52 protein-coding genes (2 of these 52 cut by a window edge) are annotated in these 57,671 nt (G+C 28.1%); 9 read left to right on the forward strand and 43 right to left on the reverse strand.

The features are described 5' to 3' along the window. Positions 1 to 553, reverse strand: partial view of an ABC transporter ATP-binding protein gene (locus tag BW723_RS14825; RefSeq protein ID WP_068359004.1) — the 5' portion only. Its footprint begins 137 nt before the window's first position; the window shows 553 of its 690 coding nt (coding positions 1-553); the start codon lies at positions 551 to 553; the stop codon falls past the left edge of the window. 27 nt (positions 554 to 580) lie between these two features. Here BW723_RS14825 and BW723_RS14830 point away from each other — a divergent pair, with 27 nt between their 5' ends. Next, positions 581 to 1,321, forward strand: coding sequence for an arylesterase (locus BW723_RS14830; RefSeq protein ID WP_068359007.1), 741 nt, complete (start codon positions 581 to 583; stop codon positions 1,319 to 1,321). A 1-nt stretch (position 1,322) separates the two neighbouring features. Here the strand turns inward: BW723_RS14830 and BW723_RS14835 are convergent, their stop codons facing one another. From BW723_RS14835 to BW723_RS14930, 20 genes are all read right to left on the reverse strand, one after another. Then, entirely contained in the window at positions 1,323 to 1,913 is a 591-nt protein-coding gene (locus BW723_RS14835) for a ferric reductase (RefSeq protein WP_068359010.1), read from the reverse strand. A gap of 140 nt (positions 1,914 to 2,053) precedes the next feature. Continuing rightward, entirely contained in the window at positions 2,054 to 2,248 is a 195-nt protein-coding gene (locus tag BW723_RS14840) for a hypothetical protein (RefSeq protein WP_068359012.1), read from the reverse strand. A 4-nt stretch (positions 2,249 to 2,252) separates the two neighbouring features. Next, positions 2,253 to 2,882 carry an O-methyltransferase gene (locus BW723_RS14845; RefSeq protein ID WP_068359014.1) on the reverse strand — a complete coding sequence of 210 codons (630 nt, stop codon included), beginning with the start codon at positions 2,880 to 2,882 and terminating at the stop codon, positions 2,253 to 2,255. A gap of 75 nt (positions 2,883 to 2,957) precedes the next feature. Continuing rightward, on the reverse strand, positions 2,958 to 3,830 hold the full coding sequence (locus BW723_RS14850; protein ID WP_226789289.1) for a nuclear transport factor 2 family protein: 873 nt from the start codon (positions 3,828 to 3,830) through the stop codon (positions 2,958 to 2,960). Positions 3,831 to 3,944: 114 nt separating this feature from the next. Further along, positions 3,945 to 4,820 carry an AraC family transcriptional regulator gene (locus BW723_RS14855; protein ID WP_068359021.1) on the reverse strand — a complete coding sequence of 292 codons (876 nt, stop codon included), beginning with the start codon at positions 4,818 to 4,820 and terminating at the stop codon, positions 3,945 to 3,947. 786 nt (positions 4,821 to 5,606) lie between these two features. Then, positions 5,607 to 6,308, reverse strand: a complete 702-nt coding sequence (locus BW723_RS14860) for a LytR/AlgR family response regulator transcription factor (protein ID WP_068359024.1) — start codon at positions 6,306 to 6,308, stop codon at positions 5,607 to 5,609. Positions 6,309 to 6,420: 112 nt separating this feature from the next. Further along, on the reverse strand, positions 6,421 to 8,148 hold the full coding sequence (locus BW723_RS14865) for a GAF domain-containing sensor histidine kinase (RefSeq protein ID WP_068359026.1): 1,728 nt from the start codon (positions 8,146 to 8,148) through the stop codon (positions 6,421 to 6,423). After that, complete coding sequence (locus BW723_RS14870; RefSeq protein ID WP_068359029.1) at positions 8,148 to 8,687, reverse strand: heme NO-binding domain-containing protein; 540 nt, start codon at positions 8,685 to 8,687, stop codon at positions 8,148 to 8,150. Before BW723_RS14870 ends, BW723_RS14865 begins: the two co-directional genes overlap by 1 nt. A gap of 3 nt (positions 8,688 to 8,690) precedes the next feature. Then, entirely contained in the window at positions 8,691 to 9,101 is a 411-nt protein-coding gene (locus BW723_RS14875; protein WP_068359032.1) for a response regulator, read from the reverse strand. A gap of 146 nt (positions 9,102 to 9,247) precedes the next feature. Beyond that, positions 9,248 to 9,949: a sulfite exporter TauE/SafE family protein gene (locus BW723_RS14880; RefSeq protein ID WP_068359035.1), complete on the reverse strand. Its 702-nt coding sequence runs from the start codon at positions 9,947 to 9,949 to the stop codon at positions 9,248 to 9,250. Beyond that, positions 9,949 to 10,395, reverse strand: a complete 447-nt coding sequence (locus BW723_RS14885; RefSeq protein WP_068359038.1) for a FixH family protein — start codon at positions 10,393 to 10,395, stop codon at positions 9,949 to 9,951. Before BW723_RS14885 ends, BW723_RS14880 begins: the two co-directional genes overlap by 1 nt. A 105-nt stretch (positions 10,396 to 10,500) precedes the next feature. Then, positions 10,501 to 11,922 carry a cytochrome c oxidase accessory protein CcoG gene (gene ccoG / locus BW723_RS14890; RefSeq protein ID WP_068359041.1) on the reverse strand — a complete coding sequence of 474 codons (1,422 nt, stop codon included), beginning with the start codon at positions 11,920 to 11,922 and terminating at the stop codon, positions 10,501 to 10,503. A gap of 136 nt (positions 11,923 to 12,058) precedes the next feature. After that, positions 12,059 to 12,916, reverse strand: a complete 858-nt coding sequence (locus BW723_RS14895) for a cbb3-type cytochrome c oxidase N-terminal domain-containing protein (protein WP_068359043.1) — start codon at positions 12,914 to 12,916, stop codon at positions 12,059 to 12,061. A gap of 12 nt (positions 12,917 to 12,928) precedes the next feature. Beyond that, positions 12,929 to 13,096, reverse strand: a complete 168-nt coding sequence (locus BW723_RS14900; RefSeq protein ID WP_068359046.1) for a cytochrome C oxidase subunit IV — start codon at positions 13,094 to 13,096, stop codon at positions 12,929 to 12,931. 4 nt (positions 13,097 to 13,100) lie between these two features. Then, entirely contained in the window at positions 13,101 to 15,296 is a 2,196-nt protein-coding gene (ccoN, locus tag BW723_RS14905; protein ID WP_068359048.1) for a cytochrome-c oxidase, cbb3-type subunit I, read from the reverse strand. Positions 15,297 to 15,326: 30 nt separating this feature from the next. Beyond that, entirely contained in the window at positions 15,327 to 15,485 is a 159-nt protein-coding gene (ccoS, locus tag BW723_RS14910; RefSeq protein WP_068359052.1) for a cbb3-type cytochrome oxidase assembly protein CcoS, read from the reverse strand. A 357-nt stretch (positions 15,486 to 15,842) separates the two neighbouring features. Then, the gene (hemN, locus tag BW723_RS14915) at positions 15,843 to 17,210 is read right to left on the reverse strand and encodes an oxygen-independent coproporphyrinogen III oxidase (protein ID WP_068359055.1); all 1,368 of its coding nucleotides are present in this window, start codon (positions 17,208 to 17,210) and stop codon (positions 15,843 to 15,845) included. Positions 17,211 to 17,215: 5 nt separating this feature from the next. After that, a complete protein-coding gene (gene deoD, locus BW723_RS14920) occupies positions 17,216 to 17,914 on the reverse strand; it encodes a purine-nucleoside phosphorylase (protein WP_068359059.1) in 699 nt (232 codons plus the stop codon). Position 17,915: 1 nt separating this feature from the next. Continuing rightward, a complete protein-coding gene (gene deoC / locus BW723_RS14925; protein ID WP_068359063.1) occupies positions 17,916 to 18,581 on the reverse strand; it encodes a deoxyribose-phosphate aldolase in 666 nt (221 codons plus the stop codon). Next, the gene (locus BW723_RS14930; RefSeq protein WP_068359067.1) at positions 18,568 to 20,961 is read right to left on the reverse strand and encodes a heavy metal translocating P-type ATPase; all 2,394 of its coding nucleotides are present in this window, start codon (positions 20,959 to 20,961) and stop codon (positions 18,568 to 18,570) included. The genes deoC and BW723_RS14930 overlap by 14 nt, the downstream gene beginning before the upstream one ends. A gap of 103 nt (positions 20,962 to 21,064) precedes the next feature. On the opposite strand from BW723_RS14930, the gene BW723_RS14935 reads away from it, so the two are divergent. Beyond that, positions 21,065 to 21,751 (forward strand): Crp/Fnr family transcriptional regulator, encoded by a 687-nt coding sequence (locus BW723_RS14935; RefSeq protein WP_068359070.1) that lies wholly within the window; start codon positions 21,065 to 21,067, stop codon positions 21,749 to 21,751. A gap of 15 nt (positions 21,752 to 21,766) precedes the next feature. On the opposite strand, the gene tamL is transcribed toward BW723_RS14935, so the two are convergent. After that, positions 21,767 to 24,049 (reverse strand): translocation and assembly module lipoprotein TamL, encoded by a 2,283-nt coding sequence (gene tamL / locus BW723_RS14940; RefSeq protein ID WP_455657273.1) that lies wholly within the window; start codon positions 24,047 to 24,049, stop codon positions 21,767 to 21,769. Between the two features lie 3 nt (positions 24,050 to 24,052). Then, the gene (locus BW723_RS14945) at positions 24,053 to 29,014 is read right to left on the reverse strand and encodes a translocation/assembly module TamB domain-containing protein (RefSeq protein WP_226789290.1); all 4,962 of its coding nucleotides are present in this window, start codon (positions 29,012 to 29,014) and stop codon (positions 24,053 to 24,055) included. A 230-nt stretch (positions 29,015 to 29,244) separates the two neighbouring features. Here BW723_RS14945 and BW723_RS14950 point away from each other — a divergent pair, with 230 nt between their 5' ends. Further along, the gene (locus BW723_RS14950) at positions 29,245 to 29,895 is read left to right on the forward strand and encodes a peptidoglycan-binding domain-containing protein (protein ID WP_068359077.1); all 651 of its coding nucleotides are present in this window, start codon (positions 29,245 to 29,247) and stop codon (positions 29,893 to 29,895) included. A gap of 3 nt (positions 29,896 to 29,898) precedes the next feature. Here the strand turns inward: BW723_RS14950 and BW723_RS14955 are convergent, their stop codons facing one another. The 13 genes from BW723_RS14955 to BW723_RS15015 form a co-directional block, all read right to left on the reverse strand. Further along, positions 29,899 to 30,963, reverse strand: a complete 1,065-nt coding sequence (locus BW723_RS14955; protein ID WP_068359082.1) for an AMP-binding protein — start codon at positions 30,961 to 30,963, stop codon at positions 29,899 to 29,901. Next, positions 30,944 to 31,891 (reverse strand): CPBP family intramembrane glutamic endopeptidase, encoded by a 948-nt coding sequence (locus BW723_RS14960; RefSeq protein WP_068359085.1) that lies wholly within the window; start codon positions 31,889 to 31,891, stop codon positions 30,944 to 30,946. Before BW723_RS14960 ends, BW723_RS14955 begins: the two co-directional genes overlap by 20 nt. A gap of 46 nt (positions 31,892 to 31,937) precedes the next feature. Next, positions 31,938 to 32,990, reverse strand: coding sequence for an o-succinylbenzoate synthase (locus BW723_RS14965; RefSeq protein ID WP_068359088.1), 1,053 nt, complete (start codon positions 32,988 to 32,990; stop codon positions 31,938 to 31,940). A 7-nt stretch (positions 32,991 to 32,997) separates the two neighbouring features. Next, complete coding sequence (locus BW723_RS14970; protein WP_068359091.1) at positions 32,998 to 33,513, reverse strand: SRPBCC family protein; 516 nt, start codon at positions 33,511 to 33,513, stop codon at positions 32,998 to 33,000. Further along, positions 33,514 to 34,191, reverse strand: a complete 678-nt coding sequence (locus BW723_RS14975; RefSeq protein ID WP_068359094.1) for a metal-dependent hydrolase — start codon at positions 34,189 to 34,191, stop codon at positions 33,514 to 33,516. Positions 34,192 to 34,216: 25 nt separating this feature from the next. Then, positions 34,217 to 35,149, reverse strand: a complete 933-nt coding sequence (menA, locus tag BW723_RS14980) for a 1,4-dihydroxy-2-naphthoate octaprenyltransferase (protein ID WP_068359096.1) — start codon at positions 35,147 to 35,149, stop codon at positions 34,217 to 34,219. Continuing rightward, positions 35,140 to 36,642, reverse strand: coding sequence for a PH domain-containing protein (locus BW723_RS14985; protein WP_068359098.1), 1,503 nt, complete (start codon positions 36,640 to 36,642; stop codon positions 35,140 to 35,142). Before BW723_RS14985 ends, menA begins: the two co-directional genes overlap by 10 nt. Then, on the reverse strand, positions 36,635 to 37,147 hold the full coding sequence (locus BW723_RS14990; RefSeq protein ID WP_068359100.1) for a PH domain-containing protein: 513 nt from the start codon (positions 37,145 to 37,147) through the stop codon (positions 36,635 to 36,637). The genes BW723_RS14985 and BW723_RS14990 overlap by 8 nt, the downstream gene beginning before the upstream one ends. A 4-nt stretch (positions 37,148 to 37,151) precedes the next feature. Beyond that, positions 37,152 to 37,754: a hypothetical protein gene (locus BW723_RS14995; protein WP_068359102.1), complete on the reverse strand. Its 603-nt coding sequence runs from the start codon at positions 37,752 to 37,754 to the stop codon at positions 37,152 to 37,154. A 9-nt stretch (positions 37,755 to 37,763) separates the two neighbouring features. Continuing rightward, positions 37,764 to 38,543, reverse strand: a complete 780-nt coding sequence (locus BW723_RS15000) for a (Fe-S)-binding protein (RefSeq protein ID WP_068359105.1) — start codon at positions 38,541 to 38,543, stop codon at positions 37,764 to 37,766. A gap of 79 nt (positions 38,544 to 38,622) precedes the next feature. Next, on the reverse strand, positions 38,623 to 39,939 hold the full coding sequence (locus BW723_RS15005; RefSeq protein WP_068359107.1) for a 4Fe-4S dicluster domain-containing protein: 1,317 nt from the start codon (positions 39,937 to 39,939) through the stop codon (positions 38,623 to 38,625). A 26-nt stretch (positions 39,940 to 39,965) separates the two neighbouring features. Then, positions 39,966 to 40,934 (reverse strand): MlaD family protein, encoded by a 969-nt coding sequence (locus tag BW723_RS15010; RefSeq protein ID WP_068359110.1) that lies wholly within the window; start codon positions 40,932 to 40,934, stop codon positions 39,966 to 39,968. 54 nt (positions 40,935 to 40,988) lie between these two features. Continuing rightward, positions 40,989 to 42,083, reverse strand: a complete 1,095-nt coding sequence (locus tag BW723_RS15015; RefSeq protein ID WP_068359113.1) for an N-acetylmuramoyl-L-alanine amidase family protein — start codon at positions 42,081 to 42,083, stop codon at positions 40,989 to 40,991. A 91-nt stretch (positions 42,084 to 42,174) separates the two neighbouring features. Between BW723_RS15015 and BW723_RS15020 the strand changes: the two genes are divergently transcribed. After that, a complete protein-coding gene (locus tag BW723_RS15020; RefSeq protein ID WP_175335396.1) occupies positions 42,175 to 44,886 on the forward strand; it encodes a putative LPS assembly protein LptD in 2,712 nt (903 codons plus the stop codon). 82 nt (positions 44,887 to 44,968) lie between these two features. Then, positions 44,969 to 45,349 carry a Rid family detoxifying hydrolase gene (locus BW723_RS15025; RefSeq protein ID WP_068359116.1) on the forward strand — a complete coding sequence of 127 codons (381 nt, stop codon included), beginning with the start codon at positions 44,969 to 44,971 and terminating at the stop codon, positions 45,347 to 45,349. Between the two features lie 110 nt (positions 45,350 to 45,459). On the opposite strand, the gene gap is transcribed toward BW723_RS15025, so the two are convergent. From gap to BW723_RS15040, 3 genes are all read right to left on the reverse strand, one after another. Further along, positions 45,460 to 46,455, reverse strand: coding sequence for a type I glyceraldehyde-3-phosphate dehydrogenase (gene gap / locus BW723_RS15030; RefSeq protein ID WP_068359121.1), 996 nt, complete (start codon positions 46,453 to 46,455; stop codon positions 45,460 to 45,462). Positions 46,456 to 46,476: 21 nt separating this feature from the next. Further along, positions 46,477 to 47,460 (reverse strand): 6-phosphofructokinase, encoded by a 984-nt coding sequence (gene pfkA / locus BW723_RS15035; RefSeq protein WP_068359124.1) that lies wholly within the window; start codon positions 47,458 to 47,460, stop codon positions 46,477 to 46,479. A 168-nt stretch (positions 47,461 to 47,628) separates the two neighbouring features. Next, positions 47,629 to 51,846: a translocation/assembly module TamB domain-containing protein gene (locus BW723_RS15040; RefSeq protein WP_226789291.1), complete on the reverse strand. Its 4,218-nt coding sequence runs from the start codon at positions 51,844 to 51,846 to the stop codon at positions 47,629 to 47,631. A 406-nt stretch (positions 51,847 to 52,252) separates the two neighbouring features. On the opposite strand from BW723_RS15040, the gene tsaD reads away from it, so the two are divergent. Both tsaD and BW723_RS15050 read left to right on the forward strand, forming a co-directional pair. Next, entirely contained in the window at positions 52,253 to 53,275 is a 1,023-nt protein-coding gene (gene tsaD / locus BW723_RS15045) for a tRNA (adenosine(37)-N6)-threonylcarbamoyltransferase complex transferase subunit TsaD (protein WP_068359132.1), read from the forward strand. 148 nt (positions 53,276 to 53,423) lie between these two features. After that, complete coding sequence (locus tag BW723_RS15050) at positions 53,424 to 55,193, forward strand: LTA synthase family protein (RefSeq protein ID WP_226789292.1); 1,770 nt, start codon at positions 53,424 to 53,426, stop codon at positions 55,191 to 55,193. A 1-nt stretch (position 55,194) separates the two neighbouring features. Here the strand turns inward: BW723_RS15050 and BW723_RS15055 are convergent, their stop codons facing one another. The 4 genes from BW723_RS15055 to BW723_RS18120 all read right to left on the reverse strand — a co-directional run bounded on the left by BW723_RS15055 (position 55,195) and on the right by BW723_RS18120 (position 57,103). Continuing rightward, entirely contained in the window at positions 55,195 to 55,647 is a 453-nt protein-coding gene (locus tag BW723_RS15055; protein WP_068359133.1) for a DUF1569 domain-containing protein, read from the reverse strand. Between the two features lies 1 nt (position 55,648). Further along, positions 55,649 to 56,650, reverse strand: a complete 1,002-nt coding sequence (gene holA / locus BW723_RS15060) for a DNA polymerase III subunit delta (RefSeq protein ID WP_068359136.1) — start codon at positions 56,648 to 56,650, stop codon at positions 55,649 to 55,651. Between the two features lie 85 nt (positions 56,651 to 56,735). After that, complete coding sequence (locus BW723_RS18115) at positions 56,736 to 56,825, reverse strand: GxxExxY protein (protein ID WP_317197691.1); 90 nt, start codon at positions 56,823 to 56,825, stop codon at positions 56,736 to 56,738. A gap of 59 nt (positions 56,826 to 56,884) precedes the next feature. Next, positions 56,885 to 57,103, reverse strand: a complete 219-nt coding sequence (locus BW723_RS18120; RefSeq protein ID WP_317197689.1) for a GxxExxY protein — start codon at positions 57,101 to 57,103, stop codon at positions 56,885 to 56,887. 29 nt (positions 57,104 to 57,132) lie between these two features. Here BW723_RS18120 and BW723_RS15070 point away from each other — a divergent pair, with 29 nt between their 5' ends. Both BW723_RS15070 and BW723_RS15075 read left to right on the forward strand, forming a co-directional pair. Beyond that, on the forward strand, positions 57,133 to 57,576 hold the full coding sequence (locus BW723_RS15070) for a type I restriction enzyme HsdR N-terminal domain-containing protein (RefSeq protein WP_175335400.1): 444 nt from the start codon (positions 57,133 to 57,135) through the stop codon (positions 57,574 to 57,576). Positions 57,577 to 57,622: 46 nt separating this feature from the next. Next, positions 57,623 to 57,671 carry the 5' portion of a glycosyltransferase family 2 protein gene (locus tag BW723_RS15075; protein ID WP_068359142.1) on the forward strand. The gene runs 950 nt beyond the window's last position, so the window shows 49 of its 999 coding nt (coding positions 1-49); its start codon is at positions 57,623 to 57,625; the stop codon falls past the right edge of the window.

Below are 57,671 nucleotides of genomic sequence, written 5' to 3' on the forward strand. Positions count from 1 at the left end.
ACAATTGAATTACTTTTTCGCCAGTTTCTTCGTCTAAATTACCAGTTGGTTCATCTGCAAATAAAATGGCAGGTTTGTTAGAAAAAGCTCTTGCCAAAGCAACTCTTTGTTGCTCACCACCAGATAATTGCGTTGGGTAATGATGCAATCTATCACCCAAACCTACTTTTGTTAAAAGTTCAATTCCTGTTTTTGAAGCATTTTTATCGCCTTGTAATTCTAAAGGAACAATTACATTTTCTAAAGCTGTTAAAGTGGGTAATAATTGAAAGTTCTGAAAAATAAAACCTACATTTTTATTACGCAAAGCTGCTCGTTCATCTTCATTTAAATCGTGTAAAGCAGTACCACATAATTCTACTGTACCTGCTGTAGGATAATCTAAACCAGCACATAAACCTAACAGTGTGGTTTTTCCACTACCAGAAGGCCCTACAATAGAAAAAACACTTCCTTTTTCTACTGAAAAAGAAATATTGTTCAATACTGTTAATTGTTTAGAACCACTTGTATATGTCTTCTCTAAATCATTAATCTTTAATATCTTTGACATTATTTATTTTTAACTTTATATTAAAATATGCTGAAACTGAAAAATAATCATTTGTTAAAGAATAGCAACAATCAAAGCCGTACAATTTTCTTAAAATTCTGTTATTTTTCTTTAGCATTACTGCTATTTTCTTGTAAATCTGATGCTCCTAAATCAGATAATACATCAAAAACAATTGAAACTGAAACAAAAACTACTGTTGTAGCAACTACCTCTAAAAGAGTCGTTTTTTTTGGTGATAGTTTAACTGCGGGTTATGGTTTAGATGATGTAGAAAATGCTTTTCCTGGTTTTATTCAACAGAAAATAGATAGTTTAGGGTTGAAATACATAGTTGTTAATTCTGGAATTAGTGGAGAAACAACTTCTGGTGGAAAAAACAGAATTGATTGGGTTTTGAATCAGAAACCTGATGTTTTTATTTTAGAATTAGGTGCCAATGATGGTTTGCGAGGTGTAAATTTATCAGAAACAAAAAACAATTTACAGTTTATAGTAGATGCTGTAAAAACAAAATATCCAGACACCAAAATTGTTTTAGCTGGTATGCAAATTCCGCCAAATATGGGACAAGATTATACTTCTGAATTTAAAAACATTTTCCCTGATTTGGCCAAAAAGAATAACTTAACCTTAGTTCCATTTTTACTAGAAAATGTTGGTGGTATTCCTTCTTTAAATCAATCTGATGGAATTCACCCTACAAAAGAAGGTCATAAAATTTTGGCCAGCAATGTTTGGGAAGTTTTATTACCTGTTTTAAAATAATTTATTTTGCACGTCTTTTTAAGAACTTATTTTTAATTGTTGGTATTCTGATGATAAAACCTAAACCAACAATAATTGCATAAATTAAATAGGTTTTTTCTAGAATTGCAATGTGTAATAAACTTAAAAAGATGGCTAAATAGGCATAAGATTGTAGTTTTTTCCAGTTCTTTTTAAGTTTTTTCATTGATTTTCTGTTGGATGTAAAAAACAAAGGAATCAATATTAAAACTGCAATAAAACCTGCTATATAGTTTACTTGAGTAAAGGTTTCTAAAAATCCATCTGCCCAAATAAAAATGATAAAATGTAGAAAACTCCAAACTCCGGTTGCAATTCCCATTGCTTGCCTTACATATAAATTGGTTACACCAAATAATATAAAAAACGGAGTACAAGTTAGTACTGCTGTCATCCATCTTATGGCAAATTCACCAGAAATATGGTACAACATACTCACTGCTTTTTCTCCTTTTGTGCTTGCTATACCTTCTGTAATTGCAGTGCTTAGCATATTAGAAAGTGGTAATACTGGTAATGTTGCTAAAATGGCTACAATGATCCATCCATAATTATTTTTGATAAACTTCATATTCATCAGACTTGTAATTAAGTTATTTTTTGTTTTTTATTTTGTACCAAACTTTTTAGTTTTATATGATATTATTACTATTTATTATCAATTTATGCTATTAAATTTGTACCTATTATAGTGTTATAAATTTCTTATTGTTAATGTTTTTTCAACGCTTCTAACTCTTTTTCTAATTGCGCTGCTTTGTCTTTAAATTTTTGCATTGCTTTTTTTAATTGCCCTACTTTTTTAAAAACTTCATCATCTTGAACAGCTGTATACGTTACAACACCTTCTTTTTCTTTTATTTTTGATTTACTGCCACAAGTTGGGCAAATTGCTATTTGACTCATTTTCTTATTTTTTTAAAGTTATTAATACCGCTTTTCCATCGTGTTTTGATTCGAAATCGTATTTACCTGTTTTTGCGATTGTTTTTAGAAAATCTTTAGGTTCAGACATATCAGCATTATCAACATAAATAATAGTATTACTATTAAAATTATACGCTAACATTTGAAATAATGGTAAGTACAAGTCTTTCCATCCATCTAAAAAAAGCAAATCTATATTTCCATTAAAATTTCTTAAGGTTTCTAAAGCATCTCCAATTCTAACATCAATCAAATCGTAAACCCCGGCATTTTTAAAATTTTCTATCGCTCTTTTTGCTTTAGATTCTATTAATTCTGTAGTTATAATATTTCCATTTGTTTCAAGTACACCTTGTGCTAAAAATAATGTTGATATGCCAAAAGAAGTACCAAATTCAACAACGTTTTTAATATCATTATTAATGATGATTTCTTTTAACTCTTCACCTTGTAATTTAGATATTGATAAATATGCGTTTTTAAAATCTGCTGGTTTAAAAGGTCTAATAATTCCTTTTGTGATACCAGTAATCATTTTAAAATAATCGTTTTTAGCATCTTTAAAAAGCTGCTCTAATATATTTTCTATGTTTTGTTGTTCTATAATCTTCATAGTTATTTAACCTTTAAAAGAGGAACACCAGTTTTTAAGATATTCCTCTTTATTATGAATTACTAATAAATTTTCTTAAAACTTACCATTAGTATTTTTCCATTCTGATTTTACAGGAATAGTAGAAATAACATCCCAATGCTCAACAATTAATCCGTTTTCAATTCTAAATAAATCGTAATAAGCAGTGTGATCTCCTTTACCAAATTTACCTTCACATATGGTTAATACAAAGTTTCCTTGACCTAAAACTTTATGTAATTTGGTGTATTCCATTACTAAACCATTTTCTGCAAAATATTTCATTGCTACACCAAAACCTTCTAAACCATCTGCAACAGCAGGATTGTGTTGAATGTATTTTTTAGGGTTGATGTAATTAGTTACTTGATCCATTTTATGATTTAACAACACATTTTCGATAAAGCCTCTTGCTATTTTTTTGTTTGCCTCAGTTTTATCTAAATCTGTTATTACTGTAGTACCATCAAATTGAGTTCTACCACTTGGATTTGGTTTTTGAACCTCTAATAAATTATCCCAATGTTCTACAATTAAACCATTTTCGAAACGAAAAACATCGAAACCTGCTTTAGGGCCAAAAAAGTCATATTCTGTATGTGTAAAAACATAATCTCCATCTTGAAAAGCACGAATTACATTTGCTTTAAATCCGCCTTCTGGTGCGTGATGCATTACAGCTCCAAAACCTGCTAAACCATCTTCAACTGCTAAATTATGCTGAATGTATTTTTTTGGATTGATGTAAGAAATTGGTTTTTGATCGCCAGTATTAAAGCTATTTAATAAAGCCACCACTTTATCTTTGTTTGATAGTTTTGTAGATTCAGATTTAAGATCTGCAATTGCTTTTGTTGATTTACTACTTGAACAACTTACAGCAATAGAACTAGTAATTATTAATGTTATAAATTTTAATTTCATCATTTGTAATTTTATAAGTTAAATTAATTTGTACTGCAAAATTATAGCAATACCAAAGTGATTTGATTATCAAAATGATGACAAAAACAGTAAAAGTATAACCAAAATAATTATTACCTAATTCTTTTGTCTAAATTTAAATGGTGTGATTTTAGCGTTTTTCTTAAAAAACTTAATCATATTTGCAGGTTCTTCAAAACCCGTTTTATAACTAATTTCTTTTATTGATAAGGATGTAGAAAGTAAATATCTTTTTATTTCTGTAGTTACAAAATCGTCTATAAAAGCTTTTACAGTTTTGCTAGTTAACTGTTTAACAACATCGTTCAAAAATTTATATGAAACAAACAATTTATCAGCATAAAACCTAGAACTTCTTGTTTTTACATATTCTTTTTCAAGTAAATTTTTAAATTGATTAAAAACATCTAACCAACGATTTTTAATGTTTTTTTCTGATAATTGCTCTTTTATTCTTTCTGATTTTAATAAAAAAATATGCAGATAAGAACGTAACATTTCATTTTTAGCAAAATCATTTTCTTGCTGATATTCTGAATATAGATTTTGCACAATATTTATAAAATTATTTTCTAAACTTTCATCTATTTCTAAAACTGGTGTTTCTAAATGGTAATTATATAACCTATTTAAATTAACACTCTTAGACAAAAAGTAGTTTTGTTCTAAAAAATCGCTATTTAAAATAATAGCAAAACCAGCTGTTTCTTTAAAGTTTTCAGTAAAATGATGCACCTGATTTTTTGCAATGAATAAGATGTCTCCCTTTTTAAGATTATAAAACTTAAAATCTACAAAGTGATCATAATTTCCTTCAGTAATTACAAGAATAATGTAAAACTGAATTTTATGTGGTAAAAAAGGATTGTGATTGTTGGTTTTGGTTAGTTTTTGATGCATTTCATCAAAAGTCATTACTTCAATGTCTAATTTTATACTTGAATTATATGCAACTTTTGGTAATGTATTCATCAACTGTGAAATTATAAAATTTTGATTTAAAAAACCTCTAAAATAAAAAAACAACCTTAGTTTCTAAAAGTTGTTACTTATTTATAATTTGTAATTTTATTAAGCTTCACTATTTTTTAGAAATTTTTGGTATTTCTTTTTGCTTCTATTTTTCCAAGTTATTTCACCTAACTGACCAATAATTTTAATAAAATTTTATATCAATAACATAGAACCATCAGCGTGTATTTATCTTTTTTAAGGTTGTTCACATAACATTTCTTTTGCTAGATGTATACCATAATCTAATGTTATTCTCTTAAAAAACCTCTACATCAATAATATACCGAGTTAAAAAATTTATCATTAAAAGAAACTTTAATTACATCTTTATGGAAAATTTTAGCACCACAAAGTGTGTCTTTAAAATCCATTTTAAGATTTTTTTAATAATAAAATTTACAGAAATACTAATAATTTTTCTTGGAAATTCTTTTGGTAATATTTACACCCATTCTGCTAATTAGATATTTTTACAAAGCTAAAAGTTACTAATAAAACCTTTGTAACCAAGATAAGACTAAAGCAAAAAACTTTAGTCTATCTTCAATAAAATTAGGGATTTTATTTTAGGGGTTGGCTATTGGGGAAAAATTATGAGTAATCATTTTTATTTAGCAATACCAATAGTATTTTTCGTGGTTATTTTAACTACCACAAAAATAGACAATTAACAAAGATTAAATCAGGGTTTTCGCTATTTGGATTTTAACTATAGATAAAAAGAAGTAAAGTTTAGATGAGTTTCTAAAGTAAATCTAAACGTTTCATTAATTCTGGTCTTTTAGACCTACTTATGGGTATTACTTCTTTTTTAATTAAAACACTATTATCTTCGATATCAATAATTTTCTTGATATTAATAACATAAGAACGATGCACTTTTAAGAAGAGAGATTCTGGTAATTTTTCTTCTATCTTTTTTAAGGTAGAATGTACAATATAATTTTTATCTTCTGTTTTAATTTGTATATAATCTCCTTTAGCTTCTACTAAATAAATAGAAGGTAAATCAATTTTAATAAGACGTCTATTAATGTTTACATAAAAATCATTAGAAACATCGTTTGTTTTTTTACTTGTAGAAATTGTTTGTATTCTTTTGTTTTCTGCTTTTGTTATTGCCTTTTTAAAACGGGATGGCTCAATTGGTTTTAGCAAATAATCAACAATAAAATCGTACTCAAAAGCTTGTAAAGCAAAATTAGGATCTGAAGTTGTTAGTATAATTTTAGGCGGATTTTTCAAAGATTTTATAAAATCTAAACCACTAAAATCTGGCATATGAATATCTAAAAATATTAAATCTACCGAATTTTCGTTTAAAAATTTTATGGCTTGTATTGCATTCGAAAAATCATCAACAATATCTAAATTATTAAATTCTGTACAGAGCGATTTTATAATTTCTCTGGCCATTTTTTCATCATCAACAATTATACATTTCATAGAATATAATTTTTGTAATAAAATTATAGTTTTTTAATGACTAATACTATTATTTTGTAAAATATTATTTTTATTGATAAAGATTTATCGGTTTAAATAAAGAATTAAAAACCTAATCTTCAGATTTTTTAATGGTAAAATAAAAAGTTGTTCCTTTATCAATTTCAGATTCTACCCAAACTTCTCCTTTGTAAATATCTACAATTTTTTTAACAATAGATAAACCAATTCCTGTTGAATCATCAGAAATTTTTAAAGATTGAAAAATCTTAAATATTTTATCATGATGCCTTTTTTCAATACCAATTCCGTTATCTATTACAGAAAATTTATAGAAATGTTCTTGCTCTTCAAAATCTATATTTATGTATGCATTTGGCTTATTACTAAATTTAATAGCATTACCAATTAAATTTTGAAATAATTGCTCGAATTTAGTGCTGTCTCCATTTACAATTGGTAATTTATTTACAATATTTATAGAAATATTATCTGGCACATACATAATATGTATGAGTTTTTTCACCAAATTATCTAAATCAATCTCTTGTTTATCTTTAGCATTAGAATTGATACTAGAAAACCTTAAAATGTCTGTAATTAAGTTTTCCATTTTTTCTAAAGTCAGATCAATATTGTCAAAATTTTGAAGACTAATTTCATCAAATTTGTCTTCATTATCCATTTTAATCCAAGTTGATAAAGCAGAAATACTTCTTAATGGCGATTTTAAATCATGAGATACAATATGAGCATATTCTTTTAACTCATCATTACTTCTTCTTAATTCTGCGACCAAGTCTTTGTTATGCTGCTCTACTTTAATACGTTCTCTTAAATTAATGGCACTTTTTAATTGTAATGAAACTATATTGGCAATATTTTCTATTGTTTTTTTGTGTTCTGCAGTAAAGTAGTTTTTATGTTCGTGTTCAGCATCAATAATACCAATAACTTCTCCATTGCTTATAATAGGAACTGTAATTTCTGATGATCTAATTTTATCATCAGAAATATATCTTTTGTCTTTAGAAGTATCATCAATAATTTCTGATATACCAGTTAAAGCTACACTACCAGAAATACCTTTACCTAAAGGTATAATACCATTATTATAAGCATTATTACTATCATTTACTTTTTCGCCAAATGCTGCAATTTGCTCTAAAGTATTATTATCTCTATTTACCAAATAAAGCACACAATCGTTGTTGCCTAAATAATTTGCAATATTGCTAGTTATTTCCCAAGCAATTTCATTTATATTTTCTTTACCTAAAACCGATTTGGCTGTATTGTTTACCAAATCTATAACCAATTGTTCTTCTCTTTGTTTGGTTACATCTCTAACAATACCTTGTGCAGCAATGGGCATATTATTTTTATCGTAAATAATACTGGCATTAATGTTTACCCACTTTATTTCATTATTTTTTGATGTAACTCTTGCGCTAAAATTAGAAAACTTACCTTTTTTCTTCAATTCTAAAAAAGAATTCATTGCATAGGTATAATCTTCCTCAAAAATAAGGTCTAATATATTAGCTTCTGTTTCTGTAGGGTCTAAACCAAAAAGTTGTTCTGCAACATCGTTCATTTTGAGTACATTACCTTGAATACCTATAACTAAATAGGCATCGTTAATATTCTCAAAAACTCCTTTTAGTTCAGATTTTTTTTCATCAAGTAAACTTTCTAATTTTTTATTTACTTCTTTAAGTTGTAAAGAAGTATTGTATAAAGTTAAAGATTTTTCTTCAAGAATTTTTTCGGCTTGCTTTCTTGCAGTTTTTTGCCTTAAAAGTGCTCTTTCTAATATGTCAATTTTTTCTTGACTCATTAATTTTTTGTAATTAGAAAACGTACTTCTGTGCCATCAGATTTAATTTTTTCTAGAACAATTTTTGCAGAACTATTGAAATGCTGAAATGTTTTGTTCATTAAACCTAATCCAAAATGATGCATTGCCCTACTCGATTTATAAATCATAGTTAGTGAATTTTCTGTTTTATTTTCAACTATAAAAATAGGCAATTCTGCATCTGGATATATTTTTCTAACCTCTATATGAATATGATTTTCTATAGATGATAACATTTCTATAGGGTCTTTATATGTGGCTAAAAGACCAGGATAACTTGTTTCAATTACACTGAAAAAGTGTTCGGCATATACCAATAATAAGTCATCTATAGAAATACCAGTATTTGCGCTTAAATGTTGCAATAGCTGTAACATTTCTGAAAAACTATAGGTACCAATTGAGGTGTAAATTCCGTTTGATTTTAAATCTGATGATGAAATAATTCTATCTACCATTTCTAAACCAAACTTATCTTCTACTAATTCTAAAAATTCTGTAAAAACTATACCTTTCATAACCTATAATTTTAAAAATTCATTAAAATTCCAATAATTCATAATTGTTTTTATCTTTAACTCATAGTCCTCAAACTTTAATGGTTTTAAAATATAACCAGCTATACCGAGTGCATAACATTCTGAAATATCATCATTATTACTAGATGTTGTTAATATAATTACAGGAATATGTCTTAAATTTTCTTTTTGTTTTATAATTGTTAAAAACTCTATACCATTCATATCTGGCATATTCAAATCTAACAATATCATATCTGGCACATCTACATCTACACATTCTAAAGCCTCGAACCCATTGCCAGCAATGGTTAAAACGTAGTTTTGAAGTTCTTTCGAAATAGACCTTTTGAGTTTAATTACTTCTATTTGATTATCCTCAACCAATAAAATTTTTAATTTACTCTTATGCATATTAGATAAATTTAATTTAACGAAAATACTTTATTTTTCTATAATAGCAATTTTCATCAGTTAAATATCTAACTAGTATCGATTAAAATAAATTATGTATCGATTAATATTAATTAAGTGTCGATAAGTACAAATAAAAAAACTACCTAATGGCATTCTATAAAAGTGCTGTCTGTAATTTCTAAAACTGGTGATGGAGAAATATAGGGAATGCCCAAACCTAAGCCTCTAATAATAAAAAAAACACCAATAAATATAACTAAAATTGGGATAACTTTTTGAATTTTATTTCTAAAACTAATTTTTGTGAAATTACCTAAATAAACAAAAGCTGTCATAAGAGGAATTGTACCTAGGCCAAATAAGAACATATATAAGCTACCTAAAAAAGCATTAGAAGTTGCTATAGCTCCTAACAAAGCCATATAAACCAAGCCACAAGGCAAAAATCCGTTTAAAAAACCAATGGTAAAAAAAGTATCATTTCCTTTCTTTTTTAATTCTTTACCTAGAGCACTTTTTATTTTTAAAATAATAGTACTTATCTTTTTTGATAAGGATAATTTATGAGAAATTTTAGGAAAAATAATGGTTAAAATCATTAAAACTCCTATAATTATTGAAAGTTGCTGTTGAAAGCCAAATAAGTAAAAACCTTTGCCTAAAAAACCAAATAACAAACCAATTAAACTGTAAGTAAACAATCTACCTAAGTGATAACTTACAATTTGAAAAAAACCTTTTACTGGTTTTTGTCTATCTACAGGTAACATAAATGCAATTGGGCCACACATACCTATGCAGTGAAAACTACCCAATAAACCAAATATGATTGCAGATAATAGCATTAATAGACAATTTCTTGTTTTAGTAAATAATCTGTATTTTTATAGCTCCAATGAATGGTAATGTTCCAACGACCATCTAATAAACGTTGTTCAGGCACGAGCAAATATGTTTTAGAAATTGAAATAGGTATTTCAAAATCTAATTGTTTATTAGATGGTCTATATAGGAACACTTTTCCTTTTATTTCTTTTGGTTGATAATCTTCTGGAAATTTTATTAATAACCCTTTATTATCTCTCTGTATTTTTACTTTTTCTTCTAAATTAACTGCATTTTGTGTAGCGTCAATTTCTTGCTGATAATTTAACTCTGCTTGATAATATTTATCTGTTACTAAATCGTGACTATATGCATGATCTGTACTCATTGTAATTACAAAATACATGATAAAAGCTATGAAAGCGATAATCGTTATTACAATACCTGTTCCCCAATTAAATTTCATAATCTTTTATTTTTAAATTCTTTTTTAAGATATATTGTTAAAATTAAAATGATAGATTTTACTCATTTTTATTACTCCTAAGTTTCAACTTTATGAGTTATCAATTTACCTATAACTTCTTGGCCCTAGAAAATTTGTATCTGTTGTTTCTATTAATTTATCGCCACTAAAAACACCAATTTCAATATCTATATTATCGTCTTTTAAGACGGATGCATTTAGTTCTATAAATAAAGTACCTTCGGCTAAACCTTGTTTTGGCACTACAAAATTATGATTAGAAACCAATTTTATTTCGCCTTTATGAGATAAAATTTTATAACTAACATCCTCTATATCTTTTGTGGTTTTATTAATTACCTTGTATGTATACACATTACTGATAATATTATTTTCTTTGTGTTCGTATAGTTGACCTGGCAACCTTAAAATAGTAGCTTCTACATTATTTCTTAAAAATAACATTCCCACTAAAATACCCACTAAAATGAATAAAACTGCTGAATAACCTTTTATTCTTGCACTAAACTGAAAAGGCTTATTCTCTGCAATATTTTCTTCGCTTGCGTACCTAATTAAACCTTTAGGTAAATTGATGCTTTCCATAATATGGTCGCACTCATCGATACAAGCTGTACAGTTTACACATTCTAATTGTGTACCGTTTCTAATATCGATATTTGTTGGACAAACAACCACACATTGTTTACAATCGATACAATCTCCTTTACCTAAAGCTTCTCTATCTTCGTTTTTCTTAAATTTAGATCGACCTTGTTCTCTTTCTCCTCGTTTATAATCGTAAGCAACATTAATGGTTTTATTGTCTAATAAAACACCTTGCAACCTACCATAAGGACAAGCTATAATACAAACTTGTTCTCTAAACCAAGCGAAAATAAAATAGAAAACTCCAGTAAAAATTAATAAAGATATTAATGTACTAACATTATCTAAAGGATTACCAGTTATGTAACTAATTACGGTATCTCCGCCAATTAAATAAGCTAAAAAAACATTGGCAATTATAAAAGAAATTACAAAAAACAAAAACCATTTTAGTACTCTTTTTCTAATTTTTTCAGCATTCCAAGGTTGTTTTTCTAAACGGATTTGTTTTCCTCTATCACCATCAATCCAATACTCTATTTTTCTAAAAACCATTTCCATAAAAATGGTTTGAGGGCAAATCCATCCGCAGAACAAGCGGCCAAAAACTACTGTAAATAATATTACAAATACAACACCAGTAATCATTGAAATTACTAGAAGATGAAAATCTTGTGGCCAAAAAGGAAATCCGAAGATATTAAAACGACGTTCTAAAACATTAAATAGTAAAAACTGATTGCCATTTATTTTGATAAAAGGTGCCAATAATAAGAACGCTAATAAAAAGTAACTTACATAACTTCTGTATTTATAAAACTTTCCACTAGGTTTTTTCGGAAAAACCCAAGAACGCTTTCCTTCTTCGTTTATAGTACCAATACTATCTCTAAATTGTTCGTTCTTTGGCTCTTCCATTCTAACTATTACTAACGCTCTTTTACTTTTTATCTATCAATTTTTGATAGGTTTCTTATCATATTTTAATTTTTAAAAATGAAAATCAGAATAGATTACAATCTGAATATGAAGATTAAAAATTATTATTTACTAACTATTCTCCTTCCCAAATTTCACCTTGTGGCGCTTTTGGTTTTGCGGGTGTTGTTCCTTGAAGAGATAGCACATAACTTGCAACTTTAGCAATATCTTCTGCTTTTATTGTTTTGTTCCAAGCAATCATACCTTTACCATCTCTACCACCTTTAGAAACTGTGTTAAAAACGTTTTTAATTCCGCCTCCAAGAATCCAATATTCATCTGTTAAATTAGGTCCAATAGAGCCTCCACCATCAGCTAAGTGACAAGAAGCACAGTTTAAATTAAATACAGCTTTACCTCTTTTTAAATCTTTTTCATCTGTTAAAAGCTCTAAATTTGCCACATCAAAAACATCTGGAGACGTTGCTTTGTACATATCTATTTCCATTCTAGCTTCTGCAACTGCTTTTTGGTATTCCATTTCTGGAGTATCGCCACCCATAATATGAAAACGTACCAAATAAACCACTGCAAATATAATTGTGGCATAGAACATGTACACCCACCACGGCGGTAGTGAATTGTCTAATTCTTTAATTCCGTCGTAATTATGATCTAAAATAATTTCTTCTTCTTGTTCTATTGCTTTTGCTTTAGTCCAAGATTTTATTAGCTTTTTTATCCAAAGATTTGGTTCTTCTGGTACAATACCATCTTTTTCGTTTTGTAATTCTTTAGCTTTTGTAATTGCTAAAACATTTACATATTCTTTTAAAACCAAGACTAAAATAAAACCGATTAAAGCCAACCAAACTAATGGATTTTCTAAAAAATTTAGTGGCTTTTCATAAGCCATAAAAGACTTTAGAAGTGCAAAAAATGTAATTATTACAAATAATATATAAACTGTAGATTGAATCTTTTTTCTCATTTCAATTGTTTTTTAGTGATCTAAAGGGATGTTACTTACCTTGTTTATATATTCTTTTTTTGCTGTAAAAACCCACCAAAATAAGGCTACAAAAAAAGTAAAGAAGATAATTAAGGATATTAATGGATATATTTCTATACCAGTAATACTTTCCATATGGTTTTTTACAAATTTTAGCATAATCTTATTTTTTAGAAATTTGTTGTTCGTCTTTTACTTTAATATCTGTACCTAATCTTTGTAGATAAGCAATAAGAGCAACAATTTCTCTATCTTTCATTTCTACAAATTCTTGTCCATTATCTTTTGCATATTTTTTGTCTGCTTCATAAGTTTTAGCAAAATCAGGATCTTGATATAAATTCTCTTCAATCAATTTTCCTTGTGCATCCATTAAAGCTTGTGCATTTTCAATTTCTTCATCAGTATAAGGAACACCTAATGTAACCATAGCTTTCATTTTACCTTCTGTAGATGATTTATCTAGCTCACTATGCACCAACCATTTATAAGATGGCATAATAGAACCTGGTGATGTACTTTGTGGATCATACATATGGTTTAAGTGCCAGCTATCTGAATATTTTGCACCTATTCTATGTAAATCTGGCCCTGTACGTTTAGAACCCCATAAAAATGGATGATCGTAAACATATTCACCTGCTTTAGAATACTCACCATAACGTTCTACTTCACTTCTAAAAGGGCGAATCATTTGTGAATGACAACCCACACAACCTTCTCGTATATAAAGATCTCTACCTTCTAATTCTAATGGCGAATATGGTTTTACACTACTAATTGTTGGTATATTAGACTTTACTAATAAAGTTGGTATTATCTGTACAACACCACCAATTAATATGGCAATTGTTGCATAAATTGTTAATTTAATTGGTTTTCTTTCTAACCAAGTGTGGTAACCTTCTCCTTTAGTTCTGTACTTAGATACTTTAGTTAACGCTGCAGCTTCTGCTAATTCGTCTTCTACTCCACTACCTTGTTTAACAGTTTTTACAACATTATACAACATAACAATTGCACCAATTATAAACATTGTACCACCAATAGCACGCATCCAATACATTGGTATAATTTCATTTACAGTTTCTAAGAAGTTACCGTAAGTTAAAGAACCATCAGGATTAAATTGTTTCCACATAGAAGCTTGTACAAAACCTGCTACATACATTGGTAATGCATATAAAATGATACCTAAAGTTCCTATCCAGAAATGGAAGTTCGCTAACTTTGTTGAGAATAAAGTCGTCTTAAACATTCTAGGTATTAACCAATACAACATACCAAATGTTAAGAAACCATTCCAAGCTAAAGCACCAACGTGTACGTGAGCAATAATCCAATCAGAAAAGTGAGCAATTGCATTTACATTTTTAAGAGATAACATTGGCCCCTCAAAAGTTGCCATACCATAACCAGTAATTGCGACAACCATAAATTTTAAAACAGGATCTGTTCTTACTTTATCCCAAGCACCTCTTAATGTTAATAATCCGTTTATCATACCACCCCAAGATGGCGCAATTAACATTACAGAAAAAGCAACCCCTAAATTCTGAGCCCAGTTTGGTAATGCTGTATATAATAAGTGGTGAGGTCCTGCCCAAATGTAAATAAAGATTAAAGACCAAAAATGCACGATAGATAATCGATAAGAATAAACAGGTCTGTTTGCTGCTTTAGGTACAAAATAATACATTAAACCTAAAAATGGAGTAGTTAAGAAAAATGCAACTGCATTATGACCATACCACCATTGTACTAAGGCATCTTGCACACCTGCGTAAACAGAGTAACTTTTAAATAAACTTACTGGTAATTCTAAACTATTAAAAATATGTAAAACTGCAACTGTTACAAAAGTTCCTAAATAGAACCAAATAGCAACATATAAATGACGTTGTCTTCTTTGTAAAATTGTCCAAATCATATTTACACCAAAAGCGACCCAAACTAAAGCGATAGCAATATCTATTGGCCACTCTAATTCTGCATATTCTTTTGATGTTGAATAACCTAATGGTAATGTAATGGCTGCAGCAACAATAATAGATTGCCATCCCCAGAAATTAAAATTACTTAAAAAGTTACTTGCCATTCTGGCTTTTAATAACCTTTGTAGAGAGTAATAAACCCCAGCAAATATTGCATTACCAACAAAAGCAAAAATTACAGCATTAGTATGTAATGGTCTTAAACGACCAAAACTTAACCAAGAAATTCCTTCTGTTAAATTTGGGAATAAAAACATAAAGGCCAAAAGTAAACCTACACTAAAACCCACTATACCCCACAGAAGTGTAGCGTAGATAAACTTCTTGACGATCTTGTTGTCATAATAGAATTGTTGCATTTCCATAAATTGTTCTTTAAAGTCTAATTAATTTTTTTATTGTTTTTCTTTTACAAGCTCATCATCAAACAGCATTCTAACTGAAGGTGTATATGAATCATCATACTGACCTTTTTTAACTGAATAAATAAATGCGATAAAGAATACAATTGCCACTAAAATACTTAGTGCTAGTAGTAGGTATATTACGCTCATATCTTGCCTGATAATTGATATGACAAAAATAGTTTTGTGTATTTTTTTAAAATATGACTTTTATCATATTCCTTTTTTTTTCACAAAAAAAAACATCATACCAACTAGGTATGATGTTTTTTTTGTTTTTAAAATTACATTCTATTTAGAAAGCTAAATGCCTATCTAAATTGAGCCAAAAATAAATGTGATGCTTAAGATAAAGATGGATACTTTTACTAGTGCACCAGATAATTTTCGAAGTAAAATTAAAGTTCTTAGGTAATCTATTCGGTTACTTTTCATTGTGGGGGAATTTTAAGTTGATATAAATTTAAGAATTTTAAACTTTACAACAAAACAAATGCCCCTCTTTTTTTAAATTGTCATAGAAAATAACTTTCCCTTAACCTTTTGTTTAAATAGTTTTTTGTCAAAAGCCATACAAATATTACGTACAAATGGCCTTGCTTTTTGCGGTACAGTTATAGAATTATCGTTAATAATTACTAATCCATCTTTTTCTAAAGGCGCCAATAATTCTAAATGTTCTTGTATATTTTCTATTTTTATAGATTCATCTTGCCAAGAAGTATAAAAATTACACATAATATTTAAGATGTGCTTTCTGATTATTTCATCTTCATTTGATAAAATATGACCTCGAAAAACCGGAATTTCTCCAGCATTTACAATTTCTTGATACTCTTTTACTGTTTTTACATTTTGTGCAAATCCGTACCAAGAATCAGAAATGGCAGACATCCCTAAACCAATCATTAACTGAGTTTTGTTTGATGTATACCCCATAAAATTTCGATGCAACGTTTTATTTATTGTGGCTTTGTATAAACTATCTGTCTTTAATGCAAAATGATCCATACCAATTTCTTCATAACCTAAATCAGTAAAAAGTTGTTTCCCAATTTCATAAAGCTGTCTTTTTTCATCGTCTTTTGGTAAATCATTTTCGTTAAAACCTCTTTGCCCAACACCTTTTACCCAAGGCACGTGTGCATAGCTGTAAAAAGAAATTCTATCTGGCTGTAATTCTTTGGTTTTATTTATGGTATAAATTACATTTTCTTTTGTTTGATGTGGTAAACCGAAAATTAAATCGTGACTAACAGAAGTGTATCCAATTTCTCTTGCCCAATTTGTAACTTGAGCTACAGCTTCAAAAGGTTGTACTCTATGAATTGCCTTTTGTACTTTTTCGTTATAATCTTGCACACCAAAACTTACTCTTGTAAAACCACAATTGTATAAAGTTTTTAATTGCGCTTTAGTTGTGTTGCTTGGATGCCCTTCAAAACTAAATTCGGCTTCAGAGTGTTTTTCTGAGTTTGCGAAAATTCCGTCTAATAAATACTCTAAATTTTCTTCTGAAAAAAAAGTTGGAGTTCCTCCTCCTAAATGCAATTCTTTAACAATTGGTACTTCATTTAACAAATCGACATACAATTGCCATTCCTTTAAAACAGCATTTATATAATCTTCTTCTACTTCGTGTCTTTTGGTAATGTGTTTATGACAAGCACAAAACGTGCATAAACTCTCGCAAAATGGCAAATGAATGTATAAACTAATACCTTCTTTTTGATTACTTTCTACAAATGATTTTTTAAAACTGTTAATCCATTTTTGTTTTGTGAAACTATTCTCATCCCAAAAAGGCACAGTAGGATAACTTGTATATCTTGGCCCAGGAATGTTATATTTTTGAATTAAAGATTTTGTTTTCATAGTATTTATGTAAGTTCTATTGCAATTTCTATCATCTCATTAAAAGTATGTTCTCTTTCTTCTGCTGTGGTTCTTTCTTTAGTTACCAAGCTATCCGAAATTGTTAAAATTGAGAGTGCATTTACATTATGTTTTGCTGCAACTGTGTATAAACCAGAAGTTTCCATTTCTACGCATAAAATTCCGTAATCTGCCCATTTTTTATAACTCTCAAAATCATCAGCATAAAACTCATCAGAACTTAAAACACCACCTGCTTTTACAGGTATATTTTTTTTATCAGCAATTTCTATAGCTTTTTTAAATAATTTAAAACTTGCTGTTGGCGCAAAATCTGCACCATTAAAACGAATTGTATTTAACCCAGAATTTGTTGAGGCAGACATTGCAATTACAATATCTCTAATTGCAACTTCTTTTTGATAAGAACCTGCAGAACCCACTCTAATTAAATTTTTAACACCATAATCATTGATTAATTCGTGTGTATAAATTAATGTTGATGGTATCCCCATTCCTGTACCTTGTACCGAGATTTTTTTGCCATTATAAGTACCTGTAAAACCTAACATACCACGAACATCATTGTACAAAAAAACATCATCTAAAAAAGTATCTGCAATCCATTTTGCTCTTAAAGGATCTCCCGGTAACAAAACTGTTTCTGCTATTTCTCCTTTTTTTGCTCCTATGTGTACACTCATATTAATATGTATTTTTATCTGATGTTCCTTTGGTAACCAATAAAACTCCAGAAGAAGTTCCTAAACGAGTTGCACCTAACTCAATATATTTTTCTGCGATTTCTATGCTTTTAATTCCGCCAGAAGCTTTAATCTGTGCTTTATCTTTTACAACTGATTTCATTAATTCTACATGTTCTAATGTTGCTCCGTTTGTACCAAAACCAGTAGAAGTTTTTACAAAATCTGCACCTGCGTTTACCGCCAATTCGCAAGCTTTTTCTATTTGATTATTGGTTAAATAACAGGTTTCTAAAATTACTTTTAAAACATTATTACCAATTGCTTCTTTAATTTCTTGAATTTCATTCTGTACATATTCGAATTCATTGTTTAGCAATTTACCTACATTTAAAACCATATCAATTTCTGATGCTCCATTTTCTATAGAGTTTTTAGCTTCAAAAACTTTAGCTTTGGTAGTCATTGCTCCTAGAGGAAAACCAATTACAGCAGCAATTTTAACATCTGTATTCTTTAAATTTTGCTGCACTACATCTACATAACAGCCATTTACACAAACTGCATAAAAATTATACTGTTTTGCTTCTTCACAAGTTTTGATAATTTCATTTTTTGTGGCTGTAGCTTTTAATAATGTATGATCTATATATTTATTTATTTGCATGACTTTTATTTAATTTTTTTCCTAATATATTCGTAGAAATAGTTGTAAAAATCACAATGCTTATTGAGCTTAAAGGCATTAATATTGCTGCAATTACTGGCATTAACTGACCCGAAATGGCAAAATATAAGCCAACAACATTGTAACAAAGCGATAATACAAAACAGTATTTTATTATGGTTATCGCTTTTTTAGATGCTTTAAAGAAAGCTTCTATTTTATGAAATTGAGAAGCATCTAAAATAGCATCGCAAGCAGGTGAAAATACATTTATATTCTCTGATAAAGCAATACCTACATCACTTTGTGCTAGAGCTCCTGCATCATTTAAACCATCACCAATCATTGCTACTTTTTTTAATGATTTTTGTTGTGCTTTAACTACCTCTAATTTATCATTTGGTTTTTGATTGAACAAAAAAGTAGTCTCTTTTGGTAAAAAATCGGTTAAATATTTCTTTTCTCCTTCATTATCTCCAGAAACAACAGCCAAATCATAATTCTTTTTAAATGTATTAAAAATTGATTTTACACCACTTCTATAATTGTTTTTAAATGTAAACTTCCCTTTATAAAGATCATTAAAATTAATGTGAACAGAAGTATCAAAAGTTGCTATTTTATCTTCGCTGTTTAAAAAAGAAGCTGAACCTAATTTAAGCTTATTGTCTTGATATTTACTCTCAATACCTTTACCCAAAAACTCATTATAATCATCTAATTCTAAAGCTTCTATATCATCAAAAGAATTATATAAGGTTCTACTTAAAGGATGATTAGAAGCTCTTAAGCTGCTTTTTAAAATCCTTTTTTCTTGCTGATTTAAAGCAATTCCATCATAAGAAATTGTGCTTTCTTTGTTGGTAGTTAATGTACCAGTTTTATCAAAAATTATTGAATCTATACTTGCTAATTGCTCAATTACAGTTGCGTTTTTTAAATAGAATTTTTGCTTACCAAAAATGCGTAATAAATTACCTAAAGTAAAAGGTGCTGCCAAAGCAATTGCACAAGGACAAGCAATAATTAGCACAGCTGTAAATACATTTAATGCTTTGCTTGCATCAAAAAACAACCAAAAAGCTGTTGAAATAAATGCAATTGATAAAACAATAATCGTAAAATTTTTACTGATTTTATCTGTTAAGGTTTTAAAAGAAGATGTTTTATCATTCTTAAAAACATCATTACTCCACAATTGTGTTAAATAACTTTGCGAAACAGAAGACAAAACTTCCATTTCTAAAATGCCTGATAATTGCTTACCACCAGCAAATAATTTATCTCCAGATTTTTTAGCAACAGGTTCTGCTTCACCCGTTACAAAACTGTAATCTATTTGTGCATTTCCGTTGATTAAAATTCCGTCTACGGGTATTAATTCTTGATTTCTAATTAAGAGTCTATCTCCCTTTTCAACATCATAAATTTGTACGTTTTCTTCTTTTTTGTTTGATAAAATTCTGGTTACAGCAATAGGAAAATACGATTTATAATCACGTTCAAAAGACAAGAAATTATAAGTTTTTTGCTGAAAGAATTTACCTAATAATAAAAAGAAAACCAAACCTGTTAAACTATCGAAAAAACCAGTTCCTAAATCGAAAATAATTTCAATAGAACTTCTTATAAAAAGTACAGAAATACCTAGTGCAATAGGAACATCAATATTTAAAATTTTAGAACGTAATCCTTTAAAAGCAGAAATAAAATAATCGTTTGCAGCATAAAAAACTACAGGTAAAGAAAACAAAAACATTAACCATCTAAAGATATTTTTATACTTTTCTAACCAAAAACCATCCACCTCAAAATACTCAGGAAAAGATAAAAACATTACGTTACCAAAGGCAAAACCAGCAATTCCTAGTTTGTAAATTAAACTTCTATCAACCTTCTTTTTACCTGTTTCGTAATCTTCTAAACTTATGTAAGGTTCATAACCAATTGAGCTTAATAAAAGTACAATTTCTTTAAGTGAAGTTAAATTTGCATTGTAAGAAATTCGAACTGTTTTTTTAGGAAAATCTACCTGAGATGTACTTATTTTAGAATTTAATTTGTTCAGATTTTCTAAAACCCAAATACAAGAACTACAATGTATATGAGGTATATATAAGGTTATAATTTGGGTATTATCGTCATTAAATTCTAACAATTTTTCTATGATTTCTTTATTGTCTAAGAAATCATATTTTCCTTGTATTTCAGTTGGAATTGCACCTGGGTTTTCTTGAAAGTCGTAGTAACAAGTTAAATCATTTTCAGAAAAAATTTCATAAACGGTTTTACAACCATTGCAACAGAAAATTTTATCATCAATTTTTATGTCTTCATTTTCACAAGAATCTCCACAATGATAACAATGTGTACTATTCATATTTACTCTTTTTGCCTGTTGCAAATTTCTGATAAGTATTGAGTTTAAAATATGATTTTTATCAGCTTTTTTTTATCTTGCATCTAGTTTAAAACACTTATTAATGAGTAAATGTGAACAATGTATTGTACGTCAATTTAATTCTTTAAAACACCTTAATAAAGAAGAATTAATGCGAATGTCTAATTGTAAAACTTCTAAAATTATAAAAAAAGGTGAATCTTTATTTGAAGAAGGAGAACACATAAATGGAGTTTTTTGTATTAAAGATGGTATTTGTAAGGTTTCTAAAATGAGTGAAAATGGTAAAAACCAGATTATAAACTTAGTAAAAAGAGGCGATTTAATTGGTGAAAGAAGTTTAATTTCGGATGAAGTTTCTAATTTAAACGCTATTGCATTAAACGATTTAGAAGTTTGTTTTATACCTAAAAAAGAAATTATTAGAGACCTAGAAAAAAATCCTGATTTTACTTTTGATGTTTTAAAGACAATGGCTGGTTCTTTGAAAAAAGCAGATAATTTAATTGTAGATATGGCTCAAAAAACCGTAAAACAACGTTTGGCTGAAACTTTATTAAAACTACAAGAAAAATTTGGAACTACTAAAGAAGGTATTATAAACATTCACTTATCTAGAGAAGAAATTGCTAATATTATTGGTACAGCAACAGAATCTGCAATTCGTTTATTATCAAACTTAAAAAAGAAAGACATTATAGTTTTTAAAGGTAAAGACATTAAAATTATAAACTATAAAGAACTCGAAAAAATTTCTCACGGCTTTTAATTATGGTTCTTTTATTTAAAAAGAATACCCAATTGCGAAGTTAAAAACGGGTTCATCGAATCTAAAATCTAAACGTTCGCCTTCAGGTAAAGAAGGATCATGAAAAGGTGCTGCCAAATCAAAACGAATTACAAAACCTTGTACGTCTATTCTTAAACCAAAACCTGCACCCATACCCAATTCATTTATAAAATTAGAGGTAAATTTATCTGTACCATTAAATGTTGGGTTTTCTACTGAATTCCAAACATTACCAGCATCAACAAAAAATGCTCCTTTAAAGAAAGAATAAATAGGAAAACGATATTCTACATTTGCTTCTAAACGAATATTACCTGATCTATCAAAAAAAGTTGTGCTATTCTCATTGTCAGTACCTGAGTAAGTACCAGGACCTAAAGAACGTGTATTAAAAGCTCGTACACTATAAGGACCTCCAGAAAAATATTGTTTTACAAATGGAATAACATCAGAATTACCATAAGCCAAACCATAACCTGCAAAAATTCTTGCAGCCAAAGTTTGCTCTTTATTATTCCCAAAATTAAAATGATATTTTAAATCTACATCAGCTTTAGCATATTGTGCATATTCTAAACCTAAAAACTCTTTGGGTTGCCCTTCTGTAGTTTTTTTTGCTAATAAACTTATAGAATTCCCAGCAACATCTAAAGTAGAATTCATATAAAATTGATGGGTTTTATTTGCTGATAACATTTCGTTATAGGTAAATGAAAATGTTAAACCAGAAATAAATTGCTGCTCGAAACTTTGTGATAAAAATGGATTATCATCTAAAATCTGTTCGAACTCTGGTGTAGTATTAGAAAGTCTTGTATAATTTACAGAAATAGGATTAAACTCATAAGTAATGTATTTATTGGCATTCCAAACATAACCAAAAAGTGCAGTTCCAGAAAGTAATGTATACAACTCACTTCGATCTAAATAAGTTGCACTTAAACTGGTTTTTGTTTTCGGAATTGAATATTCAAAAAAGTCTTCATTAATAGAAAAAGGCGCAATTACTCTTGGAAAAATTAATTCTGATTTTAACTCTAATTCTAAACTACTTAAACCTGCATTATCGCCTGATGAAACTTGTGTTTCATAACCAACACTAGAACTAAGATTTAAGGTTTCTCCACCACCAAAAAGATTTCTATTGCTAAAAACCAAACCTAATGTTGGTCCTGCAAAATTATTAGATTTTGTAACTGCTTGTAATTCTGCACGAATTGCACGTTTTGTTAAGGGCGATAAAAATATGTTGGCTTCTAAAGCTCCTTCATTATCATTGGCTAGCGTATCTATTTCTTTATATTGAATGTTTACATATTTATAAGCACCAATTGTAGATAAACGCCTTGCTGTGTTTTTTGATGTATTTGGGTTGTAATATTCACCTTCTTTTAAAGTGATAAAATCGTCTAAATATTTAGGCTTAAAGAAAACCTCATTTTGATAATAATTTTTATTTTCGAATCGATTGGATTTATTTGTAGTAGAATCTCTTAAATTGTAATTAGGATAAACATTGATGGTTTTAATCTTATAAGGAATTATTGCTTTTTCTGGCACATCTTTTTTAAGCTTTAAAAAAAGATCGAATTTTTTATTTTTATATTGATTTGTATCTGCTTCGAAAATTAAAAAATTACTATTAAAGTTATAATAACCTTTATTTTTCAGTTCGCTATCTAATCTTTGTCTTTCTAATTTAAAATTACCTAAATCAAAACGCATATTCTTTTCGAAAGGTGATGTTGTGCTTAACTTTTTAATTTCTCTAAAAATTGGTTTGGTAAAACTATCTACTTTATAATTAGCCATTGTGTAAGGCTCTTTTACTTTTAGTTGATATTCTAATGAAGCCCTCTTTTTTGATTCTGTAAAAGAAGAAGTAGCAGCACTATAAAAGAAACCATTGTTTTCTAATCTGTTTAACAAAATTTCTTCTATTTCTAAATTTTCTACATCAGATTGATAAACAGGTGCTTCACCAAATTGTTTAAATAACCATCTATTGATAAAATTCGTTTTCTCTTTCTGATTTTTATAATAGTAATACAAACCTAAATGCATCCCTAAAAACTTAGAGTTTGGTTCTGGCCTTAATACTTGAGTTAAGTTTTCTTTTAGCTTGTTTGGTTGTGCTACTGCAGAATCTGCATCCATTTTAATGGCAGCACCTGTATATAATCTTTTACCTTCTGGTATAAATTTATTAATACTACAAGAGTATAACATAAAAGTTACCACTAAAACAAGGATACTATTTTTTAAAAAATTTTTCAATGATTAATTTTTTTTCTTTTCTAAACTATTGTTTGTTTTTTCTTCTTTGTCACTAATTTTTTCTTCAGATCGCCTTTTTTCTTTTTTAACTCTATCACTTTCAGCTTTAAAAATGGCACTCCAAAGCGCTCTAAATTCATTAAATTCTTGGGTAAAAATTAGCGCAATTCCGTTTACAATGGTTTGCCCATCAATTAGGTTTTCGTATTCGCTTTTTCTAAAACCTTTTAGTCTAAATCTACCATCTTCAGATAATTTATATTCTAAACTAACATTACCAATTAAAGGAGTTTCTTCTCCTGTTTGGCTGCTACCTTGTATATCTACATCACTACCCACTCTAACAATTAAACGTTCGTTGAATAATTTTTTCTGAGCTGTAACCCCTAATTGTGTTCTGTCTGTTGCTGTTGTACCTTGATAATCTGTATAACTATTTAAATCGAAATTTAATTCTATACCAGAATTTCCTAAAATTTTATCAGAAAAAGCATTTAATTGCCCAGAAACAGCATCATTTAAATTGTCTCTTGCAATTGTTGCAAAACCACCAGAACTACCATCACTACCAGAATCTGGATAAAATCTATTTAAAACCAATAAAGAAAAAACTTGTTTATTTAATTCTTCTTCTTGCTCATTAACTTGTTGTACTCTACCATAAACTTGTCCACTAACAGCACCTTGTTCATCTTCTGGCATATCTAAATTAAAAGATATTTTTGGCTGTAATAAATCACCATCAATATTTAAGTAGACATAAAATGGTAAAACTTGTTTAAATTTATTTTGAATAGATGCATCTTCATCAGAAATTTGAGCTGCCATTAAAGATGAAGCTGATGTTTCAATATTATAAATAGCACTTACATCTAGATTTGCTTCAAAAGGATCTCCAGACCAAGAAACTCGGCCTCCAGGAACTAAATCGAACCTTCTATTTACTAAACTATATAAATTTAATTCATAATGGCCATCAGCAATTTCGTAATTACCTGTTAAAGATATTCTACCATTTGGCATCATATTAAAAAGGAATTCTCCTTCTCCAGAAACGTTAAAATTATCTCCTGTTTCTTCGTCTATAACAACAGTAATTGCAGCATCTTTATTAATTTTTAGTCTTGTAAAAATATCAAAACCTGTAATTGTTGCCGTTTTTTCTTCGGTTTGCGTAAGAATAGCATTTGGGTTTTCTCTATTTACAAAAACCACTACATCATCTCTATGTTCTACACTTGCATAAGTTGATGGTAAAACATAAGTTACATCTGTATCTGATCCTAAAGTTACGTTTGCTGATAGTTTTGGTATTTGTAAATCTCCTGTTAAATCTGCGTTTGCATTAAATGTTGCCAAGCCATAAAATGAAGGGTTATCTTTTTTATCAGCATTTATAAGTCTAAAGTTTTTAGCGTTTAATTTTAAATCAAACTTAGGATTGATAAAACTTTCTGTTAAAATTTTACCAGATAAAACTAATGCGTTTTTCTTAGCGTCTAAAATGGTAAATTTTGATAAATATAAACCTTCATTATCTAACGTTAATTTCTCATTCTTTAAAGTAAACTTTGTGTTTAATTTAGTGACATTAAATTCTGCGTTATTAAAATTTATATTTCCATTGTATTCAGGATTAGAAATTGTGCCTGTAATTTTAAAATCACCATTAAAACTACCACTTGTTTCTTTAATTTCTCCTAAAGAAAGTGTGTTTAAAGCATTCATTTTAAATTCATTTAAGTTGACATCTAAATTTAAATTGGCATCATTATTTACAACAACATAATCTCCTATTAAATCTAAATCGATGTCACCTTCTTTTAAGTTGGCTTTAAAATCGTATTTATTACCTCCTAAAGATTTTGCATCAATAGAAAATTTACCTAAATCTGTTTTTAATACTTTAAATTTATCTACTTGTAAATCTGCAACAATACCAGTATCATTAAAAGGTTCTTCTAAAATAAAACTACCATTTAAAATTCCGTTTGCAATTTGTTTATCAGGATTTAGATAGTTTAAAACCTCACTAATTTTAAAGTTTTTATAGTTAATGGCAATATGAGTTTTTTCTATATTGGCTGCTTTGTCTGTAATTTCTATGGATTGATTGTCTTTATTTATTTTAAAATTATTAAAACTCAATAAATTATTATCGGTTAAAACAAGATTATTATCATTTGCAATATTCCAAGGACTACTATTTAATATTAAATTTTCTGGATCTACAGAAAAAACCAACCTTTCACGATTACCAGTAATTTTTGCGCCAACATTCATTAAGGTTTTTCCTTTATCATTACCAACAAATTTTAAATTAAGTTGGTTATTTATTTGTTGACCTGTAATGACTGTTTGTGGCACTCTTAGTGGATTTGCTTCAATGCCATTAAAACCTAACTCGAAATTAAAACTTTCTTTATCTGTATTCATTTTAAACGCCAAACTATCTAATTCACTTCCATTATAATTTATATGCGGAACAGAAATTTTAGCATCTAATTTTCTTTTTACTTCATTAAAATCTAAAGCAACAGCTATGGTATCTATATCTTTTAAATTGACTAAAAACACGTCTTTTATTAAAGATGTTTGTGAAATTTTACTTCTAAATTTAATATTAATAGGATTTACAATTGTGTCTGTAAGTACTACATCTCTATAAAAATAACTTGAAATATGTTGTTGTAAAGCAGTTGTAAAACTCTGAGGATCTGTGTTAGATTCTAACTCTAAGTTTAACATCTTATTCTTTACAGAAACTGCTGTAGTATCTTTATTTGTGAAACCATTTGCTGTAATCTGACCTAATAAATATGTTTTATTATCATAAACAATTACACCGTTTTTAACTTTAACATCGGTTTTATAATCAGTTGAAGTACCATTAAAATTAGCGTCTATATTCATACTTGTTTTAATGTTTCTGTTCATTAAACCTAAACCACCCAAATCTGCTCCAATAATATTTAAATCAATTTTTGCTTCTGTATTTACAGTATCTAATTCTATAAATGCATTTAAATCGAAATTTAAATTATCATCTTTATATTTTGATGTTAGTTCTCCTACTCCATTTTTAAAATCGCCAGTTAAAGCTACATCTTTAATTTTATAATTGTTTAAAGTAAAATCGGTAACAGTTGCCTTTAAAGAAGCATCTAAATTATTTAGATTATCTCCATTACCAGAAGCATTTATATTTAGACTTAAAGTCCCTAATTGATTATTTTTTAAAAGCTCATTTAATTTATAATCTTCAATATTAATTTCTGTATTAAAACTTATAGTTTCTTTAGAGTTGTATTTTCCTTGTAACTCGATTGTACCTTGAGAAGAGTTTAACTTTAATTTTGTAGCAATATCATTTAAACCACCATTTACATTACCAGCAATTGATATATTTTCTGGTAAATGAATACCTAGTTCATTTTCATTAACAAAATTTGAAAGATCAGTTTTAGTTGTAGTTACTTTTAATGTAGGTAGATCTAGTTGTAAATCATTAGGATTTGTTGGTTTTAAAACAGTACCATCAACAATAATATTTGTATTGCTTCCCCAATTAATTTGACTATTATCTATGTTTATTTTTGATAAATTTCCATTTGCGAAAAGCTTACCTGTAATCGGTTTTTTACTAAGTTCTTTTATATAAATGTTACTTTTAAAATCGGGTTGAAATTTTAATAAAGGATTTAAGTTTAATTTTAAAGTAGGTAAATTTAAATCTACTTTTACGTTTTCTGGATTTTCGATAAAGTTTGATAATGAAGCGTAATTCATCTTTAAATTACCAGCAACGTTATTTTTATCAAACTCAAAAAAGAAGTTATTTAAACTCAGTTTTGTATCAGAAATATTTGCTTTAAACTTTAATTGTTCTAAATTTAAACCAGAACTTTCTTTAAAATTAAAGTTTTCTACATTTAAACTTCCTGCTTTCTTTTGGTAATTTATGTTATTTGCTAATAAATTAAATTCTGAAACTGAAATTGCATTTGGGTTAAAAACTTTATTTTTAATTTCATTATTATTTACAGCATAAATAAAATTATTGTTTTCTAAACGAATATCATTAATATTTACAAATATTTCTGGCCATTCAAACTCAGCGTTTGAAGTATTAGTTGATGTTTGAGTATTTTCTAGGTTGATGTTAATCTTAGAATTATTTAATGCTAACGAATTAATATCAAAAATTGATTCTTTTAAATTGATTCTTAAAGCATCAGTCTCAAAATCTTTTAAATCTACATTCGTTGTTAGTTTATTTACTTTATCCTCATAAAAAAGGCTTGTATTTTTTATATTAATTTGGTTCGCAAATAGATTTGGCAAAACAACTTTTTCTTCAGAAGTCTGTAATAAAACTGGCAATTGAATATATTCAATTTTTGCATCATAAAGGTTTATGTCTTCAGTTTCAAAAACCATATTTTCAACATCAATGGTTTCTACAGATGTTTCTAAAGCATCAATTCTAAAGCTACTTTTTATCCCTAAAGGAATATCAGTATAAACAATATCAAAATTATTTAGGTTTAAACTACCTACAACAATTTCTGGTGATTTAGTTATTGTATCTGTTTGTACAGTAGTTGGTGCTTTAGTAGTTGGTGTAACAAAAGCATCAATTAAAAATTGAAAATTATACCCATTAACTGTATCTTTTCTAATGATGTTTGCCTTTAAACCATTCCATTCTACATTATCTACACCTAATTTTGTACCTTTTATTAAACCCCAAATTGGTAAATTGGCTTTTAAAGATTTAGAATAAACTAAAGTATCTCCTTTTTTATCTTCTAAATACAAACCATCTATGGCTAAACTACCCTTAAAAGTAATAAAAGCTTTATCAATTTCTACAACTGTATTGGTTTTATCAGATATGTATTTGGTGGCCTCGTTTACAATTATATTTTGCCCCCAAGGACTTCTAATAAATAAAATAATCAAAAAAAGAAAGGTTAAGAAACCAAGTATAACTCTAAGAGTTCTTCTTAAAAATCGATATTTTCGTTTTTTCTTTTCTTTTGCTGACACTCTTCTAAATTTAATTCACAAAGATATTACAGTAGTGTTTTTTAAATTATCTCATTTGATTTTTTTATTAACTTTTTCGACAACAATATTTTTCTAAAAAGTTTTAATACATTTGTTAAGAACTTAATATATAGCCCCAACGTATGAAACAAATTATTATTTTTTTACTTTTAATAATAGTAGCAATTATTGGCTATGGAAAATATAGTCAGTATAAAAGATACAACTCGCCTGAAGTTAATTATGTAAGCGATAAAAAAATTGATAAAACGTATCATAATAAGGAGCTTTTATATAATTATTACGCAGCTATTGAAGAGCTAGACAGCTATGTTATGTTACAATGGTCTGCAAATAATATTGATGTTAGAACACCTGAAGATGATAATGAAGAAACTAAATCTGCCGTAAAAAATTATGCTAAAAAATTAGCTAAAGTTAATTATTATGAAGCTATACTTACGAATTCTACTAAATTAAAAGAGCAAGGATTATCGAATAAAGAAATTAAATTTTTAGAAGAAAAAGGAATTGATTTAGATTCTTACACTAAAAAAATAAAGAATTCTAAAATTAAAAGTCTTTATAACTCAAATTTAAAATTATACAATGGTTCTAAAAATGCTATAATTTACGAAGTACAAAAAGAATTGAATAAAAAAGGACATAAAATTCAAATTGATGGTGTTTACAGAATCGAAACATTAAATGCAATCAAAAAATTTGAAGAAGAAAATAACCTTTTGGCTGATGGTTTATTAGACGAATTGACAATTGAATTAATGTTTCAATAAATTTTAATTTGATACAATTTGTTGAATTGTTCGTTTTCTTTGAATTTTACCTGTTTCTGTTTCTTTAAAATTATCGATAAAATAAATTTCTTTTGGTTTTTCAAATTTTGAAAGTGAGCTATTTTTTAAACTAATTTCTTGCTTATTTCCTTCAATAATTAGAACTAATTTTTCACCTAAAATTTCATCATAAATACCAGTTACAAAAAAACGATTTGTAATTATTTTAGATAACTTTTCTTCTATTTTCTCTAGATGTAATTTTACGCCACCAGAATTAATTACATTATCAAAACGGCCTAACCAATTAAAATGTTTATCAGAAATTAGCTGAACAACATCATTCGTAAAAATAATTTCTTCGGATACTTTTGGTGCTTCAATTACCAAACAATTACGTTCATCCCTATAAATAGTTACGTTTGGTAAAGTTTCGTAATATAGGTTTTCTACTAAATTAGAATTCTGATTTGAAAAATTATTTAGCTTTTTAACAGCAATATGAGTTATAGTTTCTGTCATTCCGTAAGTTGCAAAAATCTTTGTATTTAAAGCTTGTAATTTGGTTTGCAATGTGTTTGATACTACTCCACCACCAACAATTAATTGTTTTATTAAATTTAATTTAGAAAGCGAATTTTCTACCTGTAAAGGTACCATTGCAGAAAAATCATATTCTTTACTGATTTTTTCTAATGGATTTGAAGTTGATTCTATAACATCTAAATGCCAACCTAAAGTAATGCCTCTTATCAGCATCATTTTACCAGCTATATAAACTATTGGTAAACATAAAAGTGCTTTTGTGTATTGGGGTAAATTAAAATAATTCCCTGTTGCTTTTGCAGAATTTACCATCAACTCTTTTTTTAGCTGAATTGATTTAGGAGTACCTGTAGAACCCGAAGTTTTTACAATAATTACTTTTTCATCAGAAAACCAGTTTTGTAAAAACAAATGTATATCATCAGAAACACTTTTAGAAAAGCTCAAAATTTCATCTACAGAAGAAAATGAAACTCCATTTAATTTAAAATTCTTATGAAATTTATTCTGCTCCAATTTCATCTAAAACTCTATAATTCTCTTGTAAATTAATTGATTTTTCTATTTTACCAGTTAGTTTTTCTTTCCAATCTTGCCATTTATAAACCTTAGCAAAAATGAACATTAAGATAGGGAAAATTACAAAAACCGGCACAAAAACATCAATACCTAAAACTGGCTCAGAAAGATCTATTAAAATAGAATCTGTTTGAAAAACAGTGTAATCTGCAGTAACCAACAAAGCAGTTAATAAATTATTTGCTGCGTGAAAACCCAAGGCCAATTCTAAACCTTCGTCCATTAAAGTTATAATACCTAAGAAAAAACCTGTACCAATATAATAGACTAAAATTCCGTAACCCAATTTACCAACTTCAGGATTTGCAATGTGTAACAAACCAAAAACCAGTGAAGTAGAAATTAATGGAAACCATCTATTTTTAGTAACCATACCAATTCCTTGCATTAAATATCCTCTAAAAAAATATTCCTCGAAACTAGTTTGTAACGGAATTAAAAGCACAGCAATTAATGCTAAATTTAAAAATTTATCAATATCAAAGTTCCATTGATAATCTTCTGGAGACATTTTATAATCAATTACTAAGAAAATAGTTGTAATACTTCCCCATAAAAAAAAGGCAAAAAACACTCTTTTCCAGTCTACTTTTTTTCTTGAAGTTGTTAAAGAAGTAATGGTCTGTTTGTGTATAAATTTCACCCAAATTAAAAGCGCTAGTAAACCTACAGCAAACTGTGCTAAGCTTTCAATCAAAAATCGATTTGCGCCTTTTTTAGCGATTTCTACTTTCATTATTTTTTCTACATCTAAATCTAAAAGCCAAATTGCTAAAAAATTTAATGCCATTAATCCAAAAAATAAAATCGGAATAATTAAGTATTTCCACATTCCTAATTTTCCTGTATATCCTTGTTGTATGTAGTTCATTTCTTCTTTTAAGTTTCTAATTCTGTACGAAAATTAGCACAAAATTCTAAATATTGTATTCAACTAAATTAAAATCCCAATGCAAAGTTGGGTTGTATTGTAATGTTCCGTTTTTAACTTCTAGAGGGCTATTAAAATTGTTGGTAAACAAACCACCTGTACCCAAACCTTGAGGCAAATTATTTTGCAATGAATATGTAAATTGAGCAATTGCATTTAACCCAATATTACTTTCTAATGCAGAAGTAATCCACCAGCCAGAATTATTTTCTTCTGCTAATTTAATCCATTCTGTACTACCAGCAAAACCACCAACTAAACTTGGTTTTAAAATAATATATTGCGGATTAATTTCTTTAATTATTTTCTTTTTTTCTTCGGATGAAAACACTCCAATTAACTCTTCGTCTAAAGCAATTGGCAAAGGTGTTTTTTGGCAAAGTTTAGCCATTTCTGAAAACTGACCTTGTTGAATAGGTTGCTCTATAGAATGAATTTCTAATTCTGATAATCTATTTAGTTTTTCTAACGCATTTGCAGGATTAAAAGCTCCATTTGCATCTACTCTTAACTCAATTTCATCCGCAGAAAACTCTTTTCTAATTGATTTTAATAATTCAATTTCAGCATTAAAATCAATAGCACCAATTTTCATTTTAATACAAGAAAAACCAGTTTTTAATTTCTCTTTAATCTGATTTTTCATAAATGACTTTTCGCCCATCCAAATTAAGCCATTTATAGAAATTGCTTTATTTCCTTTGGTAAATTCTGATGGAAAAATCTCGAACTTATCATCACTTTTTAAGGATAAAAAAGCTTGTTCTAAACCAAATTGAATGGATGGGAACTCAATGAGTTCAGATAATAATTTATCTAAACCCAAATGTATGTTATTACAAACCCAAATTAGTTTTTCTTCGTAATTAGGCACATCATCTATACTTAATCCTCTAAAAAGGCCTGTTTCTCCAATTCCGGTTTTGTTATTTTCTTGTAAAATGATAAACCAAGTTTCTTTGGTTCTTAAAATTCCACGAGAAGTTCCACTTGGATTTTTAAAATTTAGAATGTATTTTTTGTAGTTGGCTTTTATCAAAATTAAATTATTGTTTTTCTACAAATTCTTTAAAATTATTTAAGTAACCTTGGTCTTGTTTTTTAAAAGTACCTTTAAAATAAGGAAACATACAAGCCATAATATAAGAATCACTTTTACAACTAGAATTTAATGTAATTGTGGTTTTGTTACCATTAGAAGTAAAAACATAATCGTCTGTTTTTAGCATATTTTCAGCATCGAAAAAGATAGTAACTTTTTCGTTGGGTACATAAGCCAAAACCTTTTCGGTCATTACTATTTCTTGTCCTTGATTTTCAACAACCATTTTATAAGTACTTCCAGTTTTACCAATAGTCTCGTTAACTACTTCGAAAGATTTTATCTCTGGAATCCAATTTTTAAGATTTTCTTGTTTGTTAAAAGTCACAAACACTTCTTCAATTGGCTTATTTACAGAAACTTCTGCTGTATAATTGGTTTCTTTCACAAATAAACCTGTTGCAAAAAACACAATGGTTATGGCTGTAATAATTCCTAAAATTATTTTTATTGTCTTCATTTAAACGTTTTTATCCTCTCCTATTTCTAAAATAATTAATTCTTTTTCTTTTGATAAAAATTTATCTTTTGCTTCATTTACATCAATTTCAATTGGAGGAAATGTATTAAAATGACACCCAATTATTGTATTACAAGCTACTAAATCACTTGCTAAAATTGCATCTTCTACCCCCATTGTAAAAGTGTCTCCAATTGGTAAAATAGCAGCATCTAATGTAAACGACATTGGTATTAATTTCATATCCATAGTTAAAGCTGTATCACCAGCAATATAGATGTTTTTCTCTTTAGATGATAATACAAAACCACCAGGTTCTCCTCCATAAGTACCATCAGCAAAAGAAGAAGTATGAATAGCATTTACATATTTAGCCGAAAATTCATCTGCTTTAAAAGTACCTCCGTGATTTAAGGCAAATACATTTAAATCTTTGGCTCCATAATACATTGCAATTTCATAATTAGATACAATTACAGCTTTTGTTCTTTCTGCAATTACTTCTACATCTAAAACGTGATCTTGATGCGCGTGCGTTAGCAAAATATAATCTGCTTTTAACGTAGCGATATCTATATGAGAAGCTAATGAATTGCCAGAAATAAAAGGATCTACAAGAATTGTTACATCATTTATTTGTATAGAAAAACAAGAATGACCTAAAAATTGAATATTCATAATACTTAATTTTATGTGTTATAATTTAAAAAAATGTATTTGTAATTCCGAAAAGAATTGCAAATAAAAAAGTACTTAGTGCTACTTTTTTTAATTCTTTATCTAATTCTGCAGGAATTTTATTTTCTGCTACCGTTTTTACATTTTTAATTAACGGAATAAAAGCCATTAAAAATACAAATTGATACACAGACTCAAAATTTAAAAAGACAAAAATTAATGCTGATATTAAAGCTCCGAAAATTAAAAAATAATGATATTTTTTTGCTTTTTCAGTTCCTAATTTAACCACTAAAGTATTTTTATTATTCTTTTTATCTTCTTCTCTATCTCTTAAATTATTTAAATTTAAAACAGCTGTACTTAATAAACCAATTGAAATTGCTGGTAAAAATATCTGAAAATTGATACATTTTGTAAATAAAAAATACGACCCCACAACACTTAATAATCCGAAGAAAATAAACACAAAAACATCACCAAAACCAGAATAACCATAAGCTGAATTACCAACTGTATATTTAATTGCTGCTGTTATTGAGGCAATACCAAGCACGAAAAATAAAATAGAGTACCCAAAATTTTCGCTTCCAAAAGAAACGTATATCAATAAAATTGCAATTATTAAAGTGATAATTGTTGTGATTATCATTGCTGTTTTCATTTGCCTAGGAGTTATTGCTCCTGATGAAACCATTCTTGCTTCTCCTGTTCTGTTTTTGTCTGAACCTTTTACTCCATCACCATAATCATTTGCAAAATTTGATAATACTTGAAAACCAATTGTAGTTAGAATTGCTAGCCAGAAAGTTGGTGTTAACCAAACAACGATTTTAACACTAGCTGTTGAAATAGAATTTAAATAAGCAACTCCTAAATAACTCCCAACAATAATTCCTGAAACTGATAATGGTAAAGTTCTTAAACGAGCTGCTTTTATAAAACTTTTTACATCCATTCTTTATGCGTTGTTTCTACTTTATACAAAGTATGATTATAAATTTTTACTGCATCCATATAATTAATACAAGGAATTTTAATTTTTCCAGAAGCGGTTTGTAAAATTAAATCTGCTACATTACTCCTTTTCTGAAAAATAGTTTGCTTCATTTTAATGTTTTGCACTTTAAAAATTTCTAAATAAGTATGGTGAGTTTCTAATAAACCTTTACCTACCAACAACATAGAATCAGAGATTTTATAAAAACGTTTTTTTACTTTTTTAAAGACCAAAAATACAACAATAGGAATCACTACAAGAACGGAATAGAAAATTTCGAAATGAGAAAATATTAAATATAATGCTGTATAAATAACGATTAAAAACAAAAAAGTAAACATAAAAATTCTTCGTTTATAATAGTTATCTGGATGTTTCTTATCAATCCTTTCTACATCAGCAAAATGAAATAAACTATTTTTTATAATTTCAATTTGATCTTTTTTACAACCAACAATGCGTATTAATTTTTCTTTCTTTTTGTTATTTGTCTTACCACTTACAGCTTGCTTAAAAGTAACAAAAGAAATGCCTATGAGTCGTTTTAAAGGATTTGTTGATATTCTTATATTCTGAACTTTCCCCTTTTTTAAAACAATAGATTTCTTAGTAAATAACCCTTGATTAATTTCGAAAGCGTTCTCTTTTAGATACACTTTTAAATTAAAATGCACCAAGAATACTCTTACAAAAGAAGTTATTAATGCAATTACAACTAGTGCAATTAATAGTATAAATATTAAAAATACACTTACAGTAAGTGCATTTGTGTTTTCTTTTATAAAACCATCTAAGGTTTCTGTTTTGCCAATACTATCTGTAAATTGCTGTAGTTGTTGAAAAAAACCAATCAGAAGAGCTAAAAACAAAAACAAATTTTGCAAATGATTTTCGGTTAAACTTACTTTAAACAGTTCTTTGAAACCAATATTTAATAATGGTTCTATTTCTGATTCTGATTTACTTTCTGTATTAAACTCCTTGTTTTTAGTGATAATTTCTTTTAAAGCTATTGCCTTTTCTAAAGAAAGCGCTTTAATAGAAATTTCAGTTTTACTGGTACCAGCTGTTTCTATACTAACTTGATAAACATTAATAATTTGCTGAATTAAATTTTGCTTAAAATTTATATTTTGAATTCTATGAAAAGGAATGGCTGTATTTGTCTTTTTTAGAATACCTTGATTTAGTATAAAATGATCGTCTTTAATTTTAAACTGAAAATTCTTATAAATTAAAAAGGCTCTCACCAGTAAAAAAAGCAAAATGAAAACAAAACCAGCATAAATGTAGTTTACATTAAAACTTGATATTTTAGAAAAATCCTTAAAAACAATAATTAATAATAACCAAGTAGCTTTTAAAACCTTATAAATAAGTGCAATGTAGATTACAAAAATCCCTTTTGGAGATTGTTTAGAAAAAGAAGAAAAATCAAAAGAATTATTCATTAATCTTAGTACTTATAAATTCTTTGATTTGTAGAGCAGTTTCTTTTTTAATGCCTTTTATTACTAAATCGTCACTACTATCACCTGCTGTATACACACTTAACGAAGCTAAACCAAATATTCTAGAAAAAGGTTTTTCGTCTGTTTCTACGTGTTGAATTCTAGAAAAAGGAACAGTTGTTAATTTTTTAATAACTAAACCCTGTTTATAAGAAATATCCTTTTCTCTTAATGCATATTTTCTTTTCGTAAAGCTTAATTTTTCGAAAATGAAAATCAACAAAAAAAGAAGCATAAAAGTTAAATAAACATAAATAATATATTGGTTAAACTGCTCTGAAAAAACAAGTTGATGCAACAAAACTAATCCCACTAAAAACAAACCAAAAACTAAAAAAAAATTGATTAAAATTACCTTAAAGTAACTTTTATCAATTTTCTTAAATTCAATTTTTGTAATATCTGGTAATACTGACACTAAATCATTTTGAAAATAATTTGTCATAAAACTATTCTTTAATATAGAATTCTTCGTTACTTAAAACCAAAGCTTTTTTAATATCAATTCTATCACTTTCTTTATTGTAAGGCACTATAAAAGCATCCTCTAAACCAATCTTTTTAATTTCTTCTTTAAATAAAGTTGCTGTTGTATAACTAGAGAAAACACCTAATTGATAAATTCTTTTTTCTTTATTTTCAATTTCCTTAAAACTGAAATTTTCTTTTGTACTAATGTCTAAATCTAATTTTTCGAAAACACCTAATTGAATAGTATAAATAACATCTGGGTTTATTACAGTAGATTTTAAATTTGATGTTTTTGGTTTTGATTCTGAATTAATACGATTTAATAAAGTAACTATTTTTTGTTCTTTAGTTTCTATAACAGATTGCGAATTTGAATGCTGTAAATAAAGATATATTGATAAGAAAACAAGTAAAATGATAGCAACAATTAAAATAATAATATTTCTTCTATTTGCTTTTTTCTGTTGATTAGATTTTAGTTTTAAATCTACAAAACCAGTTTGCAACTTTTCTTTGTCGGTTTTTAACCTATCTAATTCAGAGTATAATTCATTAAGTACTTCTTCTTTTATTAGTGGCATCTTTAATGCTTATAAATTATTAGCTTCTGCAATTAACTCAGCAATATCCTTTACAACTACTTCTGCCTCTTTTTCCTTAAATTTAATTCCATCTGTCATCATAGTATTACAATATGGGCAACCTGTAGCTATAATATTAGGATTGGTTTTTAAAGCATCTTCTGTTCTTAAAACATTAACTTCTTTATTACCTGGCTCAGCATCTTTAAACATTTGTGCACCTCCTGCACCACAGCATAAAGCAGTTTCTTTATGACGTTTCATTTCTGTTAAATTAACACCTAACCTTCTTATTAAATCTCGTGGAGACTCATAAACTTCGTTAGCTCTACCTAAATAACAAGGATCGTGAAACGTTACTCTTTTTCCTTTTAATGAAGTATTATCTATATTTAAACGCCCCTCAGATATTAAATTTTGAATAAATTGTGTGTGATGATAAACCTCATATTTACCACCTAAAGACGGATATTCATTTTTTAGAGTATTAAATGAATGCGGATCGCATGTCACTATTTTTTTAATTTCATAACCATTTAAAACCTCTATATTCATCATTGCTTGCATTTGAAACAAAAACTCATTTCCTGCTCTTTTTGCTGCATCTCCTGTAGAAGTTTCTTCGGTACCTAAAACTGCAAAATCTACATTAGCTTGATGTAATATTTTAACAAAAGCTCTACTTATTTTTTTTGCTCTATCATCATAACTTCCTGCAGCACCAACCCAAAACAACACTTCTGGTTGTTTGCCTTGAGCCATCATATCTGCCATTGTTGGTACGTTCATTTCTTTAGTTTTTAGTGTTAAATTTTGAGTGTTTAGTTATTTAAACTAATAATTAAAAACTTAAAATTAAAAATTAATCTTACTCTTCGTTTGCCCAGTTTAATCTGTCTTGTTGATTGTATTGCCAAGGAGCTCCATTATTTTCAACATTTGTCATCATCATATTTAATTCTTGTGGTGCAGCACTTTGCTCCATAACTAAATATCTTCTCATATCCATAATAATCGATAATGGATCTATATTTACAGGGCATTCTTCTACACAAGCATTACAACTTGTACACGCCCAAAGTTCTTCTGGAGAAATATAATCGTTTAATAATTGCTTGTTATCATCAACAAAAACACCATTATTAGTATCTATATTTCTACCCACTTCTTCTAAACGATCTCTTGTATCCATCATAATTTTACGAGGAGATAGTTTTTTACCCGTTAAGTTTGCAGGGCAAGAAGATGTACATCTACCACATTCTGTACAAGTATAAGCGTTTAATAATTGTACCCAATTTAAATCTGTAACATCAGATGCTCCAAATTTTTCTGGTACAGTTTCTTCTGCTCCCTCTTCTGGCATTGCATAAGGATCTGCATCAGGATCCATCATTAATTTAACTTCGTTGGTAACTGACTCTAAATTATTAAATTGTCCTTTCGGATTTAAGTTTGCAAAATAGGTATTTGGAAAAGCAAGTAAAATATGTAAATGCTTAGAATAATATAGATAATTTAAAAACACTAAAATTCCTAAAATATGAATCCACCAAGCTGTTCTTTCTATTGCGTGAATTGTATCAGCAGAAAAACCATCAAACAAAGGTGTTATAAATTGACTGATAGGATTTCCGATTCCTGCTTGTTGAAAAGTTGGATCTGTAGCATTCATCACCAAAAATAACGTCATTAAAACCATTTCAAAATAAAGGATATAATTTCCATCATTTTTTGGCCAACCTTTCATTTCTTTACTTAAAAAACGCTTAATATTCGATACATTTCTACGTAACCAAAAAATAACTACAGCTACAAAAACTAAAGCAGCTAAAATTTCGAAAGTACCAATTAAAAATCCATAAAAAGCATCGCCTAAAACACCAAGAAAAATTCTGTGTGTACCAAAAATACCATCAATAATAATTTCTAAAACCTCGATATTTATAATTATAAAACCTACATAAACAATAATATGTAAGAATCCAGAAAAAGGTCTTTTTACCATTTTAGATTGTCCAAGCGCAATCATCATCATATTTTTTAAACGTTCAGATTTTCTGTCTGTTCTGTTTACATCTTTCCCTAATTTTATGTTTCTTGATAGTTTTTTGATATTCATCACAAAAAAACCAATACCTGCTATTAAGGCGATGATAAAAAATATGTTTGTTAAATATTGCATTCTATATAAATTAAATTAATGTAACGTTATTCTTTGATAAACAACAAACTATCTGGTGGTGTTGGAACGTATTCTTTAGGCTTTTTACCAAATAAAGAAAAGTGAACATATCTCTTAGGATTTGTTTTTAGATCTCTTAATAACTGTTCTAATTCTTTTGATGCTGCTGTCATATTATTATACAAATCATCATCACTAATTAATCGACCAATTGTACCATCTGTAGAGTTTATTTTTTTAGACAACTCATTAAAATTATCTACTGCATTTTCTGCTTTTTGTACAATTTGATTAAAGTTAACGGTAGTTAAACTATCTGCCAATTTATTTAAATTACCAGTAATGTTTTTGGCATTCTCTAAAGTTATTTTTATGTTTTCTTGATTATCAGAAACCATATAATTCACAGATTTAACAGCTTGTCTTAACTCATAAATTGTTGCTGCTAAATTGGTGACAGAAGAATTAATACCTGTAATAGTTTCATCATTCAAGACTTTATTTATACCGCTAAATAAAGTATCTGCTCTAACAATAACTTTTTCTAATTTTGTTTGTAAAGGATCTAACCTTTCACCTATAGAAGTTAACAGACCAGCTTTTATTTCTCCTTGTAAAGTATCTAAAGTAACTGCAAGTTCACCTTCATAACTTGGTATAATTGCTAAATTAGAACCAGATAATGGGTTTGGTGAATATATTTTTACGATACTTTCTTTAGAAAATTCAATGTCATTTTCTAAAGAAAATCTCACAACTAATTTTCCTTTTTTATTAGGATCTTGGTTAAAATTAATATCTTCTACTTGCCCTACTTTTAAACCATTAATTGTTACTAAACTAGCTTCTGTTAAGCCACCAACATTATTATATTCTACAATAAACTCTCTTGCTGAGGGTGAAAAAACATCGTGACCTTTTAAAAAATTATAGCCCCAAATAAACGCGACTACTATTAAAATAGCTATAATACCTGTTTTTAATTCTTTTGACATAAATGAATATTTACTAACAATATTACTAATTATTTTTGGTTACTGCCACCAAAACTAGTTCATTTTATACACATCTTTTACAGCAACTTTTTCTCCATTTTTAAAAGCCACCATAAAAGCAGATTTGTATCCTTTTTGTTTTGCAGTTTTTAACGCTTGCTGTGCATTTTTATAAGAAGATGTAACTCCGTAATAATATTTATAATAGCTACCAACTTTTACTCTTTGCACATTTTTTAATCCTTTAAAATTATAAGATTTTGTAGGTATTTTATTTTTACCAGAAGCAATTTGTATTTTAAATTCTACAACCTCAAGATTACTAGATTCTATAATTTGTTCGCCAACTGTATTTAATTTTAGGTTATTAATGTATATCTTAATGGCATCTACAATTGCCTTCCCCATTTGTTGTTGCCCCTTAGAAGAGTTTAAATATCTACCTTCGTTTCTATTGGTTAAAAAACCCAATTCTACCAAAACACTTGGCATTATAGTTTCTCTTAAAACTTGAAAATTATCTTGTTTAACTTTCCTATTATTCCTTCTTAGCTTATAAGCAAAGTTATTCTGAATTAAACTGGCAATTTCTAAGCTTTTATCGAGGTTTTCTTCTTGTAAAAGCGATAAACCAATTACAGATTCAGCAGAATTAGAATCAAAGCCCTCATATTTTTCTTGATAATTATCTTCGTATAATAATATGGAAGCATTTTCTCTTTTAGCTATTTCTAAGTTTTTTTTATTACCTCTTAACCCTAAAACAAAAGTACCTGCTCCATAAGCATTAGAAGTATGAGAATCGCAATGAATAGACACAAACAAATCTGCTTTAGCTGTGTTTGCTATTTCACCTCTTTTCCATAAATCTGGATAAGTATCTGTTTTTCTTGTATATATTACCTTAATATCTTTTTCTTTGGATAAACTCTTACCTACTATTAAAGCTACCTTTAAAGCAATATCTTTTTCTTTATATCCATTTCCTAAATTTCCTGGATCTTTACCTCCATGTCCAGCATCTAAAACAATAGTATAAACCTTTTGTGCGTTTATTACAGATGATGAACAAAAAATAGACAAAAGAATTACTAAAAAAAAGACATTTTTTAGTGTGGTACAAAATTTGTGGACTGGTAATTTATTCATCAATAAAATTTAACTAATTTTGGCTTCATTAATTTTGTGATTCAAATATTGAGCCATACTTTTACTCACTACAAAAATAGTATTTATAGCATTGCAAACAAACCTATCATACTTACTTTTATTTTGCTGCTTATTTGTAGTAAAGATTAGTTTTTGTCAAGATATTAAATCGAACAAAAAGATTACGATTCCTACTGTTAAGAAAGATACAGTTAATCCGAAGAAATTAGATTCTTTAAATTTTATTAAGAAGGATTCTACTTTTCAGATTAAAAAAGACAATTTACTTCAAAAAAATATCGATACAGTTGCAAACGATTCTTTAAAACCTAAAGAAACAATCGATGATTTAATTGTACACGTTGCCAAAGATTACACCATACAGAATGCAAAAGACCAAACCATAACTTTATATAATGAGGCAAATATTACTTATACAGATATTGATTTAAAAGCTGGTATTGTAATTATAGATTATAAAAAAAGCACCTTATTTGCTAAGGGAATAATAGACAGTACTGGTTACACGCAAAGACCTGTTTTTAAACAAGGAGGCCAAGAATCTGAACAAGATTCTATTCTGTATAATTTTAAAAGCAAACGCGCTTTAATTTATGGTTTAAAAACAAAACAAGGTGAAATGTTTACCTATGGCGAAAAAACAAAACGAGTAAACGATTCCACAATTTACATCAGAAAAATAAAATTTACAACATCAGAAAAAAAAGTACCAGACTATTATATACGTACTGATAAAGCAAAATTAGTACCTGGTAAAAAAATAATTGTTGGGTTTAGTAACTTGGTTTTGGCAGATGTACCTACACCACTTGTGTTGCCTTTTGCTTATTTTCCGATGACAGAAACAAGTACTTCTGGTTTCTTAATGCCTTCTTTTGATACAGGAAGTAGTAACAGAGGTGTTGGTTTACAAAATGGTGGTTATTATTTTGCCATAAATGATTATGTTGATTTAAATCTTACTGGTGATGCATGGGCAAATGGAAGTTGGGGAATTAGAACCAACTCTAATTATGTAAAGCGTTACAGGTTTAGTGGAGTTTTTAGTTTCGATTTTGAGAATATTATAAGCGGAATTAGAGGTTTTGATGATTATAGTAAAAGCAATAATTTTAATGTAAGATGGACACATAGTCAAGACTCAAAAGCGAGTCCTAATTCTAGGTTTTCTGCGTCTGTAAATTTAGGTAGTAGTAGCTTTTTTAGAGAATCACTAAACCAATATAATGTAGCACAAACACAAAATAACACTTTTAATTCATCTATAAATTATAGTAAAACTTTTGTTGGCACTCCTTTTAATATGGCTCTTACAGCTACACATCAACAAAACACAAATACAGAAAGTATTACAATGACATTGCCTTCTTTAACTTTGAATATGAATAGAGTTTATCCTTTTCAAGGCAAAGGAGGAATAAAAAAGAATCCTATTCAAAAATTAGGTTTTAATTATAATATGCAAGGACAGTATTTAATTAACACCACAGATGATGAGTTTTTAACAAGTAAAATGTTTGAAACTGCTAGAGCTGGTGCACAACATAGCACAAGTACAAGCACCAATATAAAAGCTTTTAAATATTTTACATTATCACCTAGTGCAAATTATGAAGAAACTTGGCAATTTGATTATATACAAAAAGTATATGACGAAACTAGCAATGTTGTAGTTACTGATACTTTAAGAGGCTTTAAAACGTATAGAGAATACAATATGGGTGTTAGTTTATCTACCAACATTTATGGTACGTTTAACTTTAAAAAAGGAAGATTAAAAGCTATTAGACACACGTTTAGACCTACTATTTCTTATTCTTATAGACCTGACTTTAAAGACAAATTTATTAAAGAAGTACAACAAAGTGCAGACCCAACTGACTTTCAGGAATATACAATATTTGATCAAGGAATTTATGGTGCACCATCTTCTGGTTTAAGTAACTCTATAGGTATTTCTTTAAATAACGTTTTAGAAGCTAAAGTAGCCCCCAAAGACCCTGATAGTGATGAAGAAGATGAAAAAGTGATGCTTTTAAACAATTTAAACTTTAGTTCGTCTTATAATATTGCTGCGGATAGCTTACGTTGGTCTAACGTTTCTTTTAATGCTGGTACACGTTTATTTAAAGATAAATTAGCTTTAAACTTTAATGGTTCTTTAGATCCTTATCAGGTGGTAGAAGTAAATGGTAGTGCAGTTAAAATTGATCAATTTAATTCTTTTCCAAGATTAACGAGTGCCAATTTAACCGCAAATTATTCTATTTCAAGTACTGATTTTGATAAATCGAAAGAGAATGATAAGGATAAAAATGGAAATGGCGCTAACAATCCTCCAGATACAATGGGTGCAAATATAGACCCAACAAATAATCAAGGAAGAAGAACCACAGCAAAAAATAATCAAGGAGAAACTAAAAAAACAGATTTATATAGAGCTAAAATACCTTGGTCTGTAAACTTAGTATATTCTGCTAATTATAGTAATAATGGTATAGATCCTGGAGAAGTTGGTGTGCATACTTTAGGTTTTAGTGGTAATATAGAATTATCGCCAAAATGGAAAGTTGGTTACTCTTCTGGTTACGATGTTAAAGGTGGTGCTTTCTCTTTCTCTAGATTTAATTTTACTAGAGATTTAGATAGTTGGCAGTTTAACTTTAACTGGGTTCCTTTTGGTACTAATTCTTCTTATACCTTTTTTATAGGTGTAAAATCATCTACACTATCTGATTTAAAATGGGATAAAAATAAACCACCAGATAGAGTTTTATTTTAATTTCTGATAAATTACTTCTTCAAAAACTATTAATATAATACCTATTTAAATTTATGTTTAAATAAATTAAACCTACAAAAAAATGAAAAAAATAATCACAACTAAAAATGCTCCTGCTCCTATTGGACCATACAATCAGGCTGTTTTAAGCGGAAATACTTTATATACATCAGGCCAAATAGCAATTAACCCAGAAAGTGGTGAATTAGTTTTAGATTCTATAGAAAATGAAACCAAGCAAGTAATGGAAAACGTAAAAGCAGTTTTAGATGCTGCTGATATGACTTTTGATGATGTAATTAAAACATCTATTTTTATTGCTGATATGCATCAATTTGCTAAAATTAATACTGTTTATGGTAGCTATTTTAATGAAGAAACTGCACCAGCAAGAGAAACTGTAGAAGTGGCTAATTTGCCAAAATTTGTAAACGTAGAAATTAGCGTTATTGCTGTTAAATAGTGTTCGGTGTTCGGTGTTCGGTGTTCGGTGTTCGGTGTTCGGTGTTCAAAACTAAAAAAACCTGATAGAAATTCATCTATCAGGTTTTTTATTATATAAAAATTTTGTTCTTATAAAGAAGCAGAATATTCTACTAAATCTACTAATTTAGTTGAGTAACCTATTTCGTTATCATACCAAGAAACAACTTTTACAAAGTTATCGTTTAAAGCAATACCTGCATTTGCATCAAAAACAGAAGTACGAGTTTCACCAACAAAATCTTGAGAAACTACTAACTCTTCAGTATAACCTAAAACACCTGCCATTTCGTTTTCAGAAGCAGATTTCATTGCAGCTTTTACTTCTTCGTAAGAAGCTCCTTTTTCTAACTTTACAGTTAAATCTACAACAGAAACATCCATAGTTGGTACTCTAAAAGCCATACCAGTTAATTTTCCGTTTAATTCAGGAATTACTTTTCCTACTGCTTTTGCAGCTCCTGTAGAAGAAGGAATAATATTGTGAATTGCTGCTCTACCACCTCTCCAATCTTTATTAGATGGGCTATCAACCGTTTTTTGAGTTGCAGTTGCTGCGTGTACAGTTGTCATTAAACCTTCTGTAATTCCGAAGTTATCATTTAAAACTTTAGCAATTGGTGCTAAACAGTTTGTTGTACAAGATGCGTTAGAAAAGATAGTATCTGAAGCTTGTAATTTTGTGTGGTTTACCCCCATTACAAACATTGGTGCATCTCCAGAAGGAGCAGAAATAGCTACTTTTTTAGCTCCACCTTGAATGTGTAAATCAGCTTGCTCTAAGCTCTTGAAAATACCTGTACATTCTAAAACATATTCAGCTTCTACTTCATCCCATTTTAAATCAGCAGGATTTCTTTCAGCAGAAATTCTAATTTCATTACCATCAACAATTAACTTACCATCTGCTACTTCTACAGTACCATCAAATGCTCCGTGAACTGAATCGTATTTTAACATATATGCTAAATAATCTACGTCTAATAAATCATTTATTGCAACTACTTGTACGTTTTCTCTCTTTACTGCAGATCTGAATGCTAATCTTCCAATTCTACCAAATCCGTTAATTCCTATTTTAATCATCTTATTCTTGTTATTTAGTTATTATACAGACATTATATCTGATACTCTTATTAATTCTTTATTTATTTTTGATTGTCCTTTAATCGCTTTTTCTAAAGGAGTTACTGCAATTTTATCGCTAATTAAACCTACCATTAAATTAGATTTACCATCAATTAAGCTTTCTACAGCACTTACCCCCATTCTACTTGCTAAAACACGATCGAAACAAGAAGGAGAACCTCCTCTTTGCATATGTCCTAAAACAGATACTCTTACTTCGTATTCTGGTAAATGTTCGTTTACATAATCTTTTAATTCGAATACGTTTTTACCTGTTTTATCGCCTTCTGCAACAATTACTATACTAGAAGATTTACCAGATTGTTTACTTCTTCTTAAAGATTCTAATAAACGTTCTAATCCTAAATCTTCTTCAGGTATTAAAATTTCTTCAGCTCCTGCTCCCACACCAACATTTAATGCGATATGCCCAACATCTCTACCCATTACTTCTACAAAAAATAATCTGTTATGAGAAGATGCTGTATCTCTAATTTTATCGATAACATCTACAACAGTATTTAATGTAGTATCGTAACCTAGTGTATGAGAAGTACCTTCTATATCATTATCTATAGTTCCTGGAATACCCATTACTGGAAAACCAAATTCTTGGTTAAAAATTAAAGCTCCAGTAAAACTACCATCACCTCCAATTACTACAAAAGCATCTATGTTTGCTTTCTTTAATTGATCATAAGCTTTCTGTCTACCTTCTTTGGTCATAAATTCTTTAGACCTTGCAGATTTTAAGAAAGTTCCTCCTTTATTGATTATACCTTTTACACTACGTGCATTTAACTCAATAAAATCGCCCTCGATCATACCTTGATAACCTCTGTAAATACCTGCGCATTCTATTTTATAAAAAGCACATGTTCTTACAACCGATCTAATTGCTGCGTTCATCCCTGGAGAATCTCCTCCAGATGTCATGACTCCTATTTTTTTTATTTTTCCCATAATTTATGATGTAAAAATACTCCTTTTTAATGACTTAAAATAATAAAGTTACGAAAACGTTATAGCCTTAAATCCCCTTGTTTTACAAGGAAAATTAAAGGTTTTGGCGCGAAATCGTTTTCATTTTTTTGATATCTAATTGTTATAAAATCTTTACAGAAATGTTAACTATAAATTACCTTCAAAATTTATTAAATCTTTCTTTTTAGTCTTTAAAGTATCTTTTTTAATCTCATTTTGGGTAGTTGGTTTTGGTTTCTTTTTCAATCCTATTTTGGTTAGAAGGCCAGACAATGTATTAAAATTAACTTGATAAGACAAACCTACTCCTTGGGTATAACCTTCTTCTTCTTGTGAGTATTGAATTTCGTTTTGACGGTTAAAAATTATCCCTCTAAAATTACCTTCAGTATTTAATAGTACTTCTACTTTAACCTCACCAACAACACTAGATTGTGTTTCTGCGCCAACAGGTACACCAACTTTTCCGTTTATAATAACTCTATCACTAACTTGTGTGCTTACAGATAAATCTACTTGATTGTCTATATTTAAACGATCTATGTCATTTACTTCTCCTTGCTGATAATCTAAACCCAATTGAAATTTACTATCAGGACTGTTTAATAAATTAGAAAAAGCACCTGCAATTGCGCTTGAAGCTGTACTTGCCAAAGTGTTATTTACATCAAAACTAACTTTATCTGGATTTCTAAAAGTATTAAAAGCTAATAACGATATGAATTGCGTTGTTTTTTCGTTCACATTATTATCATTCAAAATAAATTCTAACTCACTCGCAATCGTTGGATCTACGTTTGTAAGTTGGATATCTAATTCTTGTTTAGAGTTAAATAAACCACCTGTAATTCTAGTTACCAAATCTATTTCTTCTTTTCTATTAGAACTAAAGTTCTCTAATAATACTGCTGGATTAGCTTTGGCTTTATAAATGGCAGTAACATCTAAATTGGCTTCGTAAGGATTACCACTCCAAGAAACTGTACCTCCTTTTTGAATGATAAAAGGCTTGTTTATAATTCCTCCGTACTTAAAATCATAAACTCCACTATCTATTCTGTAATCGCCAAACATATCGAATTTACCTCTTGTATCTATTCGTATTTGTAAATTCCCTGCTCCTCTACCCGTTAACTGACTACCATTAACTTCATCAATAACAACTTGTGCTAAAGCGTCTTTTGTAACTTCTAAATTAATATTTAAATCTAATCCTTTTACAGCCTCTTGTGCCAATTCTCTTTGCTTATCTTCTGTAGATATTTTATCGCTCTTAAAATGGATTAGACTATAACTATCTACAGTTTCTACATCTTTTAAAGGCACAACAAATTTTGTATTCGGATTTGTTTTGGCATTAACCTCTATGGTTAATTGGTCTGTTAAACCAGAGATACTTGCAGATCCATCCATAAAAGCAGTTCCATAATACAAAGCCTCTTCTGTGTTTTTTGTATCTAATACCAATAAATTATCTGTAGTTATTTCTAAGTCTAAAAACCATTGTTCAAAGTTTTGATGTGTAATAACTCCTTTAAATTTTCCTTTGGATTTATATTTGGTATCCAACAAATTAATATCCTCTAAAATAAAAGATTGTTGATCTAAATTAATTACCGATAATCCATCAAAATCATAATCGATATTTAAATATGGGAATTTTAAACCTGCATTTTTAAGCGTTAAATTTCCTAACATATCTGGGTTCCCTAAAAAACCTCTTAGATTAAAATCACCTGAAACACTACCTCGCAATGAAGATATTACATCTTGCCCTAAAGGACTAAATGCTTCTAATTGATAATCTTCTAAAAAGACTTCTAAATCGATTAATGGTCTTTTATTAGAAAAATCTAAAACACCTGTTGCAGCAATACTTTTAACTTTTTCATTATTTATTGATAAATCTACATTGTATTTCTCATAAGAATTATCGCCAATAATATTAATTGATAATTCTCCTTGATTAAAATTATTTACTTCAAAATCTTTGATTACTAAATTTGCTTCTGGTTGATAAATGTTTTCGTTTTGTATAAAATCTAAATTACCAGATACTCTGCCTTTTAATGCCAAACTATCTATTTCTGGCATAAAACTTTGCAATTTAACTTTAGTAAAATCGGCATAAAGGTTCTTTTCAGAATCGCCAATTAAACTTCCTTTAAACTTAATTTCTTGCTGACCAGAGGTTAGTTTAAACTGACTAAAGTTAAACTCATCATTGTTTAAATCAAAAGTAATTTTATCTGTATTTTTTTCATCTGGATTAATGTTCCAGGCTGTTTTTTTGAATACAAAAGTCGATTTCTCAAAACCTAGTACAGATTTTTCTTCTTTATTAATTGTATAGAAAAAATCGAGATTAAAGTTTTCATTGTCTTTTAAACCTCCATTAAATTCAGATTTAAAAAATAAGGTGTCGTTTTGCGTTTTATTCAGCAGGTTTAACTTAGAAACTTTATAGTATTTGGTATTAACTTCTGATGCTGTTAAATGTGAGTTATAAAAAGGATTTTGATTATCTGTACGCAATAAAATCTCTTTTAATTCATTGCCATACACATCTATTCTAGGAGATGAAAATGTAAGTTTTAATTGGTTTTTATTCGATTCTATTTTACCTTTAATCTTAGTATTATCATCAATATAAACTTCTGGAAAAAATACATTTACAACTTGATTATAAATGGTGAAACTAAAATCGAGAAACTGATTTGGCATTACTTCAAAAGGCTGATAATTGGTATAAATACTACCTAAAGCATTTTGAGCTACTCTACCTACTTCAGAAAAGGTAAACTTACCTTCTATAAATCCGTTAGCAATATCTTCTGATGTTAAGTCGATTCTTTTAATACTATCTTTTACAGAAGATGACACTTTAAATTCTTTAAAACTAAACTCTTCTTTTTGATTGGTATAATACACATCTTTAAACACAGCATTACCCACAATGTCATCGAAGGTATTACCTTCTACATCAAGTTCAATTAATCCTTTTAAATTAGCAATACTATCTCTAGTAAAAAGATTAGTTTCTTTTAAATTAAGATAAGTAATTTGCGATTTAAAATCGAACTTATTTATTTCGTTTGATAAATCTGCTAAACCATTAAATTCCATTTTAAAGTTAGCGTCATCAATTTTTAATTCGCCATCAAATTTGTTATTTTGATACAAACCATTTGCAGAAATATTTTTATAATTATAGTTCTTAAATTCGAACTCAGAAATGTTACCTAAAAATTTAGTGTTTATATTATCTAATTTAAATCCACTACCATTAACATCACCCTTAAGAGAAACTTTACCAAAAAGTGGATCATTAAAAAAGACACCCATATTAAATTCTTGTAACTCAATTTCTCCATGATAAGTAGCATAATCAATATTGTCTATATTACCTATCTGCAAGTCAGAAATTGTAGAACCAATCTGAGAGTTTACCATAACATCTGCCTGTATTTGAACAGGAGTTACTTTAACGTGTCCTTTTAAATTAAACTTACCTAATTTATCAAATTCTGTAGGCAATGTTTTGCCTAATACATTGGGTAAAATATTCTTTAATTCTTTATAAGTTGCTTTTAAGTTAACTAAATCTCCTTCAAAAATAAAACCCCTTTCTGTACTTAATGCATTTACAAAAAACAAATCACCATTAATAAACAAGCCTTTTTTTGATGATAAGTTTAATTTTTTTACTTCAAAATTATTTAGTTTTCCGTTTAGGTTTCCGCCTTTTAAACTTAGTATATCGTTACCATTTAATTCATTATAATACTTTTTAATATCCTGAATAGCAACATCACTTTTACTAAAACGTGCATTAATTTGTACTTTGTTATTAAAATCGATTAAATCTTCTCTTTTGTATTTAAAATCGATATCAGCTTTAATATCTGTATTTTTTGTTTGCAAAGTTGTGCTTACAAAATGCATTGCAGTTTTAGTATACGAAAAATCTGTTGTTAAATTAGTAACCTCTAATCCGTATTTATCTGTAAAATGTAAACCTCTAATATTTGTTGAAAAATTAGGACCTTCTACAGCTAAATCTTGTAAATTACCACCAGCATTTGTGGCTGAATACGCTACAGAATCTACCTTATTGGCATCAACAATTTTATAATTTAGATTATTTACATAAACATTTGTAGCTCTTAAAATAAATGGATTAGCTAAAGAATCTTTAGGCTTGCCATCATCAAAAGAATCTATAAAAATAGAAAGGTTATCATTGTTTTCATCTTTATAAGTTTTCATATAAAAAAAAGCATCATCTAAATAAATACTTTTTAAATTCACCTCACTATCAATAATTCTTTTTGCATTAATTATTGATGTGCTTAACTTACTCACAAAAATTAAGGTGTCTTTATGATGATCTTTAATCTTTACACCTTTTAACTGAACACTACCTAAAAGAGATAAATCTACCTTTTCAATGGTTAAATCTGTGCCAAAATCTTCATTAACTTTAGCTGTTAAATAATTACCAATTTTTGTTTGTACAGCTGGTATAGAAAGAATAATACTTACTAATAACAGAAAGAGTACAAAGTACCCAAGCCATTTTAATAATATTTTTCCTTTCTTTTTGATGAGTTTAGTTATTTAAATATTGAAAATTATATAAATTAATAAGCAAAAATATTGCCAATTATTACAAATAACGTGCAAATTTAATAAACTATTAAATATCTATAATTAAATTTGAAAACATAGCTGAATTTATACTTAATTTTGCAAAACTTTAACCTATTTCATGAATAAACCCATATATATTTTAGGAATTGAATCTTCTTGCGATGATACTAGTGCATCTGTAATTTGTAATGCGAAAGTTTTAAGTAATGTGGTTGCTAACCAAGAAGTACACTCAAAATACGGAGGTGTTGTGCCAGAATTAGCTTCTAGAGCACATCAACAAAATATTGTGCCAGTTGTACAACAAGCATTAGAACAGGCTAGTATTACCAAAGAACAATTATCTGCTATCGCTTTTACTAAAGGTCCAGGTTTAATGGGATCTTTACTTGTAGGTACTTCTTTTGCTAAATCTTTGGCTCTAGGTTTACAAATACCTTTGATAGATGTAAACCATATGCAAGCGCATATTTTAGCACATTTTATAGAAGAAAATAGTAAAATACCAGAATTTCCTTTTATCTGTTTAACGATTAGTGGTGGCCATACCCAAATTGTAAAAGTTACCAATCATTTTGAAATGGAAATTTTAGGCCAAACTATTGATGATGCTGTTGGTGAAGCATTCGATAAATCTGCAAAAATTTTAGGTTTAGCTTATCCCGGAGGTCCTTTAATAGATAAATATGCCAAATTAGGTAACCCAAAAGCTTACCCTTTTACCAAACCAAAAGTGGGTGACTTAGATTTTAGTTTTAGTGGTTTAAAAACAGGAATTTTATACTTTATTCAGAAGCAACAACGAATTAACCCTAATTTTATAGCCGAAAATTTGAATGATATTTGTGCATCTATACAATATACAATTGTTGAAATTTTAATGGATAAATTAAAAAATGCCGTTAAAAAAACCGGAATTAAAAGAATTGCAATTGCTGGCGGAGTTTCGGCAAATTCAGAAATTAGAGCAAGATTACTTTTAGCAGAAAAACATTGGGGATGGTCTACCAATATTCCTAAATTTGAATACACTACAGATAATGCTGCAATGATTGCAATTACTGGCTATTTAAAATTTTTAAATAATAATTATGCAGATGTTTCTGTAACCGCTCAAGCTCGTTTAAAGGTTACTGAATAACTTTTTGTTAATATTTTTTTTACGATAAAATAATGTTGTTTTTTTGTAAAAAATTATTCTTTTGAAACATTTAATAAATAGAGCTAGGTTTAACGTATTCTACTATATTTTTTGGGTGCTATATTTCGTTTTTGCACGTGCATTTTTTTTGATATATTATTTTGATAAAACTCAAGAAATTAACTTTTTAACTATCTTAAAAACATTTTTATATGGTTTAAGGTTAGATCTTTCTTTTGCTGCTTATTTATCAATAATTCCGTTTTTGTTGATAATTTTTTCAATTTTCATCAATAAAAAAAGAATTGTAAGTATCATAAAATGGTATACGATTGTATTAATTATTATTATAAACCTGTTATTATTGATTGATGCTGGTTTATATCAAGCCTGGGGAACACGTTTAGACACTTCTATTCTACCTTATTTAAATACGCCAGAATTAATGCTCTCTACAGTATCTAATTCTCAATTGATTTTTGGCACACTAGCATGGTTTATAATTTCTTATGTATTTATTCAAATTTTCAATAAAAATATAAAAAAATATAGCAGTTTAATTGATCTTGGTAAATGGTTAGAAATACCCGTTTTTCTCATTTTAACTCTATCTTTATTAATACCTGTAAGAGGTGGTTTACAAATCATACCCATCAACCAAAGTAATGTGTATTTTTCGGATAAAATGTTCGCAAACCACGCTGCTGTAAATTTTATTTGGAACTTCTTTAACACATTAACTCATAAAACAGATGGTATAAACTATTATAAATATTATGATGAACAAACAGCTTTAAATATTGAAAAAGAAAGAAAAACTCAACTTTTAAAAGCAAATATAGATTCTGTTTTAAATACTGATAAACCAAATGTAATTCTAATTCTTTGGGAAAGTTTACCAGGTAAAATTGTAGGTTCTTTAGGTGGTGAACCAGATGTAACCCCAAATTTAAATAGACTTTCTAAAGAAGGAATATTATTCACAAATTTCTATGCTAATGGAGATAGAACAGACAAAGGTATACCTGCTGTTTTAAGTGGTTATTACCCACAACCTGTAGAAAGAATAATGGCTACACCTAACAAAACTAGAAGTTTACCTATGTTGCCTCAAAAAATGATCGATTTAGGTTACAAAACAACCTTTTATTATGGTGGAGACTTGAATTTTGGGAATATGAATACCTATTTACGAAATGCAGGAATCACAAATTTTGTTGATGGTAATGATTTTGACACCAAAGATTGGAGCTCAAAATGGGGTGCTTATGATGATGTTTTTATGAAAAAACTGGCTTCAGATTTATCAGCATCTCCTCAAGAGCCATTTTTTAATATTGCTTTAACTTTATCTAGTCACGAACCTTATGATATTAAATGCGAATATAAATTTGGTAAAGATACACACGATAATACATTTAGAAGTGCACATCATTACACTGACAAAACTATTGGTGATTTTGTTGAATTTGCTAAAAAACAACCTTGGTATAAGAACACAATCATTGTAATAATGTCTGATCATGGACATAGTTCACCAAAACACACTGGGCCTTATTTTTCTCCAAAAAAATTCAGGATTCCAATGCTTTGGCTGGGCGGTGCTTTAAACAAAAAGGGAATAGAAATTTCGGCTATTTCTAGTCAAGTAGATTTTTCTTATTCTCTTTTAGATTTAGTAAATGGCGATAATAAAGACTTTATTTTTAGTAAAAATATCTTTAATACATCTAACAAACAATATGCACATTATATCTTTAATAAAGGGTATGGAACAATTTCTAAAGAAGGTGTTTTTATTTATGATTATATTAGTCAAAAACCCATTTTAGATATTGGTGATAAAACTTCTACATTAGATTCTTTAGGAAAAGCAATTACTCAAAATGCCTATGAAGATTTTTTAGAACGTAAATAATTTAAACTCCAAATTGTGTTAAATGATGGTCTAAATGTTTGTAAAACATATTATTCCATTCTATTTTATTTAGCTTACCAAAAGAAAGCGATTCTTTACCATCAAAATAGTTTTCGCCTAATTCTTGACTTTTAAGTATAAAATCGATCAATCTTTTTTTCTCTAACTCAAACTCTCTTTTATCAGAAATTATAAATTGAGGTGCTGTTCTACTATTTTTAGGATATGGTTTTTCGCCAACAACTGCTTTTTTAACAAATGCTTTTAACATCAGTTTTACAAAAGGATTTGGCTTGGTATGTTTGTCTGTATAAACCATTTCGTAAGTAACTGAACAATGTGCTAACATTTGTGCAACAGACATTTTACCCCAATTTGGCTGACTTTCTACTGTTAATTTTTCGATTCTATTGATTACAGAATCTGTAACTTCTTTTTCAAAAATATTTTTCATTTTAATGTAGTATTTTAAATATCAATTCTTTTAATATATCTCCTTGAGTTTGGTTTGCACCAACACCTTTACTTTTTACATCTGCATCTCTTAAAAAAGCAATTACCTGTGCAACTTTACGCATTGGATAATTTCTTGCAGCCATAAAATAATCATCAATAAAATAAAAACCAACACCTAACGATTTAGAAACAGCACTTTTAGATTTATCTTGCAAACCGTGAAAAAGCAACAGTTTTGTAAAGAAATTATTTAACAATGAAATGGTCATTATTGTTGGGTTATTCTTCGGATTTTCAACAAAATAATTAATAATTCTATTTGCCTTTACAATATCTTTAGATCCAATTGCTTTCTGAAGTTCGAAATTATTAAAATCTTTAGAAATACCTATATTCTCTTCAATATGCTTATCATTAATAATGGTTTCTTTAGGTAAAATAAGCATCAACTTACTTAATTCGTTCGAAATTTTACTAAGATCTGTTCCTAAAAACTCTACCAACATTTGTGCAGCCTTTGGTTCTATCTGATACTTTTTTCCGCTTAAAACTCTACGAATCCAATCTGCAACCTGATTTTCATAAAGTTTTTTACTCTCAAAAATCAAACCTGATTTTGTTATAGCTTTGTGAAGCTTTTTACGTTTATCTAATTTTTTATACTTGTAATTAATTACTAAAACTGTTGTTGGTTGCGGATTTTGAGCATAAGAAACCAATTTTTCTATAGTTCTGCTTAAATCTTGCGCTTCTTTTACAATTAAAACTTGTTTTTCAGCCATCATAGGATAACGTTTAGCAGAAGAAATAATATCTTCTACACTAGCATCTCTACCATATAATACTTGTTGATTAAATCCTTTTTCAGATTCATCTAAAACAGTTTCTTCTATATAATCAGAAATTTTATCAATATAATAAGGTTCTTCTCCCATTAAAAAATAAATGGGTTTTACGTTACCTTTTTTAATATCTGAAACAATGGTTCTTATTTCGTTCATTTATTATTTTACTTTATTCGCCACGAATTCAACAATAAATAATCATTTTATAAATCACAAAATTTGTGAATTGGTAGCAAGATAATCATAATACTATTCTTTTGAATTCTAATGATTCATTTTGAAAATTAACTAAAATACATAATCTATTTCCAGAAACTTTTAAATAATTAATACACTGAGCTTATATGCTTTGAATGAAATTCTTTCACTGATTTTATTTCTAAAATTATTTTATCTAAAAATTACAAAATCAGCATAAAATTTATGTGGTAAAATAACATCCTTGTAATTAATTACATATTCTTTTTCTCTTTCAAAACTTATATTTTTCTTCTTTAATTCATATTCTAATGCATCTTTATAAACCACTTCTAAAAAACCACCACCTAAATTATTATGGACTTCAAATAAAGTACCAACAATATCGTAGCTTTCTTTTTTATAAATCATTTTTATTTGTGATATTCGTGGTAATGAAGCTGCAAAAACTCAACCTACCTACATATAATTTCAAACTCAAAAGTAGCGAAAATAAGACGCTTATTTTTGATAAATTAAGAAAAAAGTATTTTGTATTAACTCCAGAAGAATGGGTTCGTCAGCATTATGTTTCTTTTTTAATTGATAAAAAAAAATACCCAGTTTCTTTAATTGCATTAGAAAAACAATTAACCATCAATAATCGTAAAAAAAGAACAGATATCTTAGTTTTTAATGCTAATGGTGAACCAGATATTATTGTAGAATGTAAAGCTCCGCAAATAAAAATTACACAAGCTACTTTTGATCAAATTGCACGTTATAACTTAAAGTTAAAAGCAAATTATTTAATTGTAACCAATGGTTTGCAACATTATTATTGTAAAATGGATTTTGAAAAGGAAACCTATGTTTTCTTGCAAGATATTCCTACTTATAATTAAGAAAAAATTAGAACTTAACTGATTTTTTAAATGTAATTTCGCAACCTTGAAAACTGCAATCGTAATATTAAATTGGAATGGTCAAAAACTGTTAG

Origin of the sequence: Polaribacter reichenbachii (genome assembly GCF_001975665.1) — a bacterium.
GTDB classification, from domain to species: Bacteria; Bacteroidota; Bacteroidia; order Flavobacteriales; family Flavobacteriaceae; genus Polaribacter; species Polaribacter reichenbachii.

Coding starts and splice junctions, on each gene's coding strand:
- BW723_RS14830 (WP_068359007.1), top strand. CDS start 581: ATGCTGAAACTGAAAAATAATCATTTGTTAAAGAATAGCAACAATCAA.
- BW723_RS14835 (WP_068359010.1), bottom strand. CDS start 1,913: ATGAAGTTTATCAAAAATAATTATGGATGGATCATTGTAGCCATTTTA.
- BW723_RS14840 (WP_068359012.1), bottom strand. CDS start 2,248: ATGAGTCAAATAGCAATTTGCCCAACTTGTGGCAGTAAATCAAAAATA.
- BW723_RS14845 (WP_068359014.1), bottom strand. CDS start 2,882: ATGAAGATTATAGAACAACAAAACATAGAAAATATATTAGAGCAGCTT.
- BW723_RS14850 (WP_226789289.1), bottom strand. CDS start 3,830: ATGATGAAATTAAAATTTATAACATTAATAATTACTAGTTCTATTGCT.
- BW723_RS14855 (WP_068359021.1), bottom strand. CDS start 4,820: ATGAATACATTACCAAAAGTTGCATATAATTCAAGTATAAAATTAGAC.
- BW723_RS14860 (WP_068359024.1), bottom strand. CDS start 6,308: ATGAAATGTATAATTGTTGATGATGAAAAAATGGCCAGAGAAATTATA.
- BW723_RS14865 (WP_068359026.1), bottom strand. CDS start 8,148: ATGAGTCAAGAAAAAATTGACATATTAGAAAGAGCACTTTTAAGGCAA.
- BW723_RS14870 (WP_068359029.1), bottom strand. CDS start 8,687: ATGAAAGGTATAGTTTTTACAGAATTTTTAGAATTAGTAGAAGATAAG.
- BW723_RS14875 (WP_068359032.1), bottom strand. CDS start 9,101: ATGCATAAGAGTAAATTAAAAATTTTATTGGTTGAGGATAATCAAATA.
- BW723_RS14880 (WP_068359035.1), bottom strand. CDS start 9,949: ATGCTATTATCTGCAATCATATTTGGTTTATTGGGTAGTTTTCACTGC.
- BW723_RS14885 (WP_068359038.1), bottom strand. CDS start 10,395: ATGAAATTTAATTGGGGAACAGGTATTGTAATAACGATTATCGCTTTC.
- ccoG (WP_068359041.1), bottom strand. CDS start 11,922: ATGGAAGAGCCAAAGAACGAACAATTTAGAGATAGTATTGGTACTATA.
- BW723_RS14895 (WP_068359043.1), bottom strand. CDS start 12,916: ATGAGAAAAAAGATTCAATCTACAGTTTATATATTATTTGTAATAATT.
- BW723_RS14900 (WP_068359046.1), bottom strand. CDS start 13,096: ATGCTAAAATTTGTAAAAAACCATATGGAAAGTATTACTGGTATAGAA.
- ccoN (WP_068359048.1), bottom strand. CDS start 15,296: ATGGAAATGCAACAATTCTATTATGACAACAAGATCGTCAAGAAGTTT.
- ccoS (WP_068359052.1), bottom strand. CDS start 15,485: ATGAGCGTAATATACCTACTACTAGCACTAAGTATTTTAGTGGCAATT.
- hemN (WP_068359055.1), bottom strand. CDS start 17,210: ATGAAAACAAAATCTTTAATTCAAAAATATAACATTCCTGGGCCAAGA.
- deoD (WP_068359059.1), bottom strand. CDS start 17,914: ATGAGTGTACACATAGGAGCAAAAAAAGGAGAAATAGCAGAAACAGTT.
- deoC (WP_068359063.1), bottom strand. CDS start 18,581: ATGCAAATAAATAAATATATAGATCATACATTATTAAAAGCTACAGCC.
- BW723_RS14930 (WP_068359067.1), bottom strand. CDS start 20,961: ATGAATAGTACACATTGTTATCATTGTGGAGATTCTTGTGAAAATGAA.
- BW723_RS14935 (WP_068359070.1), top strand. CDS start 21,065: ATGAGTAAATGTGAACAATGTATTGTACGTCAATTTAATTCTTTAAAA.
- BW723_RS14950 (WP_068359077.1), top strand. CDS start 29,245: ATGAAACAAATTATTATTTTTTTACTTTTAATAATAGTAGCAATTATT.
- BW723_RS14955 (WP_068359082.1), bottom strand. CDS start 30,963: ATGAAATTGGAGCAGAATAAATTTCATAAGAATTTTAAATTAAATGGA.
- BW723_RS14960 (WP_068359085.1), bottom strand. CDS start 31,891: ATGAACTACATACAACAAGGATATACAGGAAAATTAGGAATGTGGAAA.
- BW723_RS14970 (WP_068359091.1), bottom strand. CDS start 33,513: ATGAAGACAATAAAAATAATTTTAGGAATTATTACAGCCATAACCATT.
- BW723_RS14975 (WP_068359094.1), bottom strand. CDS start 34,191: ATGAATATTCAATTTTTAGGTCATTCTTGTTTTTCTATACAAATAAAT.
- menA (WP_068359096.1), bottom strand. CDS start 35,149: ATGGATGTAAAAAGTTTTATAAAAGCAGCTCGTTTAAGAACTTTACCA.
- BW723_RS14985 (WP_068359098.1), bottom strand. CDS start 36,642: ATGAATAATTCTTTTGATTTTTCTTCTTTTTCTAAACAATCTCCAAAA.
- BW723_RS14990 (WP_068359100.1), bottom strand. CDS start 37,147: ATGACAAATTATTTTCAAAATGATTTAGTGTCAGTATTACCAGATATT.
- BW723_RS14995 (WP_068359102.1), bottom strand. CDS start 37,754: ATGCCACTAATAAAAGAAGAAGTACTTAATGAATTATACTCTGAATTA.
- BW723_RS15000 (WP_068359105.1), bottom strand. CDS start 38,543: ATGAACGTACCAACAATGGCAGATATGATGGCTCAAGGCAAACAACCA.
- BW723_RS15005 (WP_068359107.1), bottom strand. CDS start 39,939: ATGCAATATTTAACAAACATATTTTTTATCATCGCCTTAATAGCAGGT.
- BW723_RS15010 (WP_068359110.1), bottom strand. CDS start 40,934: ATGTCAAAAGAATTAAAAACAGGTATTATAGCTATTTTAATAGTAGTC.
- BW723_RS15015 (WP_068359113.1), bottom strand. CDS start 42,083: ATGAATAAATTACCAGTCCACAAATTTTGTACCACACTAAAAAATGTC.
- BW723_RS15025 (WP_068359116.1), top strand. CDS start 44,969: ATGAAAAAAATAATCACAACTAAAAATGCTCCTGCTCCTATTGGACCA.
- gap (WP_068359121.1), bottom strand. CDS start 46,455: ATGATTAAAATAGGAATTAACGGATTTGGTAGAATTGGAAGATTAGCA.
- pfkA (WP_068359124.1), bottom strand. CDS start 47,460: ATGGGAAAAATAAAAAAAATAGGAGTCATGACATCTGGAGGAGATTCT.
- tsaD (WP_068359132.1), top strand. CDS start 52,253: ATGAATAAACCCATATATATTTTAGGAATTGAATCTTCTTGCGATGAT.
- BW723_RS15055 (WP_068359133.1), bottom strand. CDS start 55,647: ATGAAAAATATTTTTGAAAAAGAAGTTACAGATTCTGTAATCAATAGA.
- holA (WP_068359136.1), bottom strand. CDS start 56,650: ATGAACGAAATAAGAACCATTGTTTCAGATATTAAAAAAGGTAACGTA.
- BW723_RS18120 (WP_317197689.1), bottom strand. CDS start 57,103: ATGATTTATAAAAAAGAAAGCTACGATATTGTTGGTACTTTATTTGAA.